A 57671-nucleotide genomic window follows, 5' to 3' on the forward strand; every position below is an offset into this window, starting at 1 on the left:
ACCATATCACTTACTACCGTTTTTGTTTTTAGTTCCCGCTAATCCGCGATGAACCAATAATAAGCCGCTGGGGTTCAATCCAGCGGCTTTTTTGTATGTTCTGGGAATCATTATTGCCCCATTACCAGTCAGAGTTAACAGAATGTTAACATGTATTTGCCCTACTAAAAGTAATCCCTTGTCTGTTGGATATTTGCAAGGCAAACTGCTGGGCAAAAGTTCGAAAACACTCTGAATGTCTAAAAATCGCCATATTTTTCGAAACTAGGGATTTTATATCATTGGCTTTTCGGTTTCGGTGGCTGAAAGTTTGGGATAATTTGAAAACCATTTGGACATAGCTATGCCTGTACTCTTACCAGAGTACTAGCGGCAGAAGTTTCATAATTTCTGTTGCGCTGCGCTTACAAACCGATAAGAACATAATTGATATCTACTTAGCCATCTTTACATACCTTTACATCACATGACGTTATCTTACTTACATTAGTATATTCTTAAGTAGTGAAACAAAGAGAAGGAAAACGTCATGAAAATCAAAAGCACGATAATCGCGTTACTCGGTATCGTTATTGCCTTCGGAGCAATGGCTGGTGGAATGAATAAAGGCATGAATAACAATATGTCACGCCCAGTATTTTCACAGTTTGATCTCGATGGTGATGGCAAGATAACCGAAGCCGAGTTCAATCAAGCACGCTCAGAACGTATTGCCCAGCGAGCAGAAGAGGGACGTACGTTGAAAAATATCAATCAAAGCCACAGTTTTGCTTCGTTAGATAGCAACGCGGATCGCGCTATCTCTCAACAAGAGTTTAATGCTCATCAAGGCATGGTGAACCCCAAAAATACCATGGGCAAAGGCAAAAACAATCAGTAGCTCAATTCAATCAGGCCTCCATTTGTGAGGCCTGACTTATTTTGAGATCAAGGAAGCAAATCCGCTTATGTTGGTGTGCTACCTTTTGCTTAAGGAAAAGCTAATATATAGTAAGGGAATCGCTATGACTAGGTATAGCTGGTTACAAAGGGCTCTGTTTGTTCCTCCTGTTTTGTTGGGCATCGCGTTATTGGTGATCGCACCAGGGATGAAGGCTGAACCGCCTAATGCGAGTAATACGGCTGCTAAAAAGGTGGTTCGGGTGTTGAAAGTCGAGCCGCGAAATATCCAACCTTCTGCCATCGGATATGGACATACCGAGTCTGTTCAAGACTGGCAGGCACAGTCTGAACTTGACGGCGCGGTTGTGTGGGTTTCTGAGCAATACAAAACGGGCGCTATTATCCGCAAAGACAGCGAACTCCTTAGAATTGACCCCACCGCTTATCAACTTACTATTGCCCGTTTGCAAGCTGAGCTTGAAGTGCTAATGCTAACGAATCAGACCATTATCGATTCGCTCAAGATTGCAGAGAAAGAGTTTGAGGTACAACAGTCAGAATATGCCCGCTCAATCAAATTGAGTGAAACCGGGCATATCTCCAAAACAGAGAAAGACCGCGCGACCAAAGACTTGCTCAGCAGCCAGCAACAGCTCCAGACACAGAAAAACCAACTGGCAATTAATCAAGCGCAGCAAAAGGTTTTGCAAACGGAACTAGCACTTGCAAACCGAGATCTCGAACAAACCGTAATTAAAGCCCCATTTGATATTCGCATTGTCGAAACCTTGGTTGGACTCGCCGAGTATGTCAACAAGGGGGAATTGCTGCTCAAAGCGGATGACATCGATGCCGTTGAGGTTCGCGCGCAGTTTCCGCTTGGTAAAATGCGTCCGCTAAGAAATTCCAATCGCTTTGACTCGCTTGACGAAGATGTTCATAGCAACTTGAGCGCGACAGTCGAGCTCCAAGCAGGCGATAAAGTAATTACTTGGCCTGCCGAGATCAGCCGCTCCGGCGGTGAAATCGATGCTCAGACTCAAAGCCAAAGCCTGGTTGCACAAGTAAATCAGCCCTATCAGCAAGCCATTCCCGGGGAGAAGCCACCACTTATTCGTGGGACTTTCGTTAAAGTCACGATTAAAGCACCAATGATGGAGCAACAAGTCTTGCTACCGATAAACGCCATCCATGATGGTAAAGTTTACACTGTCTCTGAAGGTAAACTGAAAAGCAAACCTGTCAGGATAGATTTCGTCCAAGGGCAGGTTGCGGTGATCAAATCTGGCGTGGAATTCGGTGATGTGGTTGTGCTAAGTAAACTTTCACCCGCCGTTGAGGGGATGGCTTTACAACCGCAACCGGATGAGAAAATCGGCCTTTGGTTGGATACGCAGAGCGGATTTAAAGCCCTAAACGCGATTCAGAAAGAGGGCAAATTATGATCGCTTTTTTTGCTCGGCACACCACTGGCGCCAATGTCCTGATGATGGCGGTACTGCTGTTAGGGGCTTTTGCCTTGCCCAAACTGCAGAAAGACACTTTTCCGTTGACGCCGACCAAAAATATTGAGGTTCGGATCGTTTATCCGGGCGCGTCACCTTTTGAGATGATGGAAGAAGTGTGTTACCCGTTGGAAGATTCTCTCGATAAGCTGAGTGGAATTAAAGAGTTAAGCTGTGATGCCCGAGAGAGTTTGGTCATCGCCAATGTGGAAATCGGCGATGATGAAGACATTGACACTTTAACCAGCGATATTCAGCAGCAGGTTAACGCCATCAGTGATTTTCCGGATCGAGTTGAGCAGATCACGGTGTCGAAACTGGACCGAGTGGCAACGGTGGCCAGTGTCGCGATTACCGGCAATATGTCAGATAGGGACTTATATCTCTATGCCCAACAAATTAAGCACAAGTTAAAAGAGAGCCCATTGATCGCTCAGGTGACCGTGAGCGGTTTTGCGGATCAAGAAATAGAAATTCGCGTATCGCAGTGGAAGTTTCAGCAGTACGGCCTGAGTGTGTCCGACTTGTCCAATCTAGTACAACAGCAAAGTATCAGCACTCCTGCTGGCGTATTTAGTAATGACTTGGAAGAGATCAGCGTCCGCTTCGACCACTTAGGCAGCAACGTCAGAGACTTCGAAAATATCGTGATTAAATCCAGTGAGACGGGGACTCAGGTTCGCCTCGGTGATGTTGCCGTTATTCAGCAGAAGTTCACTAGCGATGAAAATCAAATCCTGTTCAATGGTCAGCGTGCCGCTTTGCTTCAGGTGTCCAAAACGCAATTTCAAGATACCTTAACGGTCAAAGATGCGATCGTCAGCATCGTTGAAAAAGAACAGGCGAGAGCCCCTGAAGGCGTCGCTTTAACCATCACCCAAGATTCCAGCACCAATATTATTGAGCGTCTGAGAATCCTCACCAGCAATGGCGCACAGGGATTAGCACTGGCATTTTTGATGTTGTGGGCGTTTTTTAATATTCGCTTTAGCTTTTGGGTCACCATGGGGCTGCCGGTTTCATTCCTTGGCGCCATTTTTGCGATACAACTTCTCGGTTATACCCTGAATATGATGACGCTGGTCGGGCTGATTGTCGCGATTGGTCTGCTAATGGACGACTCGTTGATCATTGCAGAAAACATCGCTGCCAAGAGGCAACAAGGGCTACCCGCGTTTGACGCTGCAGTTGAAGGTACCAAACAAGTCTTCCCAGGTGTGATTGCATCGTTTGCTACCACCATCATGGTGATAGGGCCGCTGATGTTTCTCACAGGCAAGATGGGCGAAGTACTACGCTATATTCCCATCGTGTTATTGATTACCTTGCTTGTTAGTCTGATAGAAGCTTTCTTGATCTTGCCGTCTCATTTGGCACATAGCCATACTGAATCTCGCTCTAATCCTATACGGGACAAGTTCATTGCCGGTTTTGAAAACATCAGAGACAGATTCTTTGTGCCAGTGAGTGTCAAGGCGATGAATGCACCTTATCTTTCAGTAGGGATATTGGTGATGGTGGTGATGATTTCAACCGCTTCCATTTCGTCAGGTTGGCTGAAATTCAAAGCCATGCCTGCCTTGGAAAGTGATGTGCTGCAGGCGCGTATCTTGCTCCCTCAAGGCAGTTTACTGAGCCAGACAGAGGCGGTGGTGGAGAAGGTTTCAAACGCGCTTGATGAACTCAACCAAGAATACGCAGAGAAATACCCAAGCTCAAAACCTTTGGTCGCGAGCACCACGATCATGTTCAACTCAAATGCTGATGCTAATGAGTCGGGGCCGCATATGGCAACCGTCAGTGCCGATCTATTGCCAGCGCAATTTAGGCAGCAGAGCATTAAAGATCTGATCCAAGATTGGAAACAAAAAGTAGGCCCTACGGCGGATGTGGTTTCACTCAAGTTTACCGATAAAGAACGGGGCATTGCTGGCAATGGCATTGATATTCGGGTTCAGGGTGAGTCGTTACAAGAGCTCAATCAAGTCAGCCGCTCGCTGGTGAAATGGTTGAAGGGATTTGACGGTGCCTATAACCTCTCCACCGATCTGCGTGAGGGCAGAACCGAATTTCACGTTAACCTTAAAGATGAAGCTGGCGTGATGGGAGTTAATGCTTCCAACATTGCTCAAACGCTGCGCAGCGCGGTAAAAGGCAGTACTGATCTGACGGTTTTCCAACAAGGCGAGCTGGTGGATATTAGTGTGAGACTGGATGAGTTTACGCACCAAGCTAGCCTGTATGAGTTGAATAACTTGATGGTGACGGCAGGCAATGGAACCCTAGTTCCATTATCAAGTGTTGCGACGTTTGACAGAAAACAAGCCTTCTCGCGAATTCACCGCATTAATGGGATGAACACTGTGGTTGTGCAAGGCAATATCGATACGCGGGTTGCCAATGCGCGTGAAATCATGCTGCAGTTCAATAGCGAATTTGTCTCGCAAACTCAACACAAATTCCCAGACATCACCTTCACCTCGCAAGGTCAGGATAAAGAAAGCTCAGATACGGGCTCCTCGCTGGCGACCTTCTTTGCTCTTGGCGTGGTGGGGATTTATCTTATTTTAGTGTTCCTGTTACAAAGCTACACTCAACCGATTGCTGTGCTGCTGGCAATCCCTATGGGCTGGATTGGTGTGGTATGGGGGCACTTGGGCATGGGGTTCGATTTGACTATTCCAAGCTTGGTTGGCTTTGCTACCTTAGCGGGTATCGTCGTTAACGATAACATTCTGTTGGTCAATTTTATTAAGAAGAATATCGCCCAAGGCGAGCGCTTGATAGACGCTTGTCGAGAGGCGGTACGTGACCGATTTAGAGCGATATTTATCACCTCGTTAACCACATTTGCTGGATTGCTTCCACTGTTAACCGAAACCAGTACGCAAGCGCAATTTCTGATCCCGTTAATTGCCAGTATTGCGTTTGGCTTAGTCTCGGCTACGTTACTGGCGTCAATTGTTGTGCCTTGCGTGCTGCTTATTTTGGACGATTTAAAGCTGACCAAATGGGCAGAAGGTGCTCAATCTTCCCTTTGAGGCCCTTGGGAGTGCATGCTGAACCATGTCATTTAGCCCGGCATGAAAATGGTAGTTTGCGTAGAATTTATTTGGCGATTAAACCCTATCACTGACTGCTGTTTTTTTGCGTACAAAAAACAATAGGGTCAGGTCTTGTCTTTTGCTCTTTGGTGGCAGTTTTTCTATCAGGTTTAGTTATTTGTCATACCTGAAGTTATTAGTCATTTGCTAATGTTTGATTTTCCAAAACTCATTTCTGTCCAAAAGTTTGTTATACACACATCCACTATACGGTGATCCCTACACCACACTCACCACCAAAAAAAGCGCAGACCTTTCGATCTGCGCTTGTGGTTATTGTCCCGATAACACTGTTTAAATCGTTTTCAATTAACCCACGTTCTTACGTGCGTTTTGGAACATACGCATCCAAGCGCCATTCTCGCCCCAACCTTCCGGAGACCAAGAGTTTGCAACCGTACGGAATACACGCTCTGGGTGAGGCATCATAATTGTCACGCGGCCGTCAGTCGTTGTTAAACCTGTGATAGCGTTTGGCGAACCATTCGGGTTATTCGGGTATTGCTGCGTTTGGTTACCGTTGTTATCAACGTAACGTAGAGCAACCGTACCTGAGTTTTCAATCGCGTTTAGGTGGTCGTTATCACGTACTTCTACGCGGCCTTCACCGTGAGAAACAGCGATTGGCATACGAGAACCTTCCATGCCGTTGAAGAATACAGAATCTGACTTCTGAACTTCTACTAGGCTGAAACGTGCTTCAAAGCGCTCAGATTCGTTGCGAACGAAACGTGGCCAGTACTCTGCACCAGGGATAAGTTCACGTAGATTCGACAGCATCTGACAACCGTTACACACACCTAGAGAGAAGGTATCTTCACGCTTGAAGAAGTTTTCAAACTGGTCACGAGTAGAGTCATTAAACAAAACCGACTTCGCCCAACCTTCACCAGCACCTAGTACATCACCGTAAGAGAAGCCACCACATGCCACAAGGCCGTTGTATTCTTCTAGTACCGCTTGACCTGTTAGGATGTCGCTCATGTGAATATCAGTTGCTTCGAAGCCTGCACGGTCGAATGCTGCTGCCATTTCAACGTGAGAGTTAACACCCTGCTCACGTAGAATCGCCATCTTAGGCTTAGCACCTGTGTTGATGAACGGTGCTGCGATGTCTTCGTTTACGTCAAAGCTCAGTTTCACGTTCAGACCTGGGTCCGAGTTGTCTTTCTTCGCTTCATGTTCTTGGTCAGCACATACTGGGTTATCACGCAGACCTTGCATCTTGTGCGTTGTCTCAGCCCAGATAGTACGTAGTTCAGTACGGTTACGTTCAATCACTACAGACTCGCCAGACTTAATCACTAGTTCATCTGATGCTTCCCCTTCACCAACAACGCAGCCAATCACATGAGAACATGCTTCTAGACCGTTAGCTGCAAGAGTAGAAAGTACTGCGTCTAGGTCGTCGTTACGGACTTGGATTACTGCACCTAGCTCTTCGTTGAACAGTGCTGCTAGCGTGTCTTCACCTAACGCTTCAATGTTTGCATTAACACCACAGTGACCTGCGAATGCCATTTCTGCTAGCGTTACGAATAGACCACCATCGCCTTTATCGTGGTAAGCGACAACTTGGTCGTTCGCTACAAGTGCTTGAACGCCTTCGTAGAAACCTTTTAGTTGCGCTGCGTTGTCTACGTCTGCTGGCTTGTCACCAAGCTGCTTGTAAACCTGTGCAAGTGCTGTTGCACCCATACGGTTTTTGCCGTTACCTAGGTCGATAAGAACTAGGCTTGTATTACCTTTGTCAGTGCGAAGCTGAGGAGTAATCGTCTTACGAACATCTTCAACACGTGCAAACGCAGTGATAACAAGAGATAGCGGAGACGTTACTTCTTTCTGCTCGCCATTCTCTTCCCACTTAGTCTTCATCGACATTGAGTCTTTACCCACTGGGATAGTTAGACCCAGAGCTGGACATAGTTCTTCACCAACCGCTTTAACCGCTTCGTAAAGACCTGCATCTTCACCTGGGTGACCTGCTGGAGACATCCAGTTAGCCGACAGTTTAATGTGTTTGATATCGCCGATGTTGGTCGCTGCGATGTTAGTAATTGCTTCACCAACCGCTAGACGAGCCGATGCGCCGAAGTCTAGAAGTGCCACTGGCGTACGCTCACCAAGAGACATAGCCTCACCGTGGTAAGAGTCGTAGCTTGCCGCTGTTACTGCGCAGTTAGCAACAGGAACCTGCCATGGACCAACCATTTGGTCACGAGCTACAAGGCCTGTTACCGAGCGGTCACCGATGGTGATAAGGAATGTTTTCTCAGCGACTGTTGGCAAGCGAAGAACACGGTCAACCGCTTCGTTCATCTCGATGCCAGAACGGTCAATCGCAGGGTTGTTAGCTTTTAGCGTTTTCGCGTCACGGTGCATCTTAGGTGTTTTACCTAATAGGATGTCCATTGGCATGTCGATTGGCGTGTTGTCGAAGTGTGAATCTTCTAATTTCAGATCACGTTCTTCGGTTGCTTTACCAACCACTGCGTACGGTGCACGTTCACGCTTACAAATCGCATCGAACGTTGCCATGTCTTTATCAGCAACCGCCATTACATAACGCTCTTGAGATTCGTTACACCAGATCTCAAGTGGGCTCATGCCCGGCTCATCGTTTGGCACGTCACGTAGATTAAAGATACCGCCACGCTCGCCATCGTCGACTAGCTCAGGAAGAGCATTCGAGATACCGCCCGCGCCCACATCGTGGATAAATGCGATTGGGTTCGCATCACCAAGCTGCCAACAACGGTCGATAACTTCCTGACAACGACGCTCCATCTCTGGGTTTTCACGTTGTACAGAAGCGAAATCAAGATCTTCAGAAGAAGAACCAGAATCCATTGAAGATGCCGCACCGCCGCCAAGGCCGATGTTCATCGCAGGACCACCTAGAACGATTAGGCTTGCACCTACCGGGATCTCTTTCTTCTGAACGTGCTCATCACGGATGTTGCCAAGACCACCAGCTAGCATGATTGGTTTGTGGTAACCACGCACTTCTTCACCTGCGTGAGAGTTTACTTTCTCTTCGTAAGTACGGAAGTAGCCAAGTAGGTTTGGACGACCAAATTCGTTGTTGAATGCCGCGCCACCAAGAGGACCTTCAAGCATGATATCCAGAGCAGTAACGATACGGCTTGGCTTACCAAAGTCAGTTTCCCAAGGTTGAACGAAATTCGGGATCTTAAGGTTAGATACAGAGAAAGCAACAAGACCCGCTTTTGGCTTACCACCAATACCGGTTGCGCCTTCATCACGGATTTCACCGCCTGAACCTGTCGATGCGCCTGGCCACGGTGAGATTGCCGTTGGGTGGTTGTGCGTTTCAACTTTCATCAAGATGTGTGTTTTTTCTTGGTGGTAGCTGTACTGGCGAGTTTCTGGATCTGGGAAGAAACGACCAACTTCAGAACCTGTCATTACCGCTGCGTTATCTTTATAAGCAGACAGAACATGTTCTGGTGTCGTTTCAAAGGTGTTCTTAATCATCTTGAACAATGATTTTTCTTGCTTAACGCCATCGATAGTCCAATCAGCGTTAAAAATCTTATGACGACAGTGCTCTGAGTTCGCTTGTGCAAACATCATTAGCTCGATGTCCGTCGGGTTACGACCTAGCTTCTCAGTGAAGCTTTCAAGAAGGTAATCAATCTCATCTTCTGCAAGTGCAAGACCTAGGGTAACGTTTGCTTTTTCAAGCGCTTTACGTCCACCAGTTAGTAGGTCAACTTCCGCATAAGGAGCAGGCTCAGCAACGGTAAATAGTGCCGCCGCTGATTCGAAGTCAGTGAAAACCACTTCCATCATACGGTCGTGCAGGATTGCTTTCAGCTCAACAAGTTGAAGTTCAGAAAGTTCAGCAGAGGTTTCAATGTAGAAAGCAGTACCGCGCTCTAGACGTGACACTTTAGCCAGTCCGCAGTTGTGTGCGATATCTGTTGATTTTGAAGACCAAGGCGAGATAGTACCTGGGCGTGGCGTTGCAAGCAGCAGTAAACCTTCAGGTTCATGCTCTTCAATCGTTGGACCGTAAGTCAGTAGCTTTTCTAGCTTCTCAACTTCAGACTCATCTAGGTCTGCCGTTAGATCAGCAAAGTGGGCAAACTCAGCGTAAATACCTGTTACAGGTAAGCTTAATTCACGACAAAGCTCTAAAAGCTTGTTAACACGAAACTCAGATAGAGCTGGGGAGCCACGCAAAATTCTCATGTGCTTACGTCTCTTATGCAGTTGATTAAGGTAGTATTGGAATAAATTCAGTGGGTTAAAGGAAAAACCTAACTGTTTTCTTCGAAGCTATTCCCGAAGGTTTAAAAACCTATGCCGATCCCACCTCTTCAATGCGAGCGCATTATAAAGCATTTCTTTTTGTGACGTAACACCAAAAGCAACCGTTTGCGTGATTTTTTTTATCTTTCTGCGTAAATGGTACTTTTGCTGCATTTATCACCACTTTTACAACTGTTTAATTAAACCTGCTTTGCCAGCCTTGCGGGGTTTGGTATAAAGGAGCTTCCACTTTTCGAGATTTCATTTTGATGCCTAAATTTACGCTCATCTTTTCGTCTAAGTTCCTTCTGCTCGCCATCGCCCTATTTGGGTTGGCTGGATGCCAGATTGAATCTGAACCTAAAAGTGTCCTTGAGCAGATACGAGATCGTGGCGTTCTTCGTGTCGGCACCCTAAATAACCAACTCTCTTATTACATCGGTCCTGATGGTCCTGCTGGCTTGGATTACGAATTAGCTCGTGAATTTGCGCAGGAGCTTGGTGTAAAGCTTGAGGTTAAACCCGCTTACCGTTTGTCTGGCTTGTTCCCTGCACTGCAGAAAGGCGAAATCGATCTTATCGCGACCGGCTTAACGCAAAACAACAAACTGACACGAGCTTATCGCGCCGCACCTGCTTATTACTACGTAAGCCAACAGGTCGTATACAAAAAAGGCCAGTGGCGACCGAGAAACCTTGAACAACTGATCAATTTCGAGAATGAGCGTCAGGTTGACTTTGTTAAAGCACAAACTGAATCAGAAGAGGCGGCGTCTACTGACACATTAACGCCATCTTTGGTTGTGGTGAAAGACTCGCACTTTGAACCAACACTCAAACTGCTGCAGAAAACGCACGATGACTTCATCTATGACGCGGTTGGCAATGCAGACATCAATGACCTGCTCAAAGAAGTATCAACAGGCGAACGTTTATTCACAGTGGCCGACTCTATCGAGCTATCACTGGCGCAACGTTTGTACCCAGATGTTGCCTTGGCATTTGAGCTGACAGAAGACCAACCTATCTCTTGGTATTTGCAGAAGTCTGAAGATGAAAGCCTTTATGCTCTGTTGATTGAGTTCTTCGGTAACCTAAAACAGTCTGGTGAACTGGCTTCACTAGAAGAGAAATACATCGGCCACATCGGCACTTTTGACTACGTTGATACTCGTGCCTTTATCCGCGCACTGGACAGCAAGTTGCCAAAATGGTCGCCGCTATTTCAAAGGTACTCTCAAGAATTTGATTGGCGCTTGATTGCCGCTTTGGCCTACCAAGAATCACACTGGAACCCTGTTGCGCGCTCACCAACGGGTGTTCGTGGCATGATGATGTTGACACTGCCCACCGCGAAGAGTGTTGGGGTAACCAACCGTCTCGACCCGAACCAGTCGGTACAAGGCGGTGTTGAGTACCTGCGTCGTATCGTGAACCGAGTACCAGATTCAATCACTCAACACGAAAAGATCTGGTTTGCACTTGCTTCATACAATGTCGGTTACGGGCACATGATGGACGCGCGTCGCCTCACGAAGGCACAAGGAGGAGATCCTGATGCTTGGGGCGATGTGAAAGACAGATTACCTCTGTTAAGACAGAAGAAGTACTACAGCCAAACTCGCTACGGCTATGCGCGTGGTGATGAAGCTAGAAATTACGTTGAAAACATTCGCCGTTATTACCAAAGCATCATCGGCCATGTAAATAAGCGTAATAAAGAACAAGAAGAGAGTCTTGAGGGTTTGATTGTCATCCCACCTTTAGAGACTTCTAGTGCTGAATCAAGCATTAGCGCTGCTGAATCGACAGTAAGCAGTTCAGAATCTTCGCAATAGAAACTAAAAGAGCAATGCCATCTAGCATTGCTCTTTTTTATTGTCTTTTTTCGACTCTTCTTTCGTCACTAAGGGATAAGGGAAGCAGGCAAGAAAATGATGATGAGATCTAGAGTGTCATATTGCAGTAACAATCGAACCTTATAACGGCACACCACAATCAAGATTATGCTCTGTTGCACTGCAATGCTGGCTTTAGACTAGAACTGCTCTTCTATTTAAGCCAAGCGTGCGACAGGCTAAACAAACGAATAACACTATAATTAAATCGTTAGTCCAAACTAAAAAGTCAGACGACAAATAGGAAATCATTGAAATGATGAAGAAACTGAAATCGAAACGCCTTGATAAGACCGTTGCTGCAAACCGTCGTAAGCGTATGCTTTCAAATAATAAGAAGAAGATCATTTGGCGCAATCGCGCTTTCATGCAGATGATTGCTGAGTAAATGTAGTTACTCAGTCAGTTTGCTTGGCACTCTTGCGATAGAGAGTGCCGAAAGTACGCTGCTATTTCTTATTGCCAGCCTTCATCTCTGCTTCTAAACGCTGCTCTTCCAACAGACGTTCTTGCTTTCGCTTCTCTTTTATCTCTTTTCTACGACGCTTGAAAAACGCTTGTAATTGCTCACGGCACTCTTCCTCTAACAAACCATGTTCAACGTCGGCATAGTGGTATGAGGCCTGGCTTTCAAACAAATTCAACACTGTACCTGCAGCGCCTGCTTTTAAGTCTGGAGCACCAAACACAATGCGCTTTACTCGGCTGTGTAGCAAGGCACCTGCGCACATTGGGCAAGGCTCTAGCGTAACGTATAAAGTGGTATCGAGTAGCCGATAGTTTTCTAAGGTTTGACCGGCTTTACGCAAGGTTTCAATTTCTGCGTGTGCCGTAGCATCGTGGCTGCCAATCGAACGGTTCCATCCTTCAGAGATAATCTCCCCATCTTTTACTAATACTGCACCAACAGGAACCTCTCCCTCGCTCTCTGCTTGCGTAGCCACCTCGATGGCGCGTCGCATGAAGATTTCATCTTGAGGGGTGAATTGATGGTCTGACAAAGGGAACTCCAGAAACAAAGGATAAAAACGAAAATAGGTATGCGGTGAAGCATACCTAATCTTAGAGATAATGAACAATAAAGAGGTAATAGACAACAACAGACAATGAACCATTGCCGCTTGCTGGTTGGTCGAACTGTTAGCTATTAGCGTCTTCTATGTCATCGGCTATTGGCGTCGCTTTGATACTCACAATGCGATTGTTCTCAACAGAGATAATTTCAAACTGCCACTGCTGGTATTGAACAACTTCGCCTGCATCCGGTAAGCGCCCTATTAACCATGTCACAAGGCCATTCAGCGTTTGGAAGCTCTCGCTTTCGCCCTCAAAATCCGATAGCTCTAAACGGTTTTTCAGTTCACTGATAGGAATCAATCCATCCACCAACAAACCGTCTTCCACTTGCTCGGTCCAAAGATCGTTCGGATTATTCGATAGCTCGCCAGCAATCGCCTCAAGAATATCGTAATGAGTCACAAGACCTTGAACATCGCCATACTCGTCGACAATGAATGCCATCTCGGTGACCGACTCTTTAAAGTAGCCAAGTAGACGCAGAGCTTTCATCGATTCTGGAACATAGATCGGCGAGCGAGACAGCCCCATGATCACCTGAATGCTTAGATTGCCCGCCTGATTCAGCAAGGCTTTGGCTGACACTGTACCCACCACTTTATTGAGGTGATCTTGGCACAATGGAAACACACTGTGTTTTGATGAACGCAGTTTCTTTAATATCTGCTCAACGGGTTGGTCGACATCCAGAAAGTCGATGTCTCGACGCGGAGTCATCAATGAGCTCACAAGACGATCATCAAGCTGCAAGATATTACGAATCATCTCTTGTTCGCCGCGTTCAATCACACCCGATTCTGAGCCCTCTTTCACAAGTGCATGGATATCATCTTCGGTAACGCTATCTTCTTCACCGCCTCGGCCCATCAACTTAAGAATACCTTCCGTTGAAGCCGACAACGCAAACACAAACGGCGTCGCGATTTTAGATAACCAGAAGATTGGCAGCGCGACTAACACAGCAATGTTTTCAGCTTGAGACTGAGCAAAACGCTTTGGTACCAACTCACCGACAACGATAGCGAAATAAGTAATACCTACCACCACAACCGCAGTAGACAAGATGTTCGCTTGTGTTGGGTCTAGTCCCCACAGTTCAAGTTGAACGGCTAGTGGAGCCGATAGCGTCGCCTCACCCACAATCCCGCTGAGTAGGCCGATTACCGTGATACCGATTTGGATTGTAGAGAGGAAGCGGGTTGGGTTTTCTTTGAGATCAAGAGCAACCTGAGCGGAGCGGTGTTTTTCGGCTAAGCGTTTCAGCCGACTATTTTTTGCTGCTACCAATGCAATCTCAGACATGGCAAACAGACCATTTAAAACAATTAACCCTACTAAAAGCAGAATTTTCATGTGGCTTGGATTTCCTAAATTTACCGGCCAACAATTAGCCGTAATCCGGAGTATAAGCTGAGTGCCTTTATTTTGAATATAAAAAGCTTTGGATATAGAAAGTTTTGGATATAAAAACCTTGGATATAAAAAACGGAAAAAATAGCGAAAAAAAGCCCGCACATTTCGGTGCGGGCTTAGCAATGAATAAAGCTTAGTTTTGCTTAGTTCAATCTTACATTGTGTAAGTGTAAGGTGCTTGGATACCTAGTGGGATACCAAGAGCCCAGTAAGCTAGCAAGAAGATAGACCAACCGATTAACATCGCAATCGAGAATGGCATCATTAGAGAAGCTAGAGTACCGATACCTGTCGACTTAACGTAGCGCTGACAGTAAACAACAACCAGTGGGAAGAACACCATTAGTGGAGAGATGATGTTAGACACTGAGTCACCTACACGGTAAGCCGCTTGAGATAGCTCAGGAGAGATACCCACAACCATTAGCATTGGAACTAGGATAGGACCAATCAGTGCCCACTTAGCTGAAGCAGAACCAACAAGAAGGTTAACTGCAGCCGTTAGTAGAATCATACCAACAACCGTTGCTTCACCTGGAAGGTCCATCGCTTTCAAGCCTTCAGCACCGTAAAGTGCCAGCATAGTACCGATGTTTGATTGAGCGAATGCAGATAGGAACTGAGCACAGAAGAACGACATTACAATGTATGCGCCCATCGTTGCCATCGTCTCAGACATTGCTTTGATAACATCATTACTATTCTTGAATGTACCCGCTACACGGCCGTAGACGATACCCGGAATAATAAACAGGATGAAGATCAGAGGAACGATAGACTTCATTACTGGTGCTGAGAACGCCGTTAATTCGCCTTCAGGTGAACGAAGTGCTGAGTTTTCAGGCATTAGAGCCGCGATAAGCAGACCAATACCGGCAACCATTGCCCAACCAGCGAATTTGAATGCTTTAGATTCAATGGCTGTGAACGTACCTAGATCAGGTGCTTGTTCTGCATCTTCATCTACAGGCGTATTAGCAAGACGAGGCTCGATAATTTTCTCTGTAACGTACCAACCAATTGCCACAATTAGAATTGAAGACAAACCAGTAAAGAAGATGTTCGCTAGAGGGTTGATCACATATGCAGGGTCAAGAACGTTTGCCGCTGTTTGAGTGAAACCAGCTAGTAGCGGATCAATACCTGAAGGGATAAAGTTCGCTGAGAAACCACCTGATACACCAGCAAACGCTGCTGCAATACCAGCTAGAGGGTGACGACCCGCAGCGTGGAAGATGATACCGCCAAGAGGGATTACTAGAACGTAACCTGCATCAGCTGCTGTGTGAGACACGATAGCAACCAAAATTAGCATCGGCGTTAGTAGCTTAGCTGGCGTGAAGTTAAGCATCTTCTTTAGGCCAGTCGTAATGAAGCCTGAAGAGTCTGCAACGCCAACACCTAGCATAGCAACAAGTACGATGCCTAGAGGTGCGAAGCCTGTGAACGTGGTAACCATATTCGCTAGGAAGCTAGCAAGCGCTTCACCAGTTAGTAGGTTGTTTACTTCAAGAGCAGCACCCGTTTGAGGGTTGATTAAGTCGAATGAAAGATTCGATAAAAGTGCAGATGCTACCCATACAATAACTAGAGCCCAGAAGAACAGGATTGCTGGATCTGGAATTTTGTTGCCGGCGCGTTCAATGAAGTTTAGAAAGCGGTCCATACCACTGATCTTCTCAGTCGATGGTGCTTTTTTTACGGCTTGGTTACTCATTGTAACTCCATATGTGATGTTGTTTTGTTTAGGCCTAATATAAGTTTTGACCACGGCCTATTGGTACAGCACATATTCTATTAAAGTCGCTGTTAAAAAGCACAAGGTTCCACATCATTTTCCATAAATGGAGACATATTTTGCAAAAATACCGTACAACGGCAACAATATAAAAACACAAAAAACACCATTCCATATACAGAGTTTTAACTGGCACGTAAACAATGTCCGAGGAGTGAAAACTATCAGTAAAGGGGATGCGTAGGCCTTGGCATGCAGTAAACGTTTGCTTAATAGATCAATCAAATTCACTGTATTTGGAAATCATAGTATGTAATTCGATAACTCGATTACTACCAAACCGGTCTTCCCATGAGCTTGTTATCTGAACGGTCTTCAGCGCTCCAGATAAACTGTTCGTCACTGTCCAATTAAGTTGATATTTAACATGCGAATGATCCATACCATCAACAATATCCGTAGCAAAATCCGCAGGCGTTATACTCGATAAAGCGGCAGATGCACCACGAGTTCTAAACCATTCCAGCTTATTTTCAGCCAAATGCAGAGCTTCTACACTATGAATAGCAAAGTCAGATTTTTGCTCAACATACGTTTGTAATTTAATTAGCCCTAGAGAACCAACACCGATCAACAAAAACGAAATAAGCACTTCGATTAGGCTAAAACCTTTCTGTTTACAAATCATTCCATGAACCTTTTTGCCATTGAATTTGCGTAAATTCTTTTCTTGAATTATCGACCACATCTTTATTAAATCTAAAATCCAGTGAATCAAAGAACACAGCGGCTTGGTTCGGTGCATCAAAGTACTGTCCGCCAGATACCGTAAATGCACCGTGTTGATAGTAAGAGGTGATAGTTCGGTAGCTTTCTTCAATAACACTCGGGACATGATTCAGATGAATATTGGCATCATAAGACACCCAATCGGCAGGGGTAGGTGAATAATCAACATTAAGGTGAAATAGTACACCTTTAAGATGATTTGAAGTCGCCCCTGTAGAAGGTTTTCCCATAACAGACATCAGCCCATCATGAATTAAAATTGTAACTCCATTAGTTGAGGCTGTAGCATCAACTAAATCATTGTATTGCGCTTTAGTGATTTCACAGCCTCCTTCAACCCATAAATGATGATTGCCTGCATTAATCAGTGTTGTCAGAACTTGCCCACAATTAGCTAGTATTTTGGGTGTCCCACTCCCATTAATCACCGAAAATGTCCCTTCATCTCTTATATCGTTATGCTTTTCAACTGGAACACCGAAAAAAGACTCAAAAGGTTGTACGCTTGAATCTAAGACAAAATCATTGCCATCTCCATTGGACAAATGATCATTACCTGTAACATTAGAGCAATCAGCCCCTGATGGATTTTGAAAACCGGCATATGGAGGTACACCATGTACCACCCCTTTATTATCCATAGATGAATAGTGATAGCGGCTACGATATCGAAGCGCAACACACTCCCAACCATCACTACTTAAAACACCAGGATCTGGTGTTGAAAATGTGGTACTTGAATGAAAATAAACATCGGCACTCGACTGTATAGCACCAGAACTAAGTGAACCTCCAAATACGATATTTTTCTTCAAATGAGAATGCCCACTCGCAGACGATATTTGATAACCTGTTAGAATTGCATTGAAAACAGGGGTGACTTGATTCTTCATTGAGCACACTGTAATTGTAGGAGGAAGATTCCCTTCATTTTTAAACTGAGTGAAACCACACTCTAGACCACCTTCAGCCTCCCATTGCTGCTTGCGCGCTTCGACCTCATTTTGAGATCTTTTTATTTGATAAAAAACTGAACGATAACTACCAAAAGTCAACATTAACGCCGTAACTAGTAATACACTTGTTGTAAGTAAAACAACCGCACCTTGTTGATTTTTATTCATCGCCAATTCCTATTTTTTACAATCACACTTGATGAATAATTAACGGACGTATCTCCTACTAATTCAGCAGAAATAGTAATGGTTGCCATGCCTGAACTAACACCTTGAGCTTCAACACTTGATTGATTGACATTGAAATCAATCACTCGTATTTGATTCGGCTCAAAAATTGAAGAACATCCACTAGTAGCCGCTGATACCGTTTTTACGATACTGGAGGGACTATCACAAACTTTGACTAAGCCGGAATCAAATACAAAAGCAACATTTCGAATCTCTGATTGATGAGCATATGCAAATGCGACCATTTTGGAGTCTGGTGATATATATAAGGTATTTGTGGCTCCTGATAATTTTAGAGACACACCAGTCCCTCCATCGTAGCCTGCTCGCTGGATATCCTCTTTAAAGTATTGAAGAGTGCCTGAAACTTGTTGTAATAATAGTAATTCTTTACTTCTCTCGGATGCGATGTTTTGTCCCGATATAAATACCGCCCCCACACTTCCAATAACTACAATTCCCAAAATAGAAGAGATCATTAATTCAACTAATGTTGCACCGAATTGCTGCCTCTTAAGTGCAGGTCTGATAACCATAAAAGTCTCCTCCCACACCACAGATTCTCATTCTTCCAGAAGTACTATATGTTATAAGCTTTAAAGGCTTAGAGTTCATATCAAATAAGAGATGCCCATCTTTAGCTTTACCGTTTACTCCACTAAATTTAATTTGTTCAGAACTGTAGTTAACGGTGAAATCTATGTTTCGAAATGAAACTCCTTCCATTGTAAGGATTGCCGTACCGGTATTCGGAACATCGAATTCAGTCAATTCAATTTTCCAATCACCGGTGTCATTTGAGTTACCATTCATTAGAAAATGAGCCCAAAGATCAGTATTTCTCATAACTGCCTCAGATTTCGCCTGCATCATAAAACCATTCAACTCTCCGGCGAGTCGCTGCATCTTTACGGTTTCAGTAACCGAACTAAAACTCGGGGCAGCCGCAGCTATCAGTATCGACAGCACCGATACCGTTACTAACAGCTCTAATAAAGTAAACCCGCGAGTCATTTCCCAAATTCCTATGTAACTCAATGCGCAACTGCATTTAATCTTGCAGCGATGCTACCACCGGAGAAGAATGGGCTGAGCTATGAAAGGAAACTACTCGCGATGATTCGAAAAAATATATGCAACAGCAACAACTTAAGCATGAGAGGGATGACATTGATCGAATTATTGATCGCTGTCGCCATCGTGGGGATACTCGGCGCCATTGCGTATCCAAGTTATACCAACCATGTTATCAAGGCACATCGAGTTACAGCGATGGCCGACTTAACCAAGATGCAACTGGAGATAGAAACTCTATACACAGGGAACTATGCGTCGGCAGCGGAGAATATTATTTCAGGAGGGACATGCTTGTTTTGCGATACCGATACTAGCCGATACACGCTAGCGATCTCTGCGAGTAGCACCACCTATTCAATTCAAGCGGAACCGCTTTCGCAGCAAGTAAATGATGAATGTTTTGACTCGAATACCGATAAGTTGGAATTGCACCACTCGGGCATTTCGGAGCCAGAAACGTGTTGGAAGTAACAAGAGCAACCACCAAAGGGCTCTAGAATTTATCTGATAAATCTCGACTCTTTCTTCTCGAGCTTCTTTTCCCCTGATCTACAGATACAAAAAAGCCTGCTAAACGAGCAGGCTTTTCCAACTTTATCAATAACTTAAATCATTAAAAACTCAAGGCATCAATAACCTAAGACATCAATAAATTGATTACTTAGTTAGGTCATCGAAGAAGTTTTTAACGCCGCTAAAGAAACCTTCAGACTTTGGCTTATGCTTGCTTGCCGCTTCACCACCACAGGTTTCTTCGAATTCACGCAGTAATTCTTTCTGGCGAGCGCTTAGCTTAACTGGAGTCTCAACCACTAGCTTAACGATTAGATCACCCACACCGCCACCACGAACGCCTTTCACGCCCTTGCCACGCATACGGAACATACGGCCCGTTTGTGTCTCTTCTGGTACCTTAAGGTTTACACGACCATCCAGTGTTGGAACTTCAACTTCACCGCCTAGAGCAGCCATAGAGAAGCTTACTGGCACTTCACAGTAAAGGTTGTTGCCGTCACGCTCAAAGATATTGTGCTCTTTTACGTGTACTTGTACGTACAAGTCGCCAGCTGGAGCGCCGTGCTCCCCTGCTTCGCCTTCGCCAGATAGACGAATGCGATCACCAGTATCAACACCTGCTGGGATCTTAACGTTAAGCGTTTTCGTCTTCTGTTTGCGACCTTGACCATGACATGAGTTACATGGGTCTTTGATGATCTTGCCTTTTCCGTTACAAGTAGGACAAGTCTGTTGAACCGCAAAGAAACCTTGGCGCATTTGTACCTGGCCGTGGCCATGACAAGTACCACACGTTTGTGCAGAAGAACCCGCTTTCGCGCCGCTGCCGTCACACGTATCACACTCTACAAGTGTTGGTACTTCGATTTCTTTAGAAACACCACGAACCGCTTCTTCTAGAGAAAGTTCCATGTTGTAACGTAGATCTGAACCACGTTGTGCACGCTGTTGACCGCCACCACGACGACCGCCGCCGAAGATGTCGCCAAATACGTCACCGAAGATATCGCCGAAGTCACCTTGGCCACCGCCGCCGAAACCACCGCCGCCGCCCATGCCACCTTGTTCAAAGGCTGCATGACCGTATTGGTCGTAAGCTGCTTTCTTTTGAGAATCGGTTAGGATCTCGTACGCTACTTTTACTTCTTTAAACTTATCTGCTGCGGTCTCATCACCCTGGTTACGGTCCGGGTGGAATTTCATCGCTAAGCGTTTGTACGCTTTTTTAATATCGCGCTCTGATGCATCGCGGCTTACGCCTAATACTTCGTAAAAATCACGTTTTGACATGTTCTAGGTCACCAAAATAATTGCTACTACCGAATGATCACTTCAGTAGTCTGTGTATCAATCTAGATAAAAGTTCTGCCGGCTGAAATGCCGAATAAAGCTATTATCTAGATCGACAAGTCTAAATACAAATTTACGGACGTGAGAGTTACCTCTGACGCCCGCAATAATAAGTCTTTGAGACAAATTTCTAAGCAGATAGCTTGAGTCCTAAGTGGAAGCGCGGAGCCTACGTTAGTAGGTGGACACTTCCGATAACGAAATCAGGCTACTCTGCGACGAAATTATTTTTTGTCTTCTTTAACTTCTTCAAACTCAGCGTCTACAACATCGTCGTCTTGCTTAGGTTGTTCACCAGCGTCAGCACCAGCTTGTTCAGCTTGAGCTTTCTGTTGAGCAATTTCCATTAGCTTTTGAGCTGCTTGCATAAGTTCTTGAACTTTAGCGTCGATAGCTTCTTTATCGTTACCAGACTTAACTTCTTCTAGTGCAGTGATAGCCGCTTCGATTTTAGCTTTCTCGTCTGCAGGTAGAGCTTCACCAGCTTCTTCTACTTGCTTCTTAGTGCCGTGAATCATTTGGTCAGCTTGGTTACGTGCAGTTACTAGCTCTTCGAACTTTTTGTCCGCTTCTTTGTTAGCTTCTGCTTCTTGTACCATTGCTTCGATCTCTTCCTCAGACAGGCCGCCTGATGCTTGGATAGTGATCTTCTGCTCTTTACCTGTTGCTTTATCTTTAGCAGATACGTTCAGGATACCATCAGCATCTAGGTCGAATGTTACTTCGATTTGTGGCATGCCACGTGGTGCTGGTTGGATACCTTCTAGGTTGAACTGACCAAGAGACTTGTTGTAAGTCGCTTGCTTACGCTCACCTTGAAGAACGTGGATAGTTACTGCGTTTTGGTTGTCTTCAGCTGTAGAGAACACTTGATCCGCTTTAGTAGGGATAGTTGTGTTTTTCTCGATAAGCTTAGTCATCACGCCGCCCATCGTTTCGATACCGAAAGATAGAGGAGTAACGTCTAGTAGTAGAACGTCTTTAACGTCACCTGCTAGTACACCACCTTGAACAGCAGCACCCATTGCAACAGCTTCGTCAGGGTTCACGTCTTTACGTGGCTCTTTACCGAAGAATTCAGTTACTTTAGCTTGAACCATAGGCATACGAGTTTGACCACCAACTAGGATAACGTCAGTGATTTCGCCTACCGATAGGTCAGCATCCGCTAGAGCAACTTTTAGTGGCTCAAGAGAACGTTGAACTAGGTCTTCAACTAGAGACTCAAGCTTCGCACGAGTCACTTTGATGTTCATGTGCTTAGGACCAGTCGCATCAGCAGTAACGTAAGGTAGGTTTACGTCAGTTTGAGTAGTAGAAGAAAGCTCGATTTTCGCTTTTTCTGCTGCTTCTTTAACACGCTGCATTGCTAGTGGATCAGCTTTAAGGTCGATACCTTGCTCTTTCTTGAACTCATCTACTAGGTAGTTGATCATGCGGTTATCGAAATCTTCACCACCAAGGTGAGTGTCACCGTTAGTTGAAAGAACTTCGAAAGTCTTCTCGCCTTCTACTTCATCGATTTCGATGATAGAGATATCGAATGTACCACCACCAAGGTCGTATACAGCGATAGTGCGATCACCACCTTGCTTGTCTAGGCCGTAAGCTAGAGCAGCAGCAGTTGGTTCGTTGATGATACGTTTAACATCTAGACCAGCGATACGGCCAGCATCTTTCGTTGCTTGACGTTGAGCATCGTTGAAGTAAGCAGGAACAGTTACTACTGCGCCAGTTACTTCTTCGCCTAGGAAGTCTTCAGCTGTTTTCTTCATTTTCTTAAGAACTTCAGCAGATACTTGAGGAGCAGCCATTTTTTGGCCTTGCGCTTCTACCCATGCATCACCGTTGTCAGCCTTAACAATGTTGAAAGGCATGATTTCGATATCGCGTTGAACTTCTTCATCTTCAAAACGACGACCGATTAGACGCTTGATAGCGAACAGTGTGTTTTGAGGGTTAGTAACAGCTTGACGTTTTGCAGGTTGACCAACTAGCGTTTCGCCTTCTGTGTATGCGATTACTGATGCTGTTGTGCGTTCGCCTTCAGCATTTTCAATTACGCGTGGTTTGTCGCCGTCAAGAACAGCAACACAAGAGTTAGTAGTACCTAAATCAATACCAATGATTTTACCCATCAGGCCATCTCCGAATATATATTATTTAGTTTTTTGCTATACCCACATATGTGGGGGTGGTAATCAGGGAATCAACCCTAAGACACAAAATTAAAGTGCAAATGTAATTTGCTTTCGTATGCACCATAGATAAGGGCTGCAAACTGGTTTTCAAGGGAATAAGTAAAAAAAATCTATTTTTTCCCGTATCTTTTTACATAAAGGTAAAAAGTGACCGATCCCTTGCCAATTAAGGCTCCAATGTTGAGAAACTCTCGCATTTGTCGCCACATTGAAACCTCAACCCTATTCCAGATGCCATAAAAAAAGACCTTCATGTGGAAGGTCTTTTTCAAATAGATATTAATCAGTTAAATATTGTTCAAATGGTGACTGATTCAGCCATATTATTGGTTGAGCACTAACTGGTAGAAGCTCGCTTGAGTGTAATCACCCGCTTCCATACCACGCCATTCACAGGCTGAGCTCGACTTCTTAGTGTTGCATTGATTGTATGCGCCCGCCTTGAAGTACATCCAGTCCTGTCCATAACCAAGGTCGATATCATGCCCCTGATACTTACCCTTGGCCAAATCAACATCATACGTCTTCACAATAGGATCGGCTGAGTTTGGATTCTTAGTAAAGGTTAAGTGCATGATGTTATCTTTGATATTCACATCGTATGAGAACACTTCACCTAGCTTGATGCCATCAGCAGGGTCCGAGCTGCCTTTTTTCAGATTGTATTGACCAAATACATCATGGCGAATGTCTTTACGAAGTTTCTTTCCGTTTTCATCCTTCGCGTTTTTCATCTCTGTCGGCGGGTTTAACTCATAGTTCCACGTTAACGAACCATGCTCATGTTCTGGCAACTTGCGGTAAACAATTTTCAGAGGTTCATTATCCGACCCATGGATTTGACCAATAACCACAGAGAATGCACCGGTTTTCTTATAGTTACCGCTGGTGCTCACCTGATCAACAGAAAGTGTTGCCGTCATCTGGCCACCGATAGAGCCAAACTCTTCCGCGTTCTTATGGCTTGAAATCGCGAAGTTGTTGCTCGGCGCAGAGTAGCTATCCGCTAGCATCGCTCTTAGCTCACTACGCGTGTTTTTACTGTTTGGCGTCGTTGGAGCTGTATTCGGAGCCACAAACACCATCGCACCAGACTCGGCATCCGTGTAGAACCATTTAGGGTGAACGTAAGGCGTGTCTACATTCGACAGTTCCTTTTTACCAATCTCCAGCGTTTTACCTTTTCTAGACCCTTCAGTCGTCAGCTCCGGTAAGTTAATTTTCCATTTAGATAAATCGAAGTTTTGTGCTGGTGCTTTTGCAGGGTCAAGATTGAACTGTTGACCAATATCGTGATTAGAAGCAAGAGCGGGAGCGGCTAAAAGGCTGGCAGTCAGTAGGCTAAGGTAAGACAGCTTCATTATTGGGTTTCCTTTATGTCGTCATAATGTAGGTTGTCAGAACAATATAATAATATTGTATTATTATATGTGATCTATATTAAAGATTGAAAACTGATGACCCATTCAGCGCGAGTAAAAAGAAAAAATGAGACTTCGCACCAACATAGCCCCCTCTTTTAACTCAGCAGCAGACAGCCCAAAGTACCCAACAGCAGAAATAAAAAAGCCCCGCTCTCATTGAGCGGGGCTTCTAATTATCGAATCTTAATTAAGAATTATGCTTCTGCTTTCTTTAGCTCAGCTTCTTCGTTAGCTTCAACGCCGATTTCGTTTTCAGATTTCGCTACGATAGTGTTAACCGCAGTATCACCAACAACGTTAGAAGAAGTACAGAACATGTCACAGATACGGTCAACAGCAGCAACAATCGCTAGACCTTCTGGTGGTAAACCTAGTTGGTGCAATAGAACACCGACCATCACAACACCGCCACCAGGAACACCACCAGCACCGATAGACAGTAGCAGGATAGTTAGACCAAGAGTGAAGATATCAGCAGTGTTGATTGGCTGACCAAATGCGTTTGCTACGAACATAGTTGCTAGTGCGATGTAGATAGATACACCAGACATGTTCATGGTTGCACCTAGTGGTACACCGAAACCTGCTACTGACTTAGATACGTTTAGTTTGTCAGTAAGAGTACGCATTGTTACTGGGATTGTTGCATTCGAACTTGCTGTAGATAGTGAGAATAGAACTTGCTCACGAGTTGCACGTAGGAACTGCTTTGGAGAAATACCAGTGAACGAACCAACCATCATTGGGTAGAAGAAGAAAATCCAGAACACAAGCATTGCAACCACAAGCGCCACATAGCCAGCCACTGACATTAGCGTGTCTGCATCCAGTGTTGCGCCCAGTTGAATCATCAGAGCAAATACACCGTAAGGCGCCAAGCTCATTACTAGGCCGATAAGCTTCATCATGATTTCGTTAGCCATCTTGAATGTCTTGATAGCTGGGCCACCACGAGAATCAAGCGCTTGAATAGCAAGACCTGTCAAAATTGCCATGAAGATGATTTGTAGCATGTCGCCGCTTGCGAACGCTTCTACAGGGTTGCTAGGAACGATGTTAACAACAAGAGAGAAGATATCTGGTGTTTCAGTTGTTGTAAGCGCAATTGTCTCAGAAACCGTACCCGCAAGGTTCGCACCTGCACCTGGTTGGAAAATAAGACCAATCGTTAGCGCTGCTGAAATCGCGATGATGGTGTTAATAATGTAAAGACCAAAGGTTTTACCACCAAGACGACCGAATGAACGAATATCTTTTAGCTCAACGATACCGCAAACAATAGATACGTATACAAGAGGTACTACAAGCAACTTGATAAGTGATACGAACATACCACCAGCACCTTCAGCTGCGCCGAGTAGGTACGTATCAAAAATAGCAATGCCGCTGAATAGGTACTGAATAGCAGTACCAATAATAAGGCCGGCAAACAAGCCTACAAAAATCTTACTTGAGAGCGATTTATCCATCGTTCTTCTCCAGTTTGTTGTGTTTAAAAATTGTACTTTTATAGTTATATATGCGACCCAAATCGCTATATTGCAGTGGATTTTACATACAAAGGTAACAATTAAAAGCATTTATTTACAAAAACATTACAAATGTGACATCAAAACATTTCTTCATTAACAACCAGTTTCATAATATAAAACTCTAAATTACTGTTCTGGATAAAATAAAAAGAACGACATTCTTAATGCGATTTTGGTGACTATTCACGTGGACTCTCAAGTTACAGGCATAAAAAAAGAGAGGCATATGCCTCTCTTTTCATTTCACGTTAACCAGTGAATTGTTTTGTCGCCGCTATTGTCTTACTTCACAACTGCAATAATCAACTGCTTAGCAAGCGGCCACTCAATTACTTAGCAACCATTACCATTGCAGGGCGAATAACACGGCCGTTAAGCTCGTAGCCTTTCTGCATAACAAACATCACAGTGTTTGACTCGTGGTCTGGGCTTTCTTGAATAGACATGGCTTGGTGGAATTCAGGGTTGAATGCTTCACCTTCAGGGTTGATCTCTGTAAGACCAAATTTAGCCACTGTATCTACGAACGTTTTGTGAGTTAGCTCAACACCTTCAAGAATCGGCTTAACCGCTTCGTTCTCAGCATCTGCAGCTTGTACTGCACGCTCTAGGTTATCGATAACAGGTAGTAGGCCTTCAGCGAATTTGTTTAGCGCGTATTTACGTGCTTTATCCACTTCTTGCTCAGTACGACGACGCATATTCTCAACTTCAGCCTTTGCGCGAAGAACAGAATCTTGCTGCTCTTTCACTTTAGACTCACTAGAAAGCAGTGCGGCTTCTAGTTGAGCAATTTTTGATTCCTGCTCATCAGCCGCGTCTTCATTCAGTTCAGCTTCTTCAACTTTCTCAGCTTCAGCAATGATCTGATCTAGTTCTTCTTCGGTTACTTTGTTTTCTTCGTTGCTCATGATATCTCCAGAATTCGTTTTCAATGCCAGTGACAGGCGTGTTTGCGCCTCAAATTGATATAAAACACTCGCATAGACGTTCAACTTGCCTTTATTATGGGGATGAAGAATTTTGATTCAAGCCTAATTCGTTTGGAAACGTTATGAAAAAGCCATTTGAAGTCATCGCCATTATCGGTAAACCTCGAGATCAGCAAGCAATTCAGACTCATAGAGAGCTCTATCAGTGGTTAAGTGCTGAGGGTTATCAAGTGTTTGTTGATGACAGACTCGCCACTATTTTAGACGACATCCCAAAAGAACATTTTTCTAGCCTGATTGAGTTAGGTAAACGCGCCGATCTCGCCATTGTGGTCGGTGGTGACGGAAACATGCTCGGTGCCGCTAGAATCTTGTCACGTTTCGACATTTCAGTGATTGGTGTTAACCGAGGTAATCTTGGTTTCCTAACCGATCTCAACCCTGAAAACTTCCAGAGCGCGTTGACTGATGTTCTCAAAGGCGAGTTCATGGAAGAAGAGCGCTTCTTACTTGAAACGGAAATTCATCGTCACGGCCAGATAAAAAGCCACAATGCGGCACTTAATGAGGCAGTACTGCACCCCGGACAAGTGGCGCACATGATCGAGTTCGAAGTGTATATCGATGATAGCTTCGCCTTCTCACAGCGCTCTGATGGCTTAATCGTCTCAACACCGACAGGTTCTACCGCCTACTCGCTTTCCGGCGGCGGCCCTATCCTGTCATCAAGCCTAAATGCTATCTCACTCGTGCCAATGTTCCCGCATACCCTTTCAAGCCGCCCACTGGTGGTGGATGGAAAGCGTCGTATTAAGCTTATCGTATCGCCTGATAACCGTGGAACTCAGGAGGTGAGCTGCGATGGTCAAATCTCACTGCCTGTTTCTCCTGGTGATGAGATCCACATTTACCAAAGCCCGAATGTACTTAAGTTGATCCATCCTAAAGACTACAACTACTACCATGTTCTACGTAACAAACTAGGTTGGTCGAGTAAGCTGTTCTAAAAGAATAAACGCTCCAGTGGTAACCGAAAATTTGAAAGGCTGACGACATTCGTCAGCCTTTTTATTGCCAGTAAAAGCCCGTCGGCTCTAGCTTCTCTGCAGTTCCTTATACCTCCACTCCCAAGAGGGAGGAACGACTGAGTTGGGAATCTATAGCGGTTTCAGTGATCTACGAACAACCTCAATTCTGATAACGGTCGCAAAAAATTTTCACCTGTCGACTTTACTGTATAAAGAAACAGTATATACTGAGCTTATATACAGTATTGTTCAGTTATACAGGTAAATAAAAATGCTGGCTCATTTAAGTGTTAATAATTTCGCTATTGTTAAGTCTTTACAGCTAGAACTATCTAAAGGCATGACAACAATCACCGGTGAAACGGGTGCGGGTAAATCTATCGCTATCGATGCTTTAGGCTTATGTCTTGGGGGAAGATCCGATGCAGGAATGGTTCGACAAGGTGAAGAAAAAACCGAAGTCAGTGCCGCTTTTTTACTTGAGAACAATCTGCATGCAACCCGCTGGTTAGAAGACAACGAATTGCTTGATGGCAGTGAGTGCATCCTGCGCAGAACCATCTCAAAAGAAGGTCGTTCTCGTGCATTCATCAACGGTAGCCCTGTCCCTCTTTCGCAATTGAAATCACTTGGACAACTGTTGATCAACATCCATGGTCAACACGCGCATCACCAGTTGATGAAAAGCGATTATCAAATGGCCATGCTTGATCAATACGCAGGCCACTTGAACCTATTGAAATCGACACGTAATGCTTACCAAGCATGGCGACAAGCGGATAACCACTTAAAAGAGTTACGTGAGAATAGCCAGCAAAACCAAGCTCAAAAACAACTTCTTGAATACCAAATCAAAGAGTTAAATGAGCTGTCTATTGGGGAGGAAGAATATGAAGACCTCGAACAAGAGCATAAGCGCCTCTCCAATAGCGGAGAACTGGCCACAACCTGTCAGCAAGCTATCGAGCTTATTTATGAAGGCGAAGAAGTTAATGCGCTTGGTATTCTGCAATCGGCCAATAACTCCTTAATTCAGTTAGCTGAGCTAGATGAAAGATTGGCCGAGTTACCGAACTTGCTTTCTGAAGCCATTATTCAGATCGAAGAGACCAACAACGAGTTAAGAACCTACCTAGACAGCATTGATGTTGATCCCGGTCGTATGGCTTACGTTGAGGAGCGTTTCTCTAAAGTGATGTCGATGTCTCGTAAACACCACGTGTTACCTGAAGAGCTGTATAAGCACCATCAAGACTTACTACAACAAGTTGAAGCGCTTGATTGCTCTGATGAAAAATTGGAAGAACTGGCCAACGAGGTAGAAAACCAATACCAATCGTTCGTTGCTAAATCAGAGAAGCTTCATAAATCTCGAACTCGTTACGCAAAAGAGCTCAACAAGCTGATCACGCAAAGCATGCACGAACTGAGCATGGAAAAAGCGCAGTTTGCCATTGAAGTGAACAACACCAACACACACCCTTCTCCATTGGGTATGGATAACGTGACCTTCATTGTTTCGACCAACCCAGGCCAACCAATGCAGCCGATTGCGAAAGTAGCCTCTGGTGGTGAGTTATCACGAATTTCATTAGCGATTCAGGTGATCACAGCGCAAAAAGTGGATACACCAAGCCTGATTTTCGATGAAGTCGATGTGGGTATCAGTGGACCAACCGCTGCGGTTGTCGGAAAAATGCTACGTAAGCTGGGCGAATCGACACAAGTTATGTGTGTGACTCACTTACCTCAAGTTGCCGGTTGCGGTCACCAACAGCTATTTGTTGCGAAGAACACGAAATCGGGAAAAACAGAGACCCAAATGCACACGCTTGATGAACAACAACGCGTTTCAGAGCTTGCTCGACTGCTTGGTGGCAGCCAAATTACCGAATCGACGCTTGCCAATGCAAAAGAGTTATTAATCGCAGCTTAGGTTACATATTCGGCAACTTTCTGATAATTTACCGAAAATTCTTGGCAATTTTGCAACTTAATTCAAAATTGCCAGTCATAACAAGCTCAAAGCGCAAGGAGCTTTTTACTTCTTGCTGGAGCTTGTTTATTATCAGGCAGTATTTTAGCGAAGAAAGATCTCAAACTATGCGAATTAAAAAGTGGTTAGTTGCAGTTCCACTTGCACTAACAATGTTGACCGGTTGCTCTCTACTAGAGAAGTTGGTTTATCGAATTGACATCAATCAGGGTAACTATGTTGAACAAGAAGCTGTCGATCAGCTCAAGTTTGGCATGACAAAAACACAAGTTCGTTACGTTATGGGCTCACCAATGCTTATCGAAAACGGCTACCCAGATACGTGGTATTACATTTACCACCACCAAAAAGGCCATGAAGACCCTATTCAGAAAAACCTAGTCGTTAACTTTGATGCCACAGGTAGTCTAGTAACGATCAACGGTGATTTTGAAGCCAGTGATGAGTTCTTCGAAAGCCTTCGCTAGCTTTCAACCAACAAAGCTTTCCAGTCAACAAAGCTCTTAGTCGACAAAGCAAGAATCGCAAAAGCCTGCTCACGAGCAGGCTTTTTAATATCCGTTAACAAATTAAGTGCGTTGTCTAACCAACAAGCACAAAAAAGCTCGCCAACATAGCGAGCTCTCTTCTTAGTCAAACTTGTTTGGCATTACGATTTAGCAGCGGCCGCTTTTGCTTGTTCAGCACGCTTACGGCGAATCTCTTTTGGATCGGCTAACAGTGCTCGGTAGATTTCGATACGGTCTTTATCACGAACCGTCGCATCTAGTTTAACGTTGCGGCTGAATACGCCAACCTTATTTTTCGCTAAGTCGATTTCTGGATACAGTTCCAAAACACCAGACTGCGCAATAATCTCTTCCACAGTCGCGTTTTTGTTCACCACCAAGGTAAACACACGCTGCTCGTGCGGAAGCGCAAACACAACCTCTACGTGGATCATATCCGATTCAATAGTCATGGCTTAATAAACCTGTTTCGCGCGTTGAGTAAAAGCACTGACCATATTGCTCGTCAGCTCATTGAAAACCTTACCAAATGCCATTTCAATCATTCGGCTAGAAAATTCAAACTCCAACTTAAGCTCAACCTTACACGCTTGCTCATCGAGCGGAGTAAAATACCAACCGCCCTGCAATTTTTTGAACGGGCCGTCCACCAGCTCCATCAAGATCTCAGCACCATCAGCTAAGCGGTTCGATGTGGTAAATGTTTTGCTAATACCGGCTTTAGAGACATCAACCGAAGCCACCATAGTTGAATCTGAAGATTCGATCACACGTGAACCAGAACACCCTGGCAAAAACTCGTGATAACGAGCAACATCATTGACCAAGCTGAACATCTGGTCGGCACTAAACGACACTAATGCTGAACGAGTAACCTTTGGCATATAGACTCCTGTTAAAGACAGCGTTACATTAACACAAACTGCAATTTTAATTGTATTGGGCCAGAGCGCAAATAAAAAGGATTCCCCAACTAGGGTGCAATCCGTATAATGAGGCCATTATGGCAAAGAATAAATCAAAATCAAAAGCCGGTAGCAATACCATTGCGCTTAATAAGAAAGCTCGCCACGAATATTTCATCGATGATGAGATAGAAGCGGGGCTTGAGCTACAAGGCTGGGAAGTAAAATCCCTACGTGAAGGCAAAACCAATATCGCAGAAAGCTACGTCTACATCCGAGACGGCGAAGCATTCATCAGTGGTATGACGATCACTCCGCTCACTCAGGCGAGTACTCATATCGTGGCGAACCCAACACGTATCCGTAAACTACTTATGTCGAGAAAAGAGCTCGACAACCTTATCGGTCGTATTAACCGTGAAGGCATGACACTTGTCGCAACCGCACTTTACTGGTCTCGCTCTTGGGCGAAGATTAAAGTTGGTGTAGCGAAAGGTAAAAAGCTGCACGATAAACGTACTGATATGAAAGAAAAAGATTGGGCGAGAGATAAAGCACGAATTATGAAGAGTAATTTGCGTTAATTTTAAGCACTTAAACGCACAGTGCTAGACAGGCAATGCTTTTCTGGTACTATGCAAATAACACTTGGGGCTGATTTAGGATTCGACAGGAATTTTGAAGTCTGAGGTGCATGCCGTGGGGCGGTTGGCCACGTTAAAAGCCGCAAAAAAATAGTCGCAAACGACGAAAACTACGCACTAGCAGCTTAATAACCTGCTCAGAGCTCTCTTACCCTAGCTTCCGCTCGTAAGACGGGGACCAATAAGAGATCAAACCCAAACTAGCTAGCGCGGATTCTCCCACCTGAGAGGAAAAGCGCGAATAACAATTCAGGTTAGCCTTTAACTAGCGTGTCGGTTCGCAGGTTGCTGGTGAAATTAAAGATCGACTAAGCATGTAGTACCAATGATGAATGATTTTTGGACGCGGGTTCAACTCTACCATCAAGTCTTAATTTTAGTGTCTTTTTATGAAAAGCCTTACTGAGTAAGGGTTCAACGACAGTTTATCTGGTAATCGTATTTTTCATAAAACATTGCATAAATTCTTGGTTATGATTATATTATTCATAACTTTAGTAAGCGAATAAGTCGTTTTATGAACCTCAGATTCATAAAATGCACCGTATAAATTGCGAATCGATTTATACACAACGGGGGTGATTTAGGATTCGACAGGAATTTTGAAGTCTGAGGTGCATGCCGTGGGGCGGTTGGCCACGTTAAAAGCCGCAAAAAAATAGTCGCAAACGACGAAAACTACGCACTAGCAGCTTAATAACCTGCTGAGAGCCTCTTTGCCCTAGCTTCCGCTTGTAAGACGGGGAACAACAAAGAGTCAAACCCAAACGAGCTAGATCGGATTCTCCCGCCTGAGAGATGAAGTTCGAAATATAATTCAGGATAGTCATTTACTAGCGTGTCGGTTCGCAGGTACTTGGTGAATTTAAAGATCGACTAAGCATGTAGTACCAATGATGAATGATTTTTGGACGGGGGTTCAACTCCCCCCACCTCCACATTCGAGAAGCCGTATATTCAGTGAATATACGGCTTTTCTTTTATCTAGAACTTTAGTTTTCTAAACCTTTAGTCGCTTATTGAATCGACCAAGATTTCTTACACACTTTTTCAGTTCTCTTCCAATACTTGCATTAAAAATGTATGAAGAATCGATGACGATAACTATCGGCTGAAAATCTAGCTACAACACAATGGCGCACTTCTATGTTAGAAAGTGCCACGGTAAAAAATTCAATCTGAGAAGCCTCTGGACAGAAATCATTTAGGGTCGATGGTCTAAATAACCCTCAATTCATTACTTTATGTATTCTGAACCAGCCAAGCCCACACTACATGTGAAAATCAGTAATGAATAAATACTAATAGGCAAGGTTCTATGTTTTGCCTTATTCTATTTAAGCTGCATCCCCCCTTCAGACAACAGTTCCGATATTTCCCCTCTACAGACGACGTAAAAAATAGCGCATTCTAGCATTGAGGCTATCTCTTTTACTCAAAGAATCAACTCCTTGATTCAATATGAGTCGGACTGACATCTATTCCAACACGACATGATGATCACGACTCGCATTACAAGCCAGCGTTACGCTGCGTGCTATTAACTCCCCTAAAGAGTCTAATTGTAAGGGCTTTGTTATTACTCCATTGGCACCAGCGTCCACGAATGCTATGGCTGTATCTTTGGTAACATCAGCGGTACATCCAAGAATAATACCCTGAAAAGCATGCTCATTTCGTATTAATTTTGTCGCTTCTATGCCCCCCATTTGTGGCATTTGATGATCCATCAAGATTACGTCAAAAGAACATTCGCGCACCCTTTTAACAGCTTCTATACCATTAGATGCAATATAGGTAGTAAACCCTAACTTTTGACACAATCGTTGAGCAACAAGCTGATTAACACGGTTATCCTCAACGATAAGGACTGACTTACCGGAAAAGTCTTTTTCGCCTGAGAGCGTTCTTTGATCTCGGAGGGTGGTTACTCTTGGGCTTATCACCTTTGCCACAAAGCAGCTTCCTGAACCTAACTCACTTGTAACAGTAATATCCCCCCCCATTGATAAGCATATTTTTTTCACGATGGATAAACCTAACCCTGTACCTCCAAAATCGTGCATCGTTCTAACATCTGCTTGTTCGAACGCATTAAAAATGCCTTTTAAACGATGGGATGGTATGCCAATTCCGGTATCAGATACCTGAATACAAAGCTCATTTTTATCACTTTCATATTTTAAAACAACCTTAACCTGTCCATCAGAGGTGAACTTGATGGCATTACCCACTAAATTGTAAATAACTTGACGTATACGAGTTTTATCACCGACTAAAATTAGATCTTCAGGCAAGCTATTGGTGTCGAATATAAGCTGAAGTTTTTTTTCAGAAGCCTGTGGTTGAAAAGAATTTTTTATAGGGACCAATAGTTTGCTTAGCTCAAATTCTTCCTGAACAAAAACTAAACTTCCTTGTTCTAGATTTGAAAAATCAAGAATTTCGTTTATCACCACCATTAGGTGTTCACCTGACTCCAATAGCGTATCTAAGTGCGTCTGAATACTTGGATCTTTATTATCCGATATGAGTAACTGTGTCATTCCTATAACACCATTCATTGGAGTTCTTATCTCATGACTCATTGTTGCTAAAAACATAGACTTAGCTAAGTTGGCTTCCTCTGCCTTATTTACAGCTACCTGTAATGCTAGCTTGGTCTTCTTCAACTCTATAATGTAATGATTGAGATAAAGAAAAACGGCAGAGAATATTAAAATAATGAATAGTATTAAAGTATAGACGGCTGCTTTACTGGTTAAGAAGATGTTATCCATCAAACGTTCATGAACATGTTCCGCTGCTTCATCCATCTCTTCTGAAAACACCTGCCTCTCTAATTCGATTAATGAAACCTCTGGTACTATCTGTTGTTTTGCTTTAAGCATTTTATCAAGCAATACCAACTGTTTATCCGCAGTTTTTACGTACTCCTCAACTACAGAAGGGAGGGGATTTCCTACCCAAATCATTTGAGGAAATCTAACGTTAATGTCGTTGCTAGCTTCTTTTAAAGTGTTTAACTCAGAGGTTAGCTTTTGTATTTCAGAAAGTAGTTTATTTATCTTGTGGTCACCATCTTCTCTCTGAGTTAAATGTATATAGCTTCTCATGTGGACAAGGCTTGCAGAATGAGCAACGATTGAGCTTTCAGTGGCCTCTAGAAGGGAGTTTTGAGTTTTAAATGAAAAGAAAAAACTGAGAGTTATGCCTATTGCTAGCGCAATTAAAGCTTCCATAACATTGAACTTTTGTGAGTATTTATAATTCACTTGAGTCCTCCAGATGAAATTCATGGATAACAGGTATAAAGCTTTCTTTTTCAATATAATAAAAAAAGCAAGCAACCATCAATAACCAAACAATTAATGTTACCCATACCAATACGTTTGTTTTATTCACCTTCCAGCACCTCTTTTTCTCATATGCATAAAGTTTAGAAGAGGATAGCTTTAGTGGCTACTCAAGTTTCGTGACATAAGTCACCGGAGATAAAATGCTATATATGAGATACTTAGTTTTAAAAAGGGTAAAAAACCTAAAAGAGGTACAGCGAAAAGTTGAAGTTTAAAAATTGCTCCAACTACGTAGTAACACATCTCGGAGCACAAATGTTTAAAATAGTTGGAGTAATTCGCTTTTTCCCGAAGCGACCTTACCGATATAGAAAATCATTTTTGCTGCATGAGTCTTGTTGTCGGTACATGAGCATGATTTGGGTAAATTCCGGTTGTCTACGAACGTGAATGTCATAACCGAAAGTGATAATGGGGCAGATCTGCGTTACGTTGATCACATACGTTGATCTACACCGCCAGCACGAAGCTGGACAAAAGCACGTTAGAGTATTGGTCCTAACATGCGAGATTGGGATTAGACAAAGTATCTTGAACCCTTAAACGTTTGTTTGCTGCAAACTCTACAGTTAAAGGTCAAACTCTATATTGTAGAGTTTGAACACATTAACCAATGGCTCTTCCCACCCAAGACTCTCTTTCAAAGACTCTACAATTGGCCTCACTTGTTCTGTTGAGACGTTGATTTCAATTTTAAGTAACTTGTAGTTTTCGACCTTACCTTTAGAACCAAATACTGGATTTGAGCCCTCTAATGCTCGATGAGATCCTGTGACCGAACCAATCGCCCAGCAATGGTCGTAATTGCCAATTTTATCGACTCCAGATTCATGTAGTACATTTTGTACTAACATCTGCTGATCTGGATTACAGAATATTTCTAGTTTATACATTTTCGATAATACTCGTTATATACTGATTGCAGCTAACGCTTTCTATACGGCGATTGTCCGTATTCCATGGCGAAATAATGCCTTCTTTCTTTTTAATCTTCAACGATAAATCAATAAGATAGCAACCATTAAAAGGGTTGGGGCACACAGCACCGTTTAGTTTTGACAATTACTAGTTTCAGATAACTTTTAGTAGGGGAAACGCATATCTCTAGATTCTGTAAAGCACTTGAGCTAAGTTGTTTCGGGGCAAAGGTGAGACAGTATGGAACTGGTAGAACTGCCTTACTCAACTTTCAGTATAAAGCTCGACAGTGTTTTCTAAAATTTCTTTATTGGTATGCTCAACGTGCACAAACTCAATACGATCAAATGGTGTTGAGTACAGACCGGATTCTCCTGTTGTCGCAAGGATTAACATCATGGGTATCTGCGAGATTACATGCCAACGTGATAGAGCGTCTTCGAATGATATATAGCACTGTTGGTCTTTACGGAGTGATAAAGTGATCTACTAAATGGCACCTGAAGGTGTTTGAGAGCCCAAAAACACAATCAAATCAAACTGAATATTCACGAGATAAGGACTCCTAGCCAATATCTGTTCAACATTGTCAGTTTGAAAAATCGAGCAGATCTCATCTTTCGTGTAAATAAATTGTCCTGTGCGGCGGTAACGCATTTCAAGGAGCATTCTCATGCACCCCCCCCCTATCGCTAATGATCTATCATATTTTACATGTGAATTTCGGTATTAAAGAACACCTAAACCTGTACTTTTTTTCTTCCAATAGTGCAACTCAGTGAAAATGTATTGAATCAGTCCAAACAAAAGAAGAGGTAGGAACAACTGAGTGCAGCTGTGAGGTGAGGTTGCAAAATAGATAAGTTGTAATCAGCCTAATCCAACTAATATCCATTCCAAGATTAGTCAAAGGATGGAACATTCTTGGGGAGGAGTTTAGGAAGCCTAGATTTGTCAATTAGGCTAGCTTTGTGAGCCATATAGAAGGCCTCCCTTCGTGACTATAAAAATAGTTTATATACAGAACTACTCATTGCCAAAGGTACCACTGATTTCGAGAAACACCTTCAGTGAGCTGATGCTTGGTTGCTCATCTAGCTTTGTCACAACATAAAAATTTTCATTTTATACTTATAAAGACAGAATATGCTTTTTCGGCTGCACAACTTTGCTTTTTCCCGTTTAGTGTCTAACATTGATTTTGGATGACATACACGGGACTGCTGGCGGTTCCACCTAGGTCGTAAAATTCACAATCTAATACTTGATAATTCATTAGTTGAAATGACCAATGCGCTTTAGTTCGCCAGCCGAAAGCGTTAAGTCTTCAGGAAATGAGTTATGTATTTAAATAGAACTTCTTTTAAAATTATCCTCGATTCATTCTCTAAAGCATTAGAGAATGAAGTTAAGACATCTTATCTTGAACTACCTCCATGTAAAAAAGGTCCTCAAGAACTCAGGTTTGGCAATCGAAAAAATTTAGCTTGCTGTGTTTTTTTTGGTCAAACAAGATCTGAGATAGAACAGTTTTTTCAAAAAAATCCCAATGGTTTCATTGGTGTGAATTTTGATGTACTTGAAGATGGCAGTCTATGCATCTTAAATAGAGCTTTTCAACAGCTCCGTCATGTACAGCTAGATAGTCACTCATACCTTGGAAAGGAAGTACTAGTTCCTTTAGATCCTTGTCAGATTCAAAGCATAATTTATCAGACACTATGCCCGATAATTACTAAACTAGACCCTTTTTTTGCTTTGGTTGAGTTCGAGTCTAGATTAGGTTCCAAGATAAAGGTTTATGGATTCGGAAAGTGGTTTGCCGATGGGGATAGAATAAAAAACAAAAATGCACGTTCTTCTGGGCTCAGAATTGAAAACAAAAATTTAGCTTACACAGGTCACTACACACCCGTTTCATCCCATCATTGCTTATACCAGCTCTCATTTTTCACACCAGCAACTCACAATCTATTACGTGAAATTTTACATATGCTGATCTCAGAAGCACAGTCCAATCCCATTCCACTGGAACGCAAACTTAATCAAGCAGAACTCGCTGAGATGTCATGTAGGTTTGTTGTATCCAAGCTAGGGTTCCTAAAAGACGAGTTTATTGACCAGATCAAAGACCGTTTCTCAGAGTGTATAGATCCCCCTTATTATTCAGTAGAAGCAGAAGCTCTTAGTTATTTCGAAAGCATCAGTATTCCGATGGGAATAACGCTACTCGACGAGTGTTCGCTTAGCTCAACAGCTGAGTGGATCCTAAGCAATTTGGCACAGACACGCATGCCTGAATATACCTTTCCAGCGTGCAGCACCTTTGGACACAACTTTTGCACTAACATAAAACAATATTTAGATGATAGTTATGACGACGACGCTAGATGTAGTCTCGATTCCATCATGAACTACTTTGAAATTTCTTTCGATCACGAAATTTTAAAAACTGAAGAGGAATTCTCATGAGACACCATAAGCCCAATATTGGTTGGATTACATTACGTGTTAGTTCGGATGACCATGGCACACACTATAGAATATTCGGGTTATGGAGTAGTGGGCAATGGCGATTGAGCAGTGGCGCAGATAGTATTAATACAATCGAGTATATCAGTGAAGAGTCTATCTCTTGGCCTCAGCGTTCTTCAATCTATGAACTAGATTTAAACCTAGAAGGGAATATTCCGGTTAGTGATAAGGTGCTCCTAGATAAGATCATCACTTCCGCTCCGTCACATTACTGCGTGGAAATTGTTACGCTGAAACAACTTGAGATATAGAGCTTCCCACATAATAACAGCAGGCAAAAAAGGCAAGTTAATCATAATGTTGTCCCTTTGGGTAAGAAGTGGTAAATCATTTACCACTTCTTACCCAAACTCTTCTCTTCGCTTTCGAAAACATTAAAATATTTAGTAATTGAGTCAATTGAATTACTAATACCAAATCAAAGCCAAATAGGCGAGCATTGAGACTCTGTCTTTTTGTGATGGTGATTAAAGGTAGAATAAAGAATGTTAGAAAACCTCAACAGGCTAGCGCTGGTAAGGGCATTGGTGCAGCAGTTGGAGGCGTAACATACTCAACTGCTGCTAAGATAGCAGCTGAGGGTATATACGAACTTGGTGAGTTTTATTTACGAGACCGCAGTAGAGTTAGTTGAGGAATTTTAGTGGACAAATGGATCATCGTTTTGGCTGGGTACCGTTCTTTTTACTAGTGGCTTTGTAGCTACTTTGGGTATTCCCGTATATGTTCTTGATGCTTCGCTCGGGGCTTGGTGATGCAAAATATATAGCCAAGCTAGACAAGGGCTTTGAGGAATCGAAAATCACCGACTCACAATTCTTTGGTCGCGGATACTTCATTTCCTATTCAATGAAGTATCCGAGACTTAAGGGCGAGAACAAACTTACTTCTCGTAAAGAGCACCTGACTATGTTAGTAAGCTCTGCCTTTGCCTACTCATCTGCGACTCTTTTTGTTTTGGGGATAGGGTTTAAGATCTGCAATTCTGTACCTATATCACTAAATACAGATTTTTCTGGATAGCATGAATTGGTATGCTAAATATGTACAAGTCAGCTACACGAATAAGTGTTGGACACTTTGCAAATAAACTGTTACCAAAATAGCTCTCATGATAGCTTCATGTGAGCTAAACACTCTTTGGACAGTTTCGTTTTAGAACTAGTGCTCCACAGTGTATCTGTTAGATTAGGAAAAGTAGGTTGATCCTTTGGGCGTTTGTTAAAAATACGCTAGGTTAGGTGTCTAACATATCCCATTCGTCGCCAAGAACCCAACGTAAGGCTGATAATTTGCCATTTATCATCCCCCACTCAAAGTCTGACCACGGACCTGTGTCTTCATACTTACTTTCGACTTTTTGTGCAGATTTAATTGCCCCCTCTAGGATATGTTCATGTATGACAGCACTTCCGTACCGTTCGGTACCCTCCGGCACAACTTCAATTTCACCATGTTCGATCTGCCACATCCTATTCTGGTGTCTGTTGTACCAAACTTTATCCACCAACTCGTCCATTACATCAAGAATTTCTCGTAAGCCACGAGTTTCTTCAGTGTAATCGTACTCAAACTCGATCTCAGCCAACACATCCTCATCAATGATGTTCAAAGCTGATGCAAGATTATTGAAATAATGAACATTTTCACGATTAAAAATATCGTCGAAGTCTTCATGTGGTTTTCTATGGTCTTTGGCTGAAAAATCATTGTGATTGTGAGTGATAAAGAAGCAGCTATCAGTAGCATCAACATCAAGCGAAAACTCATAAAACTGCTCGATAATAACAGCGTCTGCAACCGAGTTTTTACTGATATGAAATGGGGCTTTTTTATCCAAGCCACGTTGAACCGCTGCAACTTTTGAACGCTCACTAATATTAATTAGATCCGCAGACTGGATTAGCTTTTCGACTCTGTTGATTGTGCTGTAATTGGCATCTGTTAATAAAGGCAATCGTGCATTTATGTCATTTAGCACTTCGAGCGTTTGCTCTTGGTTTGCGCTAGCGAACTCACTTACCACAGCTTTTACTTGTTTAAACTCTTGAGACAATCGTCTTGCAGTCTTGTTTGCAACATCTTCTTTATTTCTCTCGTATTCTTCTGCAACCAAATCTGTAACAACCAGTTTCACCACATCGGTTTCGACTAGCTCTTCCAAAGCTGAAACCAAAGCAAGATCTTGCTTTTTCGTTGAAATATCAAGGAATACGCAAGTATCAAGACATATATAATTCATATAACCTCAAATGATAAACTTTTTTAGTAGAGTTAACGCCTCAATCAGAGGCAATAAAATAGTTGGCTAAAATTAGCGACGAAGGAGCAAAATCCAGCTATTTTTTTGTACTTTGAATGACTTGTTAGTTGCCAAACTCTTGCTCAGCCTGATTATAGTTATCATACAATTTTTTAACTCTATCAGTGAGTTGCATTCCTCCCTTGGTGGATCTATCAGTCCAATAATGCCCTTCAAGCTCATACACGGGTGAACCATGAATTTCTAATGCAAACGACCCATGGTGAATTTCACTTCGTTTCCCTTGTAACTCTATTTTGGGTTCGTTTCGATAAACTCCAACAAGCTTGAATAAATCGTCATCTTCTTGTTGTTCAATACTATGAGCGACTAAAACAGATCGAGACTCTTTAGTCATTAAACGTACGCTTAGAAAAGTCAAAGTTTGTCTAACAACGGCGTAACCGTAAATAGGAGGTGTTTCCTCTCCTGTTTCGGGATTTATCCAACTGCTTTTCAACTCTACTTTCCACGTGCCCCTAATATCTGGCCGTTTTACATACCAGCCCTTAAAGATTTTCCATGACCACATGTACTTATTAAAAAGGGTAACAAAAAGCGCAATTACGCCGACAACCGTGCCGAAAGGTTTTAGAAAATCAACATTTAGTACTGGCATGCCTTGAAACCAAAGAGCCAATAGCCAGACAATTATGGTGAGACCTAAAAATGACGAAATATGAAGTCTAGTTAGCATTATTCATACCCCACATAATCCCATGCATCACTTATAAACTGATGAGCTCCTTGACGAGTCCAAGGCTGCGAAGAGCGGAATAGATATTTTAGTTCACTAACTTCACCCCACTCACTACATTTTTGATCATTCATAGTATTATTGAATAGTTCAGCAAGAACAGCTCTAACCATTGGCTTGAAAGATTGGTAGCCAAAACATTCATTTGATGCGTTAAACACCAAACATTCAACTAAAAAACTTGGCGTATCTTCAGCAGATTTTATTTTTTTACTTGCCATTTCATTGCAAAGGGTTTTGAGTATTCTTACGACTCGCTTGTATCTTCTAGATGTAGCATCATTCTTTGCCACTCCATTTTGATAATGCTGTTCAGGCCAATTTCTCACTCTAGGAGGAGTGTAATCATCAGGAATCATTTCAACTCCTGATAAGTAATGAGTTACAGATGTATACCTGCGATGTTCGAAAAATGCTGCTACGTCTGACTCAACTCTATACGTATTCTCTTTGATATCGAATGATTTGCTTCCTCTTGATACAGCTTCTCTACCAAACCTAGCAACAAGAGCTTCTTCAAGCTCATTCTTGAATAATGCATAAGTATAAACGCCGTCACTAAAACTCTTATTTAATTGGGCTTTAACATTATCATCGGGGTATACAGGGAAAAATGTATCAAAACAAACAACACCAATATCAACATCGCTATCTTTTCTAACATTTACACGATTTCGATAAGAGCCTTGTGTAAAAACTTTAATATTTCGATTTCTTAACTTTTCACTATCATGAATTGCTTGTCTAATTTGGCGCTCCGCATTCTCCGCTCGCTCCTGTTCTGTTTTGCTTGGCCCTTGCGACCAAGTTGTAAAAACAGATTCCCAATCCCTGTTCATAAATACTCCATACTACGATGATTTGGTAACTAACAGTGCCTTTTCTGCAGGCGATGTATTTATAAAATTTTCATAAAATACAGAGGCCATAGAAGTAACATATTGTTCTATATGTGTATTACATCCTTCCACTCACAAATTGCAGAACATGACTGTATAATCACAATTGCTCAACTAGGCTCATAATCTGTTATTAGTATATGTAGGTCAAGAATTGACATGAGAAAGTGGTCAGCAATCCTGAGCTAAACAATTTTGGGGCAGATCCGAGCTAGGAGGCACTTTGTTAGAAAGTGCCACATGTAAAGCTTCAGCTCTATAAAGCCTCTGGACATCTATTTGCCAGCGCTTTTGCTAAATTAGTAAACCATCAATAACTACAGGTGTGGCAAATTTACTTGTGAAGAGCTAATGCGATGAGTAGCATCGCACTAGCAAAAGTATTGGTTTAGGTGCGCACTAAGTGCCGTTACGTTAAATTCAATTCAATTCATCACATTAAGCTACATATTGCCTTCTAACATTCAAAAAATCAGTTTAAGTCCTTGATATCATGTTGACCATGAAAGGTTAAATAGGCATAAATCAACGCTTTCTATACGACCTAAAGGAAAGGATATTTATGGATAAATTTATAATGCTTCAAGAACTTGGGGCGGGTGACTTTCAGCACCTTAACGGTTCATTGGAAGCACACTTGAAAGGAACTGAACAAGTTCTGATTAACTGGGGGAGTAGCGAGTTACTTCAAATCGCAGGTCTTTTTCATGCCGCATATGGAACAGCAGGTTTCGATGAAAACATGGTGTCGTTAAGCAAGCGCCAAGAAATAGCGCGAATTATTGGTAATGATGAAGAAGCGTTGGTTTATTTGTATTGCTCATGCGACCGAGACTATGTATTCCCTCAATTTGGAAAAGCGCTAGAAATCCAATTTAAAGACAGATTTACTGGTTCAATATTCAAACTCGATAGTGCAACGGTAAAATTGTTTTGCGAGTTAACGGTCGCTAATGAGCTAGAGCTTGTTTATAGCAGTGAAGAGTTCAAGCTCAAATATGGTGCTGAGCTATTTGAACTGTTCCAAGGTATGGACAGCTACTTAAGTACCGAAGCTAGAAAGGCGTACAAATTAGCATTGTCGAATTTCGCATAACAACAACGGTTCGAGATGGATTCGCAACGCGTGGCGTTAGAAATCTTGTAGATATTATTCCTATTATGGTAAATGTGTCTGTGTGCTATCAGAAATAGCCATTAGACCGCTTCAAGAGCGGTTTGTAGAGCAAAATTCATCGAGTTGCTTTGAACTAACAACTGCACTCTGATCCCCATTTATCGTACTTTATAAGCTTTGGGTTTCAGATTAGTTATGTTTGGGCAAAACCCATCCGACCGAGAGCGTGGCTTTTTTGGCGAAACTAACAATGGGGCAAAGGTGGTTTAGGTAACCGAGAAGGATTTCTTCCTAGTTACCAGCACGGAACGGGTAAAGTATGATTAAGCAATCTGTCAGATCTAGTTACATCGTTGTTTTGTTTTTTTAAAAGAAACAGCGTCACCTATATTCCCTCAAAGAAATCCATCTTTTATAAATAAGTAAAAGATGGGTTAGTTAAAGGCCACAATCACTTCAATAAAGACCTTATGTTATCCGAAATGTTAACCTTTGTTACTGAGCCAACCACTCTTTCTAAATCGATATCTCGTCTGTTCTTATGTGCTACTGCATTCAACAAGGTAAATAACTCGGCATTTGTTCTAATTAACTCACTATAGGCTTTACGTAGCTCGGATAGCTCAGCCTTCTTTTCAACTAATTCTTTCTTTATCTTATCAATATCTTCTGCTTTTTCTGGTCTGGTATTTGAGCTTAAAGGCTCTCGCTTTTGAGCTTTTATTACATCTAGAGCTTCTTTATGTAAATCAGGGTAATGCCTTATTAAACTACGACCAACTCCCGCCTCATCTTCTATAGAAGAAAGCGATACTCTCTTACCTGGGCTTACATGAATTGGCTTCCCCTTTTTCAGCCTTGCTAAAGCTGCTCTTAACTTTTGTTCACCACTCATGCTTGTACCTCAGGTTCTAAGTTAAATGCTTTCATGATTCGTAACGCTACAACATTCTGACTTTTCATCATACCTTCATTCCCTGCAAAACCTTCCAAACTCTCAAGCCTGAGTAACTTGATATTTCTGTCGTATAGTTTTTTCCAGTTAATCGCATTCTTTAGTGTGATTATCGTTGTATCACAAGTTTCTCCACAAACTGACGGATCGATGGTATCCGTTTTTTCACACTTATGCGCTTTTGTGCAATAGCCAAAAGGAGTTTTAGTTATATCCCACTCTCCAGTCTCTATCAAAACCCTAATTTCATCATCAGTTAACTGAATGGCGGATTCTCTCATTGCCTCGATCTCTTTGCCCTTAATACCTTCTAAGTGGCAATCTGAGTAGTATAACTCTCTGTATATGTTAGTTTTTACCAAGATGTGCTCATTAGCGATATCTTCCATGATAGACCAATCTCTTAGCAACCTTTGAGTAAATGCTAATTCTGACCCTTTCCCGTAATACTCCGTCATATACTGGTACATATGCTTTACCTGCTGTTTTACCGCTGGAGCAGAAGCAAGATCATGAGTAAGAAAGTTAACTATTAGAGTTCTTCTGAATTGATGTGTATTCAACTTCCACAAGCTTCCAACCATTATGCGCTCACGGCCTCGATTCATCGCTTTGCTTTGCTCTAAAGCAGACTCAGTGACTATGAGTCCGATGTGTTTAGCTAAGTCTTGCAACGACTTTGTCACTGGATTTAGGGCTGCGAATGTTGGGAGAATACTGACATTTGCACTGATCAACAGAAAGTCATTGCCCTTCAAGGATGGTACTAATTTTTTGGCAGGTCTATGTATCAACTTTATGAGATCAATAGCTTTTTTCACTTCAGGAATGGTAATGTAATCTACATCAGCCCCTCCTGATATTTTCGTCTCATATGCCCGGACATAATAATACTTATCTTCATCATCAGGAGTGCACCGAAAACAATCATCTTTTAATGATGTAATTTCATCAAACCGCATTCCTGTATAAGATGAAATGATTACATAGCAAGCAGCAAACACACGGCTTATATATCCATGGTAAACCCTAGTATTCTTGTCTTTTGAGGCAAGATGACCTAAGCCTTCATCTATCAAGAGCTGCTTTAAGCTTTTGAACTTTCCTTTCTTTTCTTGAGATACTCGATGCCTTTCGGCTTGGTATGTAACATCTATAGGATACTTTGATTGTGCAACTATTCTGGATTTTCTAACTTGCTTGAACTTTTTCTCTAAAACTCGATTAATTTTCGTTATCACATCTGGTGCATCATTAATGATCTCTAACGATTCAGATAATAGCTTTGAGTGAAGCTCTAGTGGTATGTACAAGGTTTGCCTAACATGAGAACTCTCTGCCACGTAAGGAGCAGTTAGCTGCTTTAGCGAAGCCCAACTGTCGTTTAGTACATTTCTGCTTAGTGGAAGGCTAATATTCAAGCCATTTAAATTTAAACGGGAAGCAGAGTTAAGCCTCCCAAACCTGCCTTCTAGTGTTGAATGAGAGTACTTTCCTTTGACAGATTCTAAGTATTTAATCATGCCTATACTACTGTTTAGCTTAGTCACTGACATTAGATTGCATTCCTGTAGCTCATTAAAGAGCGGTCGTAATCTTCTCATGGTTTCCGTGGCAACCGCTGCACGGCCACTGGATTTGTACTCTGATTTGAAGATAGCTAAAACAATGACTCTCAGCTCTAAAAGTAAGCTTGCCGACATCTTATCGGTTGGAAAATAGACTTTATACGTTGATTTCGAACTGTTCTTCCTAAGGTCTCGATATGCACTGAAATCCCATACCGGATCATTAAACCTAGAAACAACTTCGCCTTTTAAATCATAAGCAACAGCAGGGTTTTGAGTTATTAACTCAAAAGTACTCATATCTGATAGATTATTACAAGGCTCTTTAACAGAGGCTGCTGATGTAACTGAATAATTACTCATAGATCATACATCCATAATGGTGAAATGCCTTGTTCTCTCATCATATCTTTAGCTATCTTAACTAGCTTTTTATCTAGATTATGTTCAGCTAGGTATTTTATATTATTGATAGTGTTCTCTATTACTTTTCTACTTCCAAAAAGACCTCCAGCTTCGCATTCGTATCGACTGTTGATTAATACTTGTCGTAGCGACAACAGTTGATAAACGTGGCTTTCGGATTTTACAAACAGATGATTTGGGCAGGTAATACAAGATAAGAAACTTGTACAATAAACAACCTCCCCCTCTTTACGTAAGCCAGACTTCTTGATTTTTCGTGTGTTTCGGTCAGCCTCTTTAGATGAAACTGCATTGGTACACACTCCACCTGAAGGCGTTTTGGTTGAGTTTTCATTGTCATAAAGTACAGCTTTCGAGGCTGCTTCATCGATCACTTTTACTTGAAACAGATCTTGATATGCAGCCATACCTTTTTTCAGAGCTTTATTATTTTCTTCGACAGAGCCTTGGTTATAGTACTTCTCAGAAACAACTACCGAGTTGTTAAGCACTTCTGCTCTTTGTTGAATGTCATTGAAGAATAGCCCATAGGAATGTCGTAACTTTCGAGTATCTAGTTTTAAACTCTCGGCTCCCAGTGAGAGGTTTAAAGGGCTTAGAGTGTTACGTAGTAGACCTCTGTACGCATGGGTCCGTATAGAGCTAACGCTACCATCGGGGTTAACAAAAGGGAAAAGGAATCCCCCTTCTGGATCGACTCTTTTTGAATGTTCAATAATTCTCTCAAGCAAAGTTTTAAAATGCTTCTTTACTAGTAATATTTTTTCCGCATCTTTTTTCTTCTTTCTTTTGTCTGTTATCGAGATCTTTATCATGCCATCTATGATTTCTGATTCTGATATAGAACTTCTCTTCAGTCTGAAAGCAGGAGACTGATTGATACCAGTTATAGCAACAAACACTGAAGAGTAAAACATCGAAGCTAGGTTCGAGATATACCCATTAGTATTGATAACACCTGCTACTCTGTGCTTGATGGTATAGGTTATACCTCCAATATCATGCTTAAATTGAGTGTCGTTTAGGCTCTCAATTGGAGCACCTTGAACACTCAAAGTATGATAAAAATCAGCGGCATTAATTAAGAATTTAAGGAGGGCTTTGTACCCTTCTTTACTGTAACCTTTTGAGTTATCTTTCCCATTAATAGTCGCGCCAAATAGTACTCCTGTTCGCTTACCTAACGATGGAAAATACTTATCAAAGTCAAGTTTACCGATACCAAAGCAGTCATACATAAGTTGCTTGAGAATTTTTCTTTTTTTTTCAAAAGTAGCTTTTGATATCTCCTCAAGGTTGTATTTTCTGTGCAGTACTCCTTGATAACTTTCAATACTTTCTTTGGCTGCAATTGACCGAACAGTGTCATACGATCTTAAGTGCCGTACATACAATCTAAAATCTCGAATTTTTGTCAATTTCGTTTCTGAAGCGAATGAACTACTTACAATATGCTTAACAAATAAAGATAACTCCTGCCTAATATCCTTTGTATCTAGCTCGGTTTCTTTTATCCAACTCAACACACTTTCCGAATATTCGTTTCCAAACTCTTTATCGAATTTAATGCAGTATCCGATATCGTTAGCCCTAGTTTCCCTCGAATAAGAACTCTTCGATACTTCAATCTTTCTTGATTTCTTTACCATTAAGCCGTCTCACTAAAGATTAAGCTTAATAACTCTTCATTTAGCTTTGATTGTTCTACCAAAGCTTTAGATTTCTGAAAGTAAGAGAGGTACCGCAACGTATCCGTAATATTCTTATGCCTCATTTGACTCTTAGTGAATCTCAGTGCTTCACTATCGCTGAGAGTCTTCACGTTTAGAGCTGCATTCATTACATCAACTCCAAACGTGACTCTTAAATCATGAAAGTCATGTGAAAAGTCTGGATATTCAGGGTATATATGCTTATGTACAAATTGATTAAAAAGTGTCGATATTGTGTGTTGGGAATAAGCTCCGCCTCTTTGTGTAATAAAGACATTAGCTCTTTCACCACCATTATTTATGAACTTATTTAGTCGATTTACATAACGACTGCTGATGTGATAACGCTTTAACAGCTTAACGGCAGAACCTGCAATCGTAACTGGAAGCTCACTGTTCTGCTTCGTTTTGTGTTGTACTTTTGCGCCGAGTTCTAACTCAAAATGTGGGTCATCATCTTTGTAGATCGCAAACATGTCTGTCCGAAGGTCTGCAATTTCGCTTGCTCTAAGCCCTGATAAGATAGCAAGCACACAAATCAGCAAAAACTCTTCCGAACCATGCTCTTTCAGCTTCGTAAAAAACATCTCTTGCTCTTGTATAGTAAACGGCTTTAAAGACCCTTCCTGACTTCGAGCTGATACATCCAACTTTTCTGTAGATACTCGCCTAACTATGCTTCTTCCTGCTATATGCGCAAATGGATCATTATCAAACTGTCTTATTTCTATTTCCTCATACTCCATAGGAATAGAGGTAAATGGAGTATTAATATCCAAATGAAATATATAGAAATTCGCGACAACGCTAAAGTATGACCGAGCGGTACTACCAGCAATGTTGCCCTCTTCGTACTGTTCTTTTAACCACCACTTAAACCCAGTAAAAGGTCTATCCACAGACTCTAGCGCCCCTATATTCCAAGAGAGGTTGTGCTGATGCAGAAAGTCAAAATATAGCCGTAACGCTTTAGCCTGTGTTGCTGATGAAGTTTTTGAATGATTTCTATAGTGCGATACTATAAATGATAATACAGGCGGTACTACTACACCTGTTTCACTCTCTATAACAACGTATAAATTATCACAAGTTTTCTTATCTGACTCAGCATAGAGTACTCCATCTTTCAAGGATAAATTTTTCTGATCATAAAAATCGGATAGAAGATTTAGGCTTTTGATCTTGTGAGTCATGTACATACGAAGGCAACTTATAGGCTAGCAATAGAATCAGAATCGTTCATAAAAAATGCCAAGTCAAGACTTTAGGGTTGTTCACATTGCAAGAAATTAAAGAGTTGAGGGTTGGTTCATAATTTAAGACTTGACGATACAACTCCCGCCAGCTCCACCAAACGTTTGGAAAGGGCCAACTCGAAAGAGTTGGCCCTTTTTTTATCTTTATTTTACTTGCCACAATATGACAAATTACATTGCTAGCAATGAGTTACCATTAGCACACCAACAATAAAACCAGACACTCAATAAAAAACCACACATCCCGTTGCTGAAATGTGTGGCTGTTTAAAACTATTATCTTACGAACTTAGATAAGCTTAGGGGTTACTCCATATCACCGAGTAAGTAATCTTCATCACTACTCACTACCGCACCATGTTTCAGGAAGTTCTTGCCTAAGATCATGCTGTATTCAAAGCGAGAGCGGTCTTGAAGGTTTACCCTTACTTCTTTCTCTAGGTCTCCGAGCTTAACCTTCATTTCTACCACAGGGCGAATGTTCACCTTCTCGCCTTTCTTGGCTTTGATACGCATTACATCAATCACTGGCTTGGTGAAATCTTGCTTATCGCCTTGGTTGTTTTGATAGGTAAAGCTCACCATGTCTTGGCCATCTTTCTTAAATCGTTTGATGTTGACTGCGTTCATTGAGCTTACATCCGCACCAGTGTCGAGCTTGGCCGGGAACTTCATGCCGTTCACTTCTACTACTTCAATGTGCCCAACTTTAAACAAAGGCTCAGCTTTCAAAAGATAGTCAGAGCGAGTGTTCACATACACACCGTCTTTTGCCATCTTCTTGCCTAAAATAAAGTACGCTTCTTTCTCATTCGTATTGAGCACATCGATGGCAAACTCTTGCGTACGAACGTTTCCAGAGACCGCAAACTCACCACTTACAACCGGACGAGTATCATCACCGACTTTAAGCTTCTTAATAATTGGCTTGGTCACCTTCTGCTTCTCACCGTTTACATCCGTAAGATAAAATTCAACGGAGGCATCTTTGCCTTTACCTGTCATTTCAAAACTGTCGACCTTCAACAAAGGCGTGTTGACAGTGAATGAGGCAACGGCCTTTAGAGGGAAGTCATCAAGGGTGATGTCCTCTTCTGGAGAAATAACCAAAGGTTCACTCTTTTTAGCAACATCACTAAAGCTCTCTGAACCTTCAGAAAGAATATTTTCTGCATTGGTATCAATCATAAAAAGTTCACTGGCGGTACTGGTACCAAATCTCAACTGTGACTCGCTACTCGAGCGGTCACGTAGGTACACCAGAACGTCTTTGGTTGTGTTTTCATCGAGTTGGACTGGTACATATACCAGAGGTCTTTTCTTACCACTCACGCTTAACATACGAACTAATGGCAGTGTCATCTCTTTCTGTTTGCCATCGTTGTCGAACATATCAAACGTCACTTCACTGTTCTTCTTATCTACGTCGATGTCTTTTGCATGAAGAATACTGTAGCGATTCTTTAAGGAGAAGGTCGCGTTCATCGCCATTCCGGAGATAGACACCACCTCTTTACGGCCAACAACCGTCGCGTTTTCCTGCTCTTGCAAATAGTCGTAACCAGCAAACACTAAGGCGTTGTCAGCAAGAAAGGTTTTGCCGATCAGCACTGGCGCAGAGAAGTGACTTCTGTCGGTCAGGTTAACATCGGTTTTTAGCTCTTGGTCTGCAATGGTGAGCGACATTTTTACGGTAGGACGAAGCAAAGGCGTGCTGCTGGTGCGGCTGCGTATCATGCTGACACGCTCTAAAGGCGCTTTAATTAATACCCTGTCACCCGTACGTGGGTTTTGAACCTTAAAAGACACCACAGCTTCATATTTCGCAAAGGTACTGCCATCCCAATCATCGTAATCAACATCGGAATTATTCAACAAGTCTTCGGTTAACGCCGCCATCAACTCTTTGTCTTTAAGATTCTTGTAATCGGCATTCGTGCTCTTCACATGAATGTCTTCAGCATGCATAGAGGTAGTTTCTGCACCAGTGTCGATTTTGCCAATGAAAGGAACGTCTTTTAGCCCTTGAACGCTAGAGAGGTATACATTCTCAGTACGGCCTAATACCGCCTTACCATCGAGTTCGTAAGTAGGGTTTTGAGTGGTCGGTGAAGTATCAGTAGCCAAAGTATATTGTGAAAAAAGTAGAGTGCTTAAAAGAGTTAGAGCCAAAGGTATCTTTTTCATTAGTTGGTCCGTTGTGATTAGTTCACTAATAATACTGGCGTTTGCGCGAAGAGTTCCCCCACCAGCAATGGTTCTCACATAACGTTAACGCTATGAGTTTTTAAATGACAAACCGATGACTTTGCGCTGCATTCGCTTATCGATTATTGACTAATGGATACCCAATAACCTTTTCAATGCTCGGTGTTCTATTGAAGAAATGAATACAAAAAAGGCCAACGACGAGCGCTGACCTTAGCTATTCAAAACACACCTGAAGCGAGTTTAACTTGCTAAAACACAAACGGTTCTAGATAAACATAGCACTAAAAAGTCCCGACTGTTTTCTTTGCACAGATAGCTCGAGCTTTTTCTGCGTCCTCACCTTTATTTTTGAGATAGCACTGTCGATAAGATTTGACGTAGCGCTCAAATAACACCTCGGCTTCAGGTTGTGGTTTAGAGAGCAGTTGGTTAACGAACTTTCTTGATCCAACCTCAAAATGCTGAGTATCGATTGGGCTATTCCAATCCCCTCCCCAGATCATAAATCCGTGATGGGTAAACAGCTCCACCACATCTTCAGCCATGCCGCGGCGTTCAATTTCATCACGAGCACGAAAACGAGTACGGTTCACATAACGAGTCGCAGATTGTGAAGGCTTTACCGTGATTCTTCCGTTGCTATCAAACTCTAAGAAAGGGTTTTGAACTGGGTTGATGTCGATTGCCACACCATAGGCATGTTTCGACCAACCTCCTCCGCCTGTAATAGGACGAGCGTTAAAGGCGCTGCTGTTGTTCGCATCCATTGAGGCGCTATCATCACCTCTGAATTCACGCATTAGGCGAGCGGAATGAAGAGGAAAATTGCGCTGTTTGAGCTCTGAAAAGATTTGTTCAACAGCAGGCGCAATAACATCAAGCACGATCATATTGCCCTGTTGCGTTTCCCCTTTGAAACTAATGAAATCGAAATCCACTTTGGATAGTCGCTCACAACCAACGGGCGCACCACTACTCAAGACATTGTTCTTTTTCATCATGTCGCATTGCCATTGAGATATAGGAGCGACTTGGGCATAACTCACTGCACTGAGCACAGTGGCCAGACAGCCGACAATAAAACGTTTCATATCAAAAACTCAAAATAGTAAGAGTGAAAAGTAGCAGAAGTTGGAAAATAGCATATTAAGCCAAGTTGAGCGCACGCTTTGTTAGCGTGTTTTGTTCCAGTAAACAATCTCTCTAACTCGTCCGTTCTGATCCTTGTCAGCTTCTCCACCAACATCAGAAAGTTCAGGTAAGGTCGATAATTGCGGAGCGTAATAGGCAACTAACATAAGTACGAACGCATCGTAAATATCGTCTATCGCGGCGTCTTTACGTTTGGTATTTGAAATGGCCAACGACAAGCGGTCACACCATTGAGGGGATAGCTGCTGAATAATAGAAAGCCGTTCCTCTTTGCCTTCTTGCGTTCGTTTTGAAAACGTCAGCGGTTCGTCTTTCAATGCTGCAAACACCACTTCAGGATGTGATTCCCTGATAGAAAGATTGGGATGAGTTTCAATGAGCTCATCAAGCTCGCGAATCTTGGGCACAATTCCCCAAGTCTGTTTAGAAAACTTCTTATCAAGCTGCTCCACATTGGCACTGCACGCCGCAATGTAATCGGTTTGGTAAACCGCCTCACGACACGGAACCGGAAACACCGAAGAACCACGTTTGCTGGTTAGAAAACGCCTTGCTGCTTTGTCACACAAGCGATCTGGAGTTTGTGCATCACTAAAACCAATAGGCATATCGATAAGCGCCGTTGAACCGATAAGATCACTCGCTAGCTCATCGAGGGTGTTTACCACTTTAAACGCAGGTATCTCATTGTCAGAGACAATCCAAGCGATCCAACCCGACTTGCAGCCATCAATTCCGATGTATTTCATTATGTTCTCGATGATTAGTTTGTTGAGGATTATTTGGGATAACTAGCCCACTTAATGATCAGTGCCACTCACTAATCAGCAGTCTGCTTTTTACACCACGTACCTGCAAGCCCATTGCATCGAACACCTCTTCAAAGTCTCGACACTGCGCAGGGATGTTAGGTAACGAAAGCGCGGCTTCTGAAAAGAATTGTTGTTCAAAATGAGCCGAATCGTTCCAAGCGAGTTGCCACCACTCTAGAATCCTCGACTTAGACGAGCGCAGCTTTTCAGCCGTAGGAACTTTATCACTTTTACTTAAGTTCTCTTTGCTTGTAGTAGGAAAGAGGTTCCACTTATCGTTGTTTGGCCAGTAAGCGAAAGGCAAACAGTGATCAACGTGATACTCATTTTTTAATGATTTTCCACTCCACACGCTGACAATGTCGGCACGATCAGATCTAAGTTGCTCGACACGTTTACGCACATCGCGAGTATCATGGTTTTGATCGATCCATACCAAGCAGTCGTGATAAGTCTGTAGTGGAATGCTTCGCTGTCGGTTCAACTCGAAACGCTGCATCTCCATGACCCATTGATTCACCACCAGTGGTTCAATCCAAGAGTGGTAGATTCTAAAGCACTCCCACAGGCTTTCATCGAGAGTGAAATAACCAAAACTTTCTAAGAACTCACTATCAATGACCAGTGATTCTCGGCTCTTCCGTCGTTTGTGAGGTGGGTATATATCGAATAGTCGGTTGTCTTTCGAGCCTTGATAAATAAAAGTCACAGGTCCTGATTTAATGGTGCTGATCGTTTGTGAAAATAGCTTTTGTAGAGCCTTAGCTTCATCGCCGAGAAACATAGCGCCTATCGCTAGATCATCAGCACTTAAGTGTTTGAGTTTATTCCACCCATCCTCTTTTACAAACCCAAGTCCCTTCGTTGTGTTGCTATTTTGCTGAATCCCTGCGCCTTCTATGTCGATATCAATCAGTCGCTTAAACTGCCTAACCCAATACAGAGCAACCAAGCCCACTGGTAGAGAAATTTTTCCATCAGTTCGATCAATCACAGCGCCTGAATGCGCATCAGCAATTCGCAGTAATGTTCTCAACAAAGCCAACTTGTATGTGGCCGACTTGTTGTCATTCACAATAATGTGGCGCACCTTGTTCAAGTCACCGGAGCCATCGTCTGGTAGTGTCATCACCACGGTTTGCCACCACACCTCACTGCGGTTCAATGTATCTTGGCTATCATCAACATGACGAACCAACAAGGCGCTGTTTTTTGATAAACGCTCGAGCTCTTCAACCGAGACTTCATAGCCTTGTCGACTGTCTTGAAACTCCCCATGACGCAGAGTGATCACCAACTTGCCATTTGGAGCTAGCAAGTTAGACAACTTTCTAAATGCGCGCTCTCGATGAGACGGAGCGAGATGCATCCAAACCGCACTGACCAATATCAAGTCAAAACGCATTCCGAGGTTTTCAGTGCGGCTAAGCGAGGGAAGTGAATCATCAATCCAAGTAACACTTGGGCCTGTATATTTCGAGCCTTGTTCGCGTAATGAGTCACTGGGTTCTATCGCAATAACATCAGATCCGGCCTTGTGCATCCATAGCGCATCACGACCGCATCCAGCACCGACATCGAGTACTTTATCGCCCACTAAAGGCCAATAAGCTTGCCAGCTTTTATGCACCGTCTCGAAGGTCACTGAGTTGTACTGCTGGCAAAGTGTGTGAGCATTTTTATCGTAAAAAGGAATCGATGAGGACATATGCGCTATTGGAGTAAGGAGTCTATCTCAATAGTAATGGGGAGCTTAGGCGATTGCTAGCAGCTCATGTAAGTTCAGCCACACCAATCAGCATTTATCGTTAGTGACTGTTTTATATCAATATCCACCTAATGAGTTCATCAGGCGAGTCACACCTCGAATTGATCTCGTCAGAAAAACAAAAACAAACAAGGTGCAAGCTGACGTGCGAACAGAGATAATTGTTTGAAGATGATTAACTCGCCTCAAGCACCTAGCCGATAAAGACTAATGAACACATACTCGCACATAGACACCCCATTCAACCTGCGCCACACCTGTTGGTTTTGTGGTGAGCCTTCCAGTAACCTTGTTGAATTTCCTAAGACAGCGCAGGCTGTTGCCAAGATAGGCCATTCACCGATCGCACTGCCGGCTTGTAATGAGTGTGCGAGAATTAACTATTCAAAGAATCTGACCTCAATTTGGTCTGTGCGCGATCAGATAAAGCACACTCTGATAGACAAGTACGCTAAGCACCTTGGCATCGGTGAGAACTGGACGGAGCAAGAGCTTATTGATTCTGATTTCTCGGGTTCGACGCTCGGTGGGTTTGGGCGCAGCGCTTGGAAGATGTATCAAATCGCCAAACAACGCGTCGATTATAAAGGCTGGCCTTTGTCGGTTGATGACATCCCACTTGAGGTATACGACGAAACCAGTGGCTTTGAGTTTGACGGTACTCGTTATGCCTCAATCAATTCATGTATCGACTATTTCACCAAGGCAGCAGGCGTAGACAAAGAGCTGTTGTCGCAGCTTGTCGACATCGTTTCATCAGAAAGGTTTAGCTACGCACTGCGAATCACCAAGCTGAACAAGAATGTCTCTAATACCAAGCGCTCGGAGATCGTCGAAGAGGTACTACAACAAGAGTCTGAACAAGAAGAGATACTGCTTGAGCAAGCTAATTCAATGTTTAACCCAAACGTCGAAGAGGTGAATATTTCAGGCTCAATAGCGCCTGTATTTGCCATTCAGTGGGCGCTGGCTAACAAGGTTAAAGATTTAGCCCACCTTTGTGCTCTCGAAGATGAGTATTTTGACTATTTCGAGCACCTCGGCGGCCCTGCAGCTTTCATGTCCTATAACGGCCTACAACTCTATTTAGAGTCGCGTCAAGATCCTGAATGGGTAGAAGAGTTGGATCCAAATAAACAGTATTGGTGAACATGCCTCGCTACTGGTGAACACGTGTAAGCTCGATAATCGTGTCAAACACCCATTGTTAGTCCTTGTTTTATATAAAGATCTAAAAACAGAACCCTATAACAGTTAATTGTTGCAATTCGGTTAAATAGAGTGAAAACTTCAAGCATCTAAAACTATTTAATCACTGCCATCTGCGGTGAGTAAGGAGTGAATTGTGCTTGCTGTTCTTCGTATTATTTTGGCTACGGTGTTTATTATTTTCACCACTCTATGTGCTTTTGTTTACTGCTTGTTTAGCCCCAAGAACCCCAAGCATGTGTACGTTTTCTGTCGTTGGTTCAACCAACTCCAAAAGATCATCGGTGTAAAACTGGTGCAACGCGGCCTAGACAATGCCCCGACACCAGAAAACAGCGTCTACATCTCTAACCACCAAAGCATATTGGATTTTGTGACCGATCCAGGAATGCTAAGACCACGCACTGTTTCATTGGGCAAACGCGATTTGTTGTACGTGCCTTTCTTTGGCCTGCTGTATTGGATCACCGGTAACATCATGATTAACCGCGAAGACAAATCCAAAGCACGCGATACCATCAAGCAAGTGGCGGAAGCGATTCATCAGAGAGATCTGTCTGTTTGGGTTTACCCGGAAGGAACCCGTAGTAAAGGGCGTGGACTACTGCCATTCAAAACAGGCGCTTTCCGAATGGCAATTGAAGCTGGTGTGCCTATCACCCCGATGTGTACTAGCACCACGCACAATAAGATCGACTTTAATCGTGCCAATAATGGCATTGTGATCACC

General features: G+C 42.8%; 43 protein-coding genes, 2 other RNA genes and 1 pseudogene (1 of these 46 running past the window's edge). 17 read left to right on the top strand and 29 right to left on the bottom strand.

What is annotated here, in order from left to right; genetic code table 11:
- The first annotated feature begins 529 nt into the window (after positions 1–529).
- The 3 genes from AB6E51_RS09990 (at position 530) to AB6E51_RS10000 (ending at position 5428) form a co-directional block, all read left to right on the top strand.
- The gene (locus tag AB6E51_RS09990) at positions 530–880 is read left to right on the top strand and encodes an EF-hand domain-containing protein (protein ID WP_017059884.1); all 351 of its coding nucleotides are present in this window, start codon (positions 530–532) and stop codon (positions 878–880) included.
- Positions 881–1004: 124 nt separating this feature from the next.
- Positions 1005–2327 carry an efflux RND transporter periplasmic adaptor subunit gene (locus AB6E51_RS09995; RefSeq protein WP_032545691.1) on the top strand — a complete coding sequence of 441 codons (1323 nt, stop codon included), beginning with the start codon at positions 1005–1007 and terminating at the stop codon, positions 2325–2327.
- Positions 2324–5428: an efflux RND transporter permease subunit gene (locus AB6E51_RS10000; protein WP_372058901.1), complete on the top strand. Its 3105-nt coding sequence runs from the start codon at positions 2324–2326 to the stop codon at positions 5426–5428. The genes AB6E51_RS09995 and AB6E51_RS10000 overlap by 4 nt, the downstream gene beginning before the upstream one ends.
- A 372-nt stretch (positions 5429–5800) precedes the next feature.
- On the opposite strand, the gene purL is transcribed toward AB6E51_RS10000, so the two are convergent.
- Positions 5801–9709: a phosphoribosylformylglycinamidine synthase gene (gene purL / locus AB6E51_RS10005; protein ID WP_017059881.1), complete on the bottom strand. Its 3909-nt coding sequence runs from the start codon at positions 9707–9709 to the stop codon at positions 5801–5803.
- Positions 9710–10038: 329 nt separating this feature from the next.
- Here purL and mltF point away from each other — a divergent pair, with 329 nt between their 5' ends.
- A complete protein-coding gene (gene mltF, locus AB6E51_RS10010; protein ID WP_372058899.1) occupies positions 10039–11607 on the top strand; it encodes a membrane-bound lytic murein transglycosylase MltF in 1569 nt (522 codons plus the stop codon).
- Positions 11608–11923: 316 nt separating this feature from the next.
- Positions 11924–12055: a hypothetical protein gene (locus tag AB6E51_RS10015; protein WP_017059878.1), complete on the top strand. Its 132-nt coding sequence runs from the start codon at positions 11924–11926 to the stop codon at positions 12053–12055.
- Between the two features lie 61 nt (positions 12056–12116).
- Here the strand turns inward: AB6E51_RS10015 and tadA are convergent.
- The 7 genes and pseudogenes from tadA to AB6E51_RS10050 form a co-directional block, all read right to left on the bottom strand.
- Positions 12117–12721, bottom strand: a pseudogene (gene tadA, locus AB6E51_RS10020) (tRNA adenosine(34) deaminase TadA).
- A gap of 86 nt (positions 12722–12807) precedes the next feature.
- Positions 12808–14097, bottom strand: coding sequence for a hemolysin family protein (locus AB6E51_RS10025; protein WP_372058898.1), 1290 nt, complete (start codon positions 14095–14097; stop codon positions 12808–12810).
- Positions 14098–14311: 214 nt separating this feature from the next.
- Complete coding sequence (locus AB6E51_RS10030) at positions 14312–15874, bottom strand: AbgT family transporter (protein ID WP_017059875.1); 1563 nt, start codon at positions 15872–15874, stop codon at positions 14312–14314.
- A gap of 298 nt (positions 15875–16172) precedes the next feature.
- Positions 16173–16583: a prepilin-type N-terminal cleavage/methylation domain-containing protein gene (locus AB6E51_RS10035; RefSeq protein WP_017087723.1), complete on the bottom strand. Its 411-nt coding sequence runs from the start codon at positions 16581–16583 to the stop codon at positions 16173–16175.
- Positions 16573–17808, bottom strand: a complete 1236-nt coding sequence (locus AB6E51_RS10040; RefSeq protein ID WP_372058896.1) for a hypothetical protein — start codon at positions 17806–17808, stop codon at positions 16573–16575. The genes AB6E51_RS10035 and AB6E51_RS10040 overlap by 11 nt, the downstream gene beginning before the upstream one ends.
- Positions 17805–18407 (bottom strand): PilW family protein, encoded by a 603-nt coding sequence (locus AB6E51_RS10045; RefSeq protein WP_372054415.1) that lies wholly within the window; start codon positions 18405–18407, stop codon positions 17805–17807. Before AB6E51_RS10045 ends, AB6E51_RS10040 begins: the two co-directional genes overlap by 4 nt.
- Complete coding sequence (locus AB6E51_RS10050; protein WP_372058895.1) at positions 18385–18885, bottom strand: Tfp pilus assembly protein FimT/FimU; 501 nt, start codon at positions 18883–18885, stop codon at positions 18385–18387. The genes AB6E51_RS10045 and AB6E51_RS10050 overlap by 23 nt, the downstream gene beginning before the upstream one ends.
- Positions 18886–18987: 102 nt before the next feature.
- On the opposite strand from AB6E51_RS10050, the gene AB6E51_RS10055 reads away from it, so the two are divergent.
- A complete protein-coding gene (locus tag AB6E51_RS10055; protein WP_372058894.1) occupies positions 18988–19419 on the top strand; it encodes a type IV pilin protein in 432 nt (143 codons plus the stop codon).
- Between the two features lie 186 nt (positions 19420–19605).
- Here the strand turns inward: AB6E51_RS10055 and dnaJ are convergent, their stop codons facing one another.
- The 5 genes from dnaJ to grpE all read right to left on the bottom strand — a co-directional run bounded on the left by dnaJ (position 19606) and on the right by grpE (position 26882).
- On the bottom strand, positions 19606–20754 hold the full coding sequence (dnaJ, locus tag AB6E51_RS10060; protein ID WP_017068546.1) for a molecular chaperone DnaJ: 1149 nt from the start codon (positions 20752–20754) through the stop codon (positions 19606–19608).
- A 284-nt stretch (positions 20755–21038) separates the two neighbouring features.
- Positions 21039–22952: a molecular chaperone DnaK gene (dnaK, locus tag AB6E51_RS10065; protein ID WP_017067645.1), complete on the bottom strand. Its 1914-nt coding sequence runs from the start codon at positions 22950–22952 to the stop codon at positions 21039–21041.
- A 386-nt stretch (positions 22953–23338) separates the two neighbouring features.
- Positions 23339–24376: a polysaccharide lyase family 7 protein gene (locus tag AB6E51_RS10070; RefSeq protein WP_017059866.1), complete on the bottom strand. Its 1038-nt coding sequence runs from the start codon at positions 24374–24376 to the stop codon at positions 23339–23341.
- Positions 24377–24633: 257 nt separating this feature from the next.
- Positions 24634–25908, bottom strand: a complete 1275-nt coding sequence (locus AB6E51_RS10075) for a dicarboxylate/amino acid:cation symporter (protein WP_017062791.1) — start codon at positions 25906–25908, stop codon at positions 24634–24636.
- A 392-nt stretch (positions 25909–26300) separates the two neighbouring features.
- Positions 26301–26882 carry a nucleotide exchange factor GrpE gene (gene grpE, locus AB6E51_RS10080; RefSeq protein WP_017059864.1) on the bottom strand — a complete coding sequence of 194 codons (582 nt, stop codon included), beginning with the start codon at positions 26880–26882 and terminating at the stop codon, positions 26301–26303.
- A 143-nt stretch (positions 26883–27025) separates the two neighbouring features.
- Here grpE and nadK point away from each other — a divergent pair, with 143 nt between their 5' ends.
- The 3 genes from nadK (at position 27026) to bamE (ending at position 30394) form a co-directional block, all read left to right on the top strand.
- Complete coding sequence (gene nadK / locus AB6E51_RS10085) at positions 27026–27910, top strand: NAD(+) kinase (protein ID WP_017066747.1); 885 nt, start codon at positions 27026–27028, stop codon at positions 27908–27910.
- Between the two features lie 292 nt (positions 27911–28202).
- The gene (gene recN, locus AB6E51_RS10090; RefSeq protein ID WP_017059862.1) at positions 28203–29867 is read left to right on the top strand and encodes a DNA repair protein RecN; all 1665 of its coding nucleotides are present in this window, start codon (positions 28203–28205) and stop codon (positions 29865–29867) included.
- A gap of 167 nt (positions 29868–30034) precedes the next feature.
- Entirely contained in the window at positions 30035–30394 is a 360-nt protein-coding gene (gene bamE / locus AB6E51_RS10095) for an outer membrane protein assembly factor BamE (protein ID WP_372058892.1), read from the top strand.
- Here bamE and AB6E51_RS10100 read toward each other — a convergent pair.
- The 3 genes from AB6E51_RS10100 to AB6E51_RS10110 are packed head-to-tail and all read right to left on the bottom strand — an operon-like array spanning position 30391 to position 31320.
- Positions 30391–30564 carry a hypothetical protein gene (locus AB6E51_RS10100; RefSeq protein ID WP_372058891.1) on the bottom strand — a complete coding sequence of 58 codons (174 nt, stop codon included), beginning with the start codon at positions 30562–30564 and terminating at the stop codon, positions 30391–30393. The genes bamE and AB6E51_RS10100 overlap by 4 nt on opposite strands.
- A 12-nt stretch (positions 30565–30576) precedes the next feature.
- Positions 30577–30888 carry an RnfH family protein gene (locus tag AB6E51_RS10105; RefSeq protein WP_004735158.1) on the bottom strand — a complete coding sequence of 104 codons (312 nt, stop codon included), beginning with the start codon at positions 30886–30888 and terminating at the stop codon, positions 30577–30579.
- 3 nt (positions 30889–30891) lie between these two features.
- The gene (locus AB6E51_RS10110) at positions 30892–31320 is read right to left on the bottom strand and encodes an SRPBCC family protein (RefSeq protein ID WP_004735157.1); all 429 of its coding nucleotides are present in this window, start codon (positions 31318–31320) and stop codon (positions 30892–30894) included.
- A gap of 119 nt (positions 31321–31439) precedes the next feature.
- Here AB6E51_RS10110 and smpB point away from each other — a divergent pair, with 119 nt between their 5' ends.
- The 3 genes from smpB to ssrA (AB6E51_RS10125) all read left to right on the top strand — a co-directional run bounded on the left by smpB (position 31440) and on the right by ssrA (AB6E51_RS10125) (position 32926).
- Positions 31440–31925 carry an SsrA-binding protein SmpB gene (smpB, locus tag AB6E51_RS10115; RefSeq protein ID WP_004735156.1) on the top strand — a complete coding sequence of 162 codons (486 nt, stop codon included), beginning with the start codon at positions 31440–31442 and terminating at the stop codon, positions 31923–31925.
- Between the two features lie 66 nt (positions 31926–31991).
- Positions 31992–32348, top strand: a transfer-messenger RNA (tmRNA) gene (ssrA, locus tag AB6E51_RS10120).
- Between the two features lie 211 nt (positions 32349–32559).
- Positions 32560–32926, top strand: a transfer-messenger RNA (tmRNA) gene (ssrA, locus tag AB6E51_RS10125).
- A 537-nt stretch (positions 32927–33463) separates the two neighbouring features.
- Here the strand turns inward: ssrA (AB6E51_RS10125) and AB6E51_RS10130 are convergent.
- Positions 33464–35284: an ATP-binding protein gene (locus tag AB6E51_RS10130; RefSeq protein WP_004735155.1), complete on the bottom strand. Its 1821-nt coding sequence runs from the start codon at positions 35282–35284 to the stop codon at positions 33464–33466.
- A gap of 629 nt (positions 35285–35913) precedes the next feature.
- Complete coding sequence (locus AB6E51_RS10135) at positions 35914–36237, bottom strand: hypothetical protein (RefSeq protein ID WP_004735154.1); 324 nt, start codon at positions 36235–36237, stop codon at positions 35914–35916.
- Positions 36238–37603: 1366 nt separating this feature from the next.
- On the opposite strand from AB6E51_RS10135, the gene AB6E51_RS10140 reads away from it, so the two are divergent.
- The gene (locus AB6E51_RS10140; protein ID WP_004735151.1) at positions 37604–38734 is read left to right on the top strand and encodes a hypothetical protein; all 1131 of its coding nucleotides are present in this window, start codon (positions 37604–37606) and stop codon (positions 38732–38734) included.
- A complete protein-coding gene (locus AB6E51_RS10145) occupies positions 38731–39048 on the top strand; it encodes a hypothetical protein (protein ID WP_004735150.1) in 318 nt (105 codons plus the stop codon). Before AB6E51_RS10140 ends, AB6E51_RS10145 begins: the two co-directional genes overlap by 4 nt.
- A gap of 986 nt (positions 39049–40034) precedes the next feature.
- Here the strand turns inward: AB6E51_RS10145 and AB6E51_RS10150 are convergent.
- The 3 genes from AB6E51_RS10150 to AB6E51_RS10160 form a co-directional block, all read right to left on the bottom strand.
- Entirely contained in the window at positions 40035–41039 is a 1005-nt protein-coding gene (locus tag AB6E51_RS10150; protein WP_004735147.1) for a PIN domain-containing protein, read from the bottom strand.
- Between the two features lie 124 nt (positions 41040–41163).
- Positions 41164–41796, bottom strand: a complete 633-nt coding sequence (locus AB6E51_RS10155; RefSeq protein WP_004735146.1) for a hypothetical protein — start codon at positions 41794–41796, stop codon at positions 41164–41166.
- A complete protein-coding gene (locus tag AB6E51_RS10160) occupies positions 41796–42695 on the bottom strand; it encodes a nucleotidyltransferase (protein ID WP_004735145.1) in 900 nt (299 codons plus the stop codon). The genes AB6E51_RS10155 and AB6E51_RS10160 overlap by 1 nt, the downstream gene beginning before the upstream one ends.
- A 622-nt stretch (positions 42696–43317) precedes the next feature.
- On the opposite strand from AB6E51_RS10160, the gene AB6E51_RS10165 reads away from it, so the two are divergent.
- The gene (locus AB6E51_RS10165; protein ID WP_017090057.1) at positions 43318–43851 is read left to right on the top strand and encodes a DUF6817 domain-containing protein; all 534 of its coding nucleotides are present in this window, start codon (positions 43318–43320) and stop codon (positions 43849–43851) included.
- A gap of 472 nt (positions 43852–44323) precedes the next feature.
- Here the strand turns inward: AB6E51_RS10165 and AB6E51_RS10170 are convergent, their stop codons facing one another.
- The 8 genes from AB6E51_RS10170 to AB6E51_RS10205 all read right to left on the bottom strand — a co-directional run bounded on the left by AB6E51_RS10170 (position 44324) and on the right by AB6E51_RS10205 (position 55672).
- Entirely contained in the window at positions 44324–44767 is a 444-nt protein-coding gene (locus AB6E51_RS10170; RefSeq protein WP_004735143.1) for a hypothetical protein, read from the bottom strand.
- Positions 44764–46758 carry a hypothetical protein gene (locus AB6E51_RS10175; RefSeq protein ID WP_016796742.1) on the bottom strand — a complete coding sequence of 665 codons (1995 nt, stop codon included), beginning with the start codon at positions 46756–46758 and terminating at the stop codon, positions 44764–44766. The genes AB6E51_RS10170 and AB6E51_RS10175 overlap by 4 nt, the downstream gene beginning before the upstream one ends.
- On the bottom strand, positions 46755–48470 hold the full coding sequence (locus AB6E51_RS10180; protein ID WP_004735141.1) for a hypothetical protein: 1716 nt from the start codon (positions 48468–48470) through the stop codon (positions 46755–46757). Before AB6E51_RS10180 ends, AB6E51_RS10175 begins: the two co-directional genes overlap by 4 nt.
- Positions 48470–49726: a tyrosine-type recombinase/integrase gene (locus tag AB6E51_RS10185; protein ID WP_232288508.1), complete on the bottom strand. Its 1257-nt coding sequence runs from the start codon at positions 49724–49726 to the stop codon at positions 48470–48472. Before AB6E51_RS10185 ends, AB6E51_RS10180 begins: the two co-directional genes overlap by 1 nt.
- Positions 49727–50095: 369 nt before the next feature.
- On the bottom strand, positions 50096–51976 hold the full coding sequence (locus AB6E51_RS10190; protein ID WP_372057540.1) for an ATP-dependent zinc protease: 1881 nt from the start codon (positions 51974–51976) through the stop codon (positions 50096–50098).
- 305 nt (positions 51977–52281) lie between these two features.
- Positions 52282–53091, bottom strand: coding sequence for a M15 family metallopeptidase (locus AB6E51_RS10195; RefSeq protein WP_372057538.1), 810 nt, complete (start codon positions 53089–53091; stop codon positions 52282–52284).
- Between the two features lie 81 nt (positions 53092–53172).
- Positions 53173–53901, bottom strand: a complete 729-nt coding sequence (locus tag AB6E51_RS10200) for a DUF429 domain-containing protein (protein WP_017062812.1) — start codon at positions 53899–53901, stop codon at positions 53173–53175.
- Positions 53902–53959: 58 nt separating this feature from the next.
- Positions 53960–55672 carry a class I SAM-dependent methyltransferase gene (locus AB6E51_RS10205; protein ID WP_372057537.1) on the bottom strand — a complete coding sequence of 571 codons (1713 nt, stop codon included), beginning with the start codon at positions 55670–55672 and terminating at the stop codon, positions 53960–53962.
- 270 nt (positions 55673–55942) lie between these two features.
- On the opposite strand from AB6E51_RS10205, the gene AB6E51_RS10210 reads away from it, so the two are divergent.
- Both AB6E51_RS10210 and AB6E51_RS10215 read left to right on the top strand, forming a co-directional pair.
- Positions 55943–56881, top strand: a complete 939-nt coding sequence (locus AB6E51_RS10210; protein WP_136974081.1) for a hypothetical protein — start codon at positions 55943–55945, stop codon at positions 56879–56881.
- A gap of 196 nt (positions 56882–57077) precedes the next feature.
- Positions 57078–57671: the 5' portion of a 1-acylglycerol-3-phosphate O-acyltransferase gene (locus AB6E51_RS10215; RefSeq protein ID WP_017059735.1), read on the top strand. It continues 174 nt past the right edge of the window; only the first 594 of its 768 coding nucleotides appear in the window; its start codon is at positions 57078–57080; its stop codon lies off the right edge, out of view.

The sequence above is a fragment of the Vibrio sp. 10N.247.311.47 genome, from assembly GCF_041467535.1.
Classification (GTDB): Bacteria; Pseudomonadota; Gammaproteobacteria; order Enterobacterales; family Vibrionaceae; genus Vibrio; species Vibrio crassostreae_C.

What these genes read in the sequence shown, in the direction of transcription:
- AB6E51_RS10035 (WP_017087723.1), bottom strand. Translation starts at nt 16,583, where the DNA reads ATGATTTGTAAACAGAAAGGTTTTAGCCTAATCGAAGTGCTTATTTCG.
- AB6E51_RS10180 (WP_004735141.1), bottom strand. Translation starts at nt 48,470, where the DNA reads ATGGTAAAGAAATCAAGAAAGATTGAAGTATCGAAGAGTTCTTATTCG.
- recN (WP_017059862.1), top strand. Translation starts at nt 28,203, where the DNA reads ATGCTGGCTCATTTAAGTGTTAATAATTTCGCTATTGTTAAGTCTTTA.
- AB6E51_RS10160 (WP_004735145.1), bottom strand. Translation starts at nt 42,695, where the DNA reads ATGAACAGGGATTGGGAATCTGTTTTTACAACTTGGTCGCAAGGGCCA.
- dnaJ (WP_017068546.1), bottom strand. Translation starts at nt 20,754, where the DNA reads ATGTCAAAACGTGATTTTTACGAAGTATTAGGCGTAAGCCGCGATGCA.
- AB6E51_RS10175 (WP_016796742.1), bottom strand. Translation starts at nt 46,758, where the DNA reads ATGAGTAATTATTCAGTTACATCAGCAGCCTCTGTTAAAGAGCCTTGT.
- AB6E51_RS10200 (WP_017062812.1), bottom strand. Translation starts at nt 53,901, where the DNA reads ATGAAATACATCGGAATTGATGGCTGCAAGTCGGGTTGGATCGCTTGG.
- AB6E51_RS10015 (WP_017059878.1), top strand. Translation starts at nt 11,924, where the DNA reads ATGATGAAGAAACTGAAATCGAAACGCCTTGATAAGACCGTTGCTGCA.
- AB6E51_RS10055 (WP_372058894.1), top strand. Translation starts at nt 18,988, where the DNA reads ATGATTCGAAAAAATATATGCAACAGCAACAACTTAAGCATGAGAGGG.
- AB6E51_RS09990 (WP_017059884.1), top strand. Translation starts at nt 530, where the DNA reads ATGAAAATCAAAAGCACGATAATCGCGTTACTCGGTATCGTTATTGCC.
- AB6E51_RS10195 (WP_372057538.1), bottom strand. Translation starts at nt 53,091, where the DNA reads ATGAAACGTTTTATTGTCGGCTGTCTGGCCACTGTGCTCAGTGCAGTG.
- AB6E51_RS10000 (WP_372058901.1), top strand. Translation starts at nt 2,324, where the DNA reads ATGATCGCTTTTTTTGCTCGGCACACCACTGGCGCCAATGTCCTGATG.
- AB6E51_RS10075 (WP_017062791.1), bottom strand. Translation starts at nt 25,908, where the DNA reads ATGGATAAATCGCTCTCAAGTAAGATTTTTGTAGGCTTGTTTGCCGGC.
- AB6E51_RS10110 (WP_004735157.1), bottom strand. Translation starts at nt 31,320, where the DNA reads ATGCCAAAGGTTACTCGTTCAGCATTAGTGTCGTTTAGTGCCGACCAG.
- AB6E51_RS09995 (WP_032545691.1), top strand. Translation starts at nt 1,005, where the DNA reads ATGACTAGGTATAGCTGGTTACAAAGGGCTCTGTTTGTTCCTCCTGTT.
- AB6E51_RS10170 (WP_004735143.1), bottom strand. Translation starts at nt 44,767, where the DNA reads ATGAGTGGTGAACAAAAGTTAAGAGCAGCTTTAGCAAGGCTGAAAAAG.
- purL (WP_017059881.1), bottom strand. Translation starts at nt 9,709, where the DNA reads ATGAGAATTTTGCGTGGCTCCCCAGCTCTATCTGAGTTTCGTGTTAAC.
- AB6E51_RS10105 (WP_004735158.1), bottom strand. Translation starts at nt 30,888, where the DNA reads ATGACTATTGAATCGGATATGATCCACGTAGAGGTTGTGTTTGCGCTT.
- smpB (WP_004735156.1), top strand. Translation starts at nt 31,440, where the DNA reads ATGGCAAAGAATAAATCAAAATCAAAAGCCGGTAGCAATACCATTGCG.
- nadK (WP_017066747.1), top strand. Translation starts at nt 27,026, where the DNA reads ATGAAAAAGCCATTTGAAGTCATCGCCATTATCGGTAAACCTCGAGAT.
- AB6E51_RS10130 (WP_004735155.1), bottom strand. Translation starts at nt 35,284, where the DNA reads ATGAATTTCATCTGGAGGACTCAAGTGAATTATAAATACTCACAAAAG.
- AB6E51_RS10025 (WP_372058898.1), bottom strand. Translation starts at nt 14,097, where the DNA reads ATGAAAATTCTGCTTTTAGTAGGGTTAATTGTTTTAAATGGTCTGTTT.
- AB6E51_RS10145 (WP_004735150.1), top strand. Translation starts at nt 38,731, where the DNA reads ATGAGACACCATAAGCCCAATATTGGTTGGATTACATTACGTGTTAGT.
- dnaK (WP_017067645.1), bottom strand. Translation starts at nt 22,952, where the DNA reads ATGGGTAAAATCATTGGTATTGATTTAGGTACTACTAACTCTTGTGTT.
- mltF (WP_372058899.1), top strand. Translation starts at nt 10,039, where the DNA reads ATGCCTAAATTTACGCTCATCTTTTCGTCTAAGTTCCTTCTGCTCGCC.
- AB6E51_RS10210 (WP_136974081.1), top strand. Translation starts at nt 55,943, where the DNA reads ATGAACACATACTCGCACATAGACACCCCATTCAACCTGCGCCACACC.
- AB6E51_RS10040 (WP_372058896.1), bottom strand. Translation starts at nt 17,808, where the DNA reads ATGAATAAAAATCAACAAGGTGCGGTTGTTTTACTTACAACAAGTGTA.
- AB6E51_RS10050 (WP_372058895.1), bottom strand. Translation starts at nt 18,885, where the DNA reads ATGACTCGCGGGTTTACTTTATTAGAGCTGTTAGTAACGGTATCGGTG.
- AB6E51_RS10150 (WP_004735147.1), bottom strand. Translation starts at nt 41,039, where the DNA reads ATGAATTATATATGTCTTGATACTTGCGTATTCCTTGATATTTCAACG.
- grpE (WP_017059864.1), bottom strand. Translation starts at nt 26,882, where the DNA reads ATGAGCAACGAAGAAAACAAAGTAACCGAAGAAGAACTAGATCAGATC.
- AB6E51_RS10155 (WP_004735146.1), bottom strand. Translation starts at nt 41,796, where the DNA reads ATGCTAACTAGACTTCATATTTCGTCATTTTTAGGTCTCACCATAATT.
- AB6E51_RS10165 (WP_017090057.1), top strand. Translation starts at nt 43,318, where the DNA reads ATGGATAAATTTATAATGCTTCAAGAACTTGGGGCGGGTGACTTTCAG.
- AB6E51_RS10140 (WP_004735151.1), top strand. Translation starts at nt 37,604, where the DNA reads ATGTATTTAAATAGAACTTCTTTTAAAATTATCCTCGATTCATTCTCT.
- bamE (WP_372058892.1), top strand. Translation starts at nt 30,035, where the DNA reads ATGCGAATTAAAAAGTGGTTAGTTGCAGTTCCACTTGCACTAACAATG.
- AB6E51_RS10045 (WP_372054415.1), bottom strand. Translation starts at nt 18,407, where the DNA reads ATGGTTATCAGACCTGCACTTAAGAGGCAGCAATTCGGTGCAACATTA.
- AB6E51_RS10190 (WP_372057540.1), bottom strand. Translation starts at nt 51,976, where the DNA reads ATGAAAAAGATACCTTTGGCTCTAACTCTTTTAAGCACTCTACTTTTT.
- AB6E51_RS10135 (WP_004735154.1), bottom strand. Translation starts at nt 36,237, where the DNA reads ATGTATAAACTAGAAATATTCTGTAATCCAGATCAGCAGATGTTAGTA.
- AB6E51_RS10070 (WP_017059866.1), bottom strand. Translation starts at nt 24,376, where the DNA reads ATGAAGCTGTCTTACCTTAGCCTACTGACTGCCAGCCTTTTAGCCGCT.
- AB6E51_RS10030 (WP_017059875.1), bottom strand. Translation starts at nt 15,874, where the DNA reads ATGAGTAACCAAGCCGTAAAAAAAGCACCATCGACTGAGAAGATCAGT.
- AB6E51_RS10205 (WP_372057537.1), bottom strand. Translation starts at nt 55,672, where the DNA reads ATGTCCTCATCGATTCCTTTTTACGATAAAAATGCTCACACACTTTGC.
- AB6E51_RS10185 (WP_232288508.1), bottom strand. Translation starts at nt 49,726, where the DNA reads ATGACTCACAAGATCAAAAGCCTAAATCTTCTATCCGATTTTTATGAT.